Here is a 55,165-nt window from a genome sequence, read left to right as displayed (position 1 = left end):
GTCCCGGCGATAGCCCTTTGCGGCCAATTCGTCGGCCAACCGGGCCACGTAGCGTTCCAGAAGGGGCTGCACCGAAGCGTTCACCGCCGCTGTCACGCCCCGCTCGTATTCGCGGGATTCCGAAAGAAGAGAGTGCCCCAAGGTGATGTAATCATTGGGCCAAATCCCGCGAGCGATCTCTTCGGCGCGCAGTTCGTGCGCGGGGTTGGCGTAGGCATGCAGGAAATGGATGACCAGCGCCTCGCAGCCGTCGTCGCGCAGGCGCATCACCGCCGCACGAAGGCCAGCCTCGTCCAGGGGTGTGATCACGCGACCGCGCGCGTCCATCCGTTCCGCCACCTCCAGCCGCAGATCGCGAGGGATGACGGGCGTAAAGCGGCCCTGCATCCCATACGCCTGCGGCCGGGTGCGGCGACCAAGCTCCAGCACGTCGCGGAAGCCTTGCGTGGTGACCAGACCGGTCTTCGCCAACTGGCGTTCCAGCACCGCGTTGGTCGTCGTGGTGGTGCCGTGGACGATCAGGTCGATCGCCGACAGGTCCACCTTGGCCTCGGCGAAGGCGTTCAGCACGCCACCTGCCTGGTTGGGCAAAGTCGTGGGCACCTTGGCCAACCGCACCGCCCCCGTCGCCGGGTCGAAAATCACCAGATCGGTGAAGGTCCCGCCCACATCGACACCCGCCACAAGCCCGGTCATTCAGACACCCACATAGGTTCGAAAAACATCAGTTTCAGGCGCCAAACCCTTGACTGGCATGGTTTCCTCGATCCGGCCGGCGACCATGAAGGCCACCCGGTCCGCAAGGTTCAGCACCGCATCGACCCGCTGCTCGACCAATACCACGGCCACGCCTTCGGACCTGAGGCTGCGGATCGCGTCCTGGATCAGGGCGATCATCGAGGGTTGCAGCCCCTCGGTCGGCTCGTCCAGTAGCAGGACCTTGGGTCGCAGACACAGAGCGCGGGCGATGGCAAGCATCTGCTGCTCGCCGCCCGAAAGGGTGCCGGAGGTCTGGGTCAGGCGTTCGCGCAGGCGGGGGAACAGGGTCAGGACATGGTCCAGCGTGGCGCTGTCGTTGCCACGGACAAGACCGCCGACCGCAAGGTTCTCGGCCACCGTCAGCGGGCCGAACAACCGGCGCCCCTGGGGCACGTAGGCGATCCCTTGCTTCGGGATGTCGTGGGCGGGCAGACCGTGCAGCGGCGTGCCGTCCAGAGCAAAGGTGCCGGAGGCAACTGGAAGAAGTCCCATCAAGACCTTGAGAAAGGTAGACTTTCCAACCCCGTTCCGCCCCATCAGACAGCTGATCTGCCCCGGCTCGGCCCGGAAATCGACGCCGCGCAGAACGGTGACGGGACCGTAGCCCGCGGTCAGACCCTGAACCTCAAGCGCCAAGATAGGCCTCCTGCACGGCTGGGTTGGCGCGGACCTCTGCCGGAGTGCCGGTGGCAAGCACCCGACCGAAGGTCAGGACGGTGATCCGGGTGGCAAGGTCCATCACCACCTCCATGTTGTGTTCGATCAGTAGGACCGTCGTGTCGGGGATCAGGCCGCGGACCAGGTCCTTGAACCCCTCGATCTCGCTGGCAGCAAGGCCCTGGGTCGGCTCGTCCAGGATCAGAAGCCGCGGGTTCAGCGCCAGGCCCATCGCCAGTTCCAGCAGGCGTTGGTGGCCGTAGGACAGGGTCTGCGCCTCCTGCTCCTCCAATCCTTGCAGCCCGACACGGGCCAATGCGGTGCGGGTTCTTGTGGTCAGATCACGGGCCCCCTGCAACTGGACGGCCAGGGCGACGTTGTCGAACACGGTCAGCCGGGGGAAGATCGAGGTGATCTGGAACGTGTAGGCAATGCCCTTGCGGACCCGCTGATGGGCGGGAAGACGGGTGATGTCTTCGCCTGCCAGACGAATGGTGCCGGACTGCGCCATGCGGCGGCCGGACAGAAGGCTGACAAAGGTGGTCTTGCCCGCACCATTGGGGCCGATCAGCCCGTGGATCTCGCCCGGGCGAAGGGTGAAGTCCACCCCGTCCACGGCCTTGAGACCGCCGAAATGCAGGGTCAGGCGTTCGGTTTGGATGAGCGGCGGCTCGATCAGGGCAGCCATCGGACCCACCTTTCCCGCAGCGTGCCCAGCAGGCCCTTGGGCGCGAACAGGATCAGCACCACCAGCGCGGCACCGACGATGAACTGGTGCGCCGTCGTGACGCCCGTTGCGGCCTCGATCAGGACGAACATCAACAGCGCGCCAAGGAAGGGACCAAGGGTCGTCCCTGCCCCGCCCATCAGGACGTAAAGCATCGGGAGGATGGAATACTGGATCGTGGCGAAACTGGCCCCGACATAGCCGAACAGGATCGCATAGGCCGCCCCGGCAGCACCGGCGTAGAGGCCGGAGATCGTCAGGGCCGCCAACTTCACGGTGAAGGGATTGTAGCCCAGCATCCGGCTGCGTTCCTCGTTCTCGCGCATCGCGACCATGGTCCGGCCGAAGGACGAACGGACAAGGACAAGGCTCGCAAGCAGGCCTGCGGCGAAGATCGTCAGAGCGGCAAGAAAGCGCGGAGTATCGGTGGAAAGGTCGAAGCCCAGCAGAGTGCGGCTGGCGGCAGCCACCGCAAACCCGTCATCCCCGCCGGTGATCGGCGCGAAGTAAAGCAGCGTCAGGAACCCGGCCTGGGCGAACATCAGCGTCACGATCATGAAGCTGACGCCGGCGGTGCGCAGGGCCAGAAGGCCAAGGGCCGCGGCCATCAGGCCACCTCCGGCGAGTCCGGCGATCAAGGCAGGGCCAGCGGTCCAGCCCCAAAGCTGGGCAGGCAGGCCCGCCGCATACATCCCCGCAGCAAGAAGAAGCGCGTGGCCAAGACTGAGCAGCCCCGTGTATCCAAACGCCAGGTTGTAGCCCATCGCGAAGACCGCCAGCACCATGATCCGCGCGAGGTTCGTCGCGTGGTAGGGCGACAGCCAGAACTGCGCCGTAAACAGGACCGCCAGAAGCGCCAGATGCAGGGTCCAGACCTTCACGCCTTCGCTCCGAAAAGACCCTGCGGGCGGAAGACAAGGACCATAGCGACCAGAAGTGTAGCGAGGATCTTGGCAAGCGTCGGCGTGAAGAACATCGAGATCACGCCATCGGAAAGCCCGATGATCAGCGCGGCGATCAGGGTGCCGCGCAGGCTACCAAGACCGCCGATGATGACCACGATGAACGAGAGGAGCAGCGGGTCGTGGCCCATCAGATACTGCGCCTGCTGGATCGGAACGATCAGGACCCCGGCCAGCGCGGCAAGGCCAGCGCCCAGCGCGAAGGTGCCCATGTAGACCCGGTCGACGTTGATCCCGAAGGCCTGGGCGGTCGACCGATCGACCTGGGTGGCGCGCATCACAAGGCCCGCCTTGGTCCGGGTCATGAACTGCCAGAGGGCGAGAAGCACAAGACCGGCGGCAGCGACGACGAAAAGCTTGTAGCCGGAATAGCCGAACCACGGCAGCTGGATGCGCCACTCGAAAGGGGCGGTGACGGGGTTGGCGTTGGGGCCGTAAAGCGACAACGCGGCCTGCTGGAGGATGTAGAGCAGGCCGATGGTGGCGACGATGGTCGCCTCGGGGTCGTAGTTCAGCCGCTTCAGGATCAGCCCGTCGGCGGCAGCGGCAAGGGCCGCGACAACAAGTGGCGCGATGATGACAGCGGCGAGAAAGGCCAGCGCCGGCGGGCCGGGGAACATCGTGGTGACGGCCCAGGCGAGGACCGCACCCAGCATGTAGAACTCGCCATGCGCCACGTTGACGACCCGCATGACACCAAAAACCAGCGATAGCCCGGCCGCCGCCAGCGCCAGGATGGCGGCGGTCACAAGGCCCTCCATCAGGGCGAGAAGCAGGAAGGGTCCGAAGGCCATGCATGTGTCCGGTGGGTGGGGAAGGTGGGCGGATCGCCCACCCTACGCGGGTGAGACAGGGGTAGGCGATCCGCCCACCCCCCCGATTGTCGGAAAGCGTGCGTCAGAAGGACATCGTCGTGTAATCGACCGCATCCTCGTAAAGCCCTTCGTCGATCGTTGTGGTATGGACTTTCACCAGCCTCCCGCCCTGCACCTGACTGATGTGCTGCGACCCGAAGACCTGATGCGTCTTGCCGTTGAAGCGCTTGGCCCCCTGCGGGCGTTCGATGCCATAGGGCAGGTCGGTGGTCGCCTCCATCGCCTCAACCAGCTTCTGCCGGTCTCCGGGTCCTGAATAGCCCGAAGCCTCCATCGCCTGCTTGATGAAGTACAGAGTCTCCCAGGTCGAGAACATATGGGAGTAGGTCGACACGTCCTTGGCATCGCTGACGCTGGCGCCGTTGTCGTCCACGCCCACGGCCGTGCGGTAATGGCCTTCATGCTCACCCGCATCGGCGGCCTTCACGCGCGGGTGCGCCTCCCAGAAATGCGAGCCTTCCAGGAATTCAAGTCCCGGCGTCGCGGTGTCCACCGCTTCCAGGCTGTCGATGAAGCCGAAAAGCGCGGGCTTCGCGCCAGTGCCGTAGAACTCGCCCAACTCCTTGACGAAGGTCAGAACCGCAGGGCCGACCATCACATGATACAGGACCTCGGTCTCGGCCGGGATCTGCGGGAAATAGCGGGTAAAGCTGGTTTCCGTGGGCGGCACGGCGATCTGGGCCACGACCTCGCCGCCCTGAGCCTGGATCGCGGCGGTGAAGAAGTCGCGGTGGTCGTGGCCAAAGGCGTAGTCCGGGAAGACCATCGTCACCTTCTTGCCAAGGTTCGCCGCCACCCAGGGCGCCATCGTCGAGATCTGCGCGCGGACATCGGTGATGCCGGGCTGCAGCGTCCAGCGGTTCAGCGCGCCGGAGGCAACGTGGTAGCCCTCCGAGCAGACGAGGTAGGGCACCTTCAACTCACCGGCCCTTGGAGCGGACCCCATGACGACATGGGAAAAGAGCGTCCCCATCACCAGGTCGCAGCCGTCCGATTGGGTCAGCTTGTCGACCACTTCCGAACCCCGCTTGGGGTCAGTCGCGTCGTCCTCGAACAGGATCTCGACGGGGCGACCCGCAATGCCGCCCGCGTCGTTGATTGCCTTCAGCGCGGCCTGGGCCGTGCGCTCGTACCAGCGCCCGTAGGCCGCGCCGATCCCGGTGCGGTGCAGCTGGAAGCCGATCTTGATGGGCGCGGCCTGCGCGCCGACATAGCCCGGCAGCGCGGCGGTCAGAAACCCCGCGCCCCCGGCCATCAGAAGCCCGCGGCGGGTGGGATGAAGCAATCCTCTGGTCATGTCCGTCTCTCCACTGTTGCGGCCTCTCTTCGGGCCCTTGGTTGTCATTGGGGCGCCACAGCCCCGGGATTGTCCAGTAGTGTCATCCGGTTCCGGTCATCCGCTTCTGGCCGTGGACAGCAGCCAGAGGCCCAGGACAGTGTACCCCACCATGAGGAGCGTCATCGGCAGGTGCGCAAGCGGCCGCGCGCCCTGCCCCGCCAGCTTCAGGCCCAGAAGCACCGCCAGCAGATGCGCGCCCAGGATCGCAGCGAATTGCAGGCCGTAGATCACGGGCATGACCCGCGGGTCGGTCAGAAAGCCGAACGAGACGAAGAACGGCGGCAGGCCCAGCCAGCTGTCCCCCGTCATCAGTGGGTCATTCAGCGCAGCCAGGGTGTATTGCCCCGCCGTGAGCAGCATCACCAGATAATGCGCCGCGTGGTAGCCCGCCGCGATGGCAAGGAACGACAGCATCACCGGCCCGGTCTGAAAGCCTCCGCCGATCCGGCGGCCCAGGATGATCGACCCCAGGATGAGGCCCAGCGTCAGCACCCAGACGGCCAGAAGCCCTCCCGTGTTTTCCCACATCACCGCGCTGCGCCCCGTGGGTTCCAGCGGGTTCTCTCCGATCAGCGCCTGCCACCAGAACGTCTCGGCCAGCCCGTCGAAGGTCAGCGCGGCAAGGGCAAGGCTGACGAAGACCACAGCCGACGGAGAGAGCGGCGGCATCGACAGGACCTGCGTGCCCGGCCAGCCGCGCATCAGGCGGGCGCGCTTGCCCGCGGTCTCATGCCAGATCGGGGCAACCTTTGCGATGAAACCGAAGAGGACGGTCAGGAATTCGCCTTGTGACAGCCAGTCCTCACCCTCGAGCACGGCCAGGACGAAGATCACGCCCCAATAAGCCACCGCGACCTGGGCAAGGACGGCAGGATCGTCGGGGTAAAGCGAGACCATCTGGAACCACACGAAGCCCGCGTAACCTGCAACGGCGGGCCAGTGGCCAAGACGTTCAAGCCCGATCCCGCCCGTGCGGCCAAGCAATGTGCGGGCAATCCGAACCGGGCCGGCCCAAGGGTTCAGGGGGCGCCAGAGGTTGCCAAGGAGCATCGACCCAAGCGGCACCACAATCCAGACCCCCGTCCAGAAAACCAGCGTCATCAGGTTATGCATCGGGTCGCGCTCACCGTAGAGACCGACAAAGACCAGGGCGAGGAAGATCAGGAACGACAGATAAGAGACCAGCGTGCCGGGCAGCAGCAACCGGCGTTCGCGGACCAGGCGCGGTTCCATCATCGGCAGGCGGTGGGCCGCAACGCCCATCAGCGCCGTCAGTGCCACCGTCAGCGCGGCGGCGGTGATGTAGTGTCCGGTTGGCAGTGTCAGGATAACCGAGGGCGGCAGGGCGCAGGCGAAGGCGAGGCCGGGGGTCAGGACCACGGCCAGACCGCTTGCCCCCAAAGTTTTCGAAAACTTTGGGCAAAATCCTTCGAAGGATTTTGGGTTGCCTGTCACCTGAGGCCGTCCTCCCCCTTCACCTGGTGTATCTCCAGTCCGCCCATGCGGCTATGCACCCGACCGCCCCGCGCCATTCCAAGCGCGAAGAGCACCTCGTTCGCCCGCGGCGCGTCGGCACAGGCGAGCGTGATTGCGTCGAACCGCGACCGGACATAGGCCGCATTCAGGTGCCCAAGCGGCAGGTCCAGCGTCGCGCCCATGCCGCCAACCTTCATCACGCTGGGAACTATGGCCCGACATTCACCAAGCCGTTCCCGCATCCCGTAGCCGCCCGCGACATGCCAGAGCGCGCCATGTTCGCTTTCGCCACCTTCGCCCACGATGGCGCCCTTGCCGTAGGCGTCGATCCCCTCGCGGCCGCCAAGGACGAAGACCAGACGGTCGGTCAGCTCCAGCGCCAGGGGCTTCAGGTCCTCCATCGCGGGGTGCAGGTCTGCACTGTAGCGGCCCGCATAGGGGTTGGCGCAGATCGCGTAGATCGCCCCCCGGACCGGCGGCGGCTGAACCAGCGGCCCGCCTTCGTGCCGGATCTCTTCCAGCTGCACCACGATCTTGCGGACTGCGAAATCAGCCACTTGCTTCCTCCCTCGCCAGTGCCAAGGCACCAGTCATCCGTGTTTCACCCTGCAGGAAAAGTGCCGCGCCTTCAATCAATCCCCGCGCGCGGAAGGCTTCCGCCGCCCGCAGCCCCGCCGCAAGCGCGTCCGCCCGCTCATGGGCGGCAAGGCGCGGCACAGCGACGGTCACCCATCGGTCCCCAAGGTCGCTGTCGCATTGCACGTCCCGCGCCGGGCGCCGCTGGATTTCGGGATGACCAACGTCCACCGCATTGGCCACCATCGTCGCCGCCGCATCGGCCATCGCCGCCGTCCGGGCGACCACCGTCACCGCATCCGCGATCCCCAGCGAGAAGCTGCGTCCCTTCCAGCCAGAGGTCGCGATGCCCCGGACCCGATCGGCAGCGCGCACCGTCACCCGGTCCAGTGGCGAGGCGGCGAGCGCACAGGTCAGGCTTTCCCCCGGCCCAAGCCAAAGCGCGATGTCGCCCCCGTTGTTGGCATAGGCGCGGGAAATGCCGGGTCCGGTAAGCGCCGCCAGTACCTCTTCGGCGACCGCCCCCGCAACTGCTGCCATCGGAGTGATGAAGGCCGGGCGGAACGGGGCAACGGCCGCGGCCATCCGGCGGGCGATGGTGCCGGTTACCTCGGGGATCTGCGACCGCAGGGCGGGCAGTTCGGCCACCAGGTCACCCAGGACGCCGGCAAATCGGGCCGCGGCGCGGGCATATGCGGCGCGGACAGCGGGCGCATCGCCGAAAGCCTGGGCAACGATGTCGATGGGGCCGTGCTGCAGGTGCAGGCGCCCGTCCGGCAACAGGGCGGCGACGGCTCCATGCGGGCGGGGAAAGGTCAGGGCCATGCTTCCACCCTTGCAGCTGTGGGATACTCGCCCCCCTCGACGACCGACTGGTCCAGCGTGCGGATATTCTCCTCGTGGCCCCCCATTGCGAGGTAGTCAGCCCGAGAAAGGGTGAACTCCAGCGGCGCGACAAGCGCCGGCGTCGGGACATGGCCGAAAGCCCCCTTGGGCAGCCGGGTGACATCGACCATGAAGGTGATCCCGCCGCCGGGCCAGATGTAGGTCTCGGCGCCGCCCGAGGTCAGCCGCGTTGCCCCGGCCTGGACCGAGCGGGTCAGGCGCACCGGGTTCTTCGCCACTCCGGCGCGCAAAGACCCGCCAGCCCCACCCACGAACAGGACCGTGCAGAGCGAGGATTCGCAATTTTCGTCAATGAGTTCGACCGAAGCCTTCAAGTCCTGTGGCAAGTCCTGCGGGACAGGTCGCAGGCTGTCGTCCAGGACATAGTAGGCGAATTGCTCGCCCGTGGTCGAAACCATCAGCAGCCGAAGGCCGGGCCGGGCACCCTTTTTCGGGTTCCACTCGCCAAGGATCTCCAGCGGGTCGGTCAACCGGGTGCCGCCCCAGCCCTGGCCCGGTTCGGAGACGCGGAAGTAGCGGCCGGGCGTCGACCTGTGGCCCTTGATGCGGATGCCCGTGGGCGGCCAGCCGATCACCTTGCCCGCCTGATGTTCACTGACGACTCCTGTGATGTGGTCGTCGACCACCACCACCTCGTCGACGAGGCCCTGCCATTGCATCGCGAACATGCCGATCGTGGCCGAGCCGCAGCCGACCCGCATCCGGCGTTCGCGGACCCCGTCCACGATGGGAGCCTGCCCCGCCTGCACCAGAACGGTGGACCCGTCGTCGATCGCCAGTTCCACCGCTTCGCCATTGCACAGCGCCAGCATCGCAGCGCAGGTGACGCGCCCCTCGGCCTTGGTGCCTCCGGTCAGGTGGTGGACGCCACCGATGCTGATCATCTGCGACCCGTATTCCGCCGTCGTCACATGCCCCACGGGTTCGCCCTCGACCCGCACCACCGCGCCTTCCGGGCCAAGGAAGCGGTCGGTGTCGATCTTCACCTTGACCCCGCAGTAAGAGAAGATCGCCTCGGTCACCACCGTGACCATGTCGGCTCCGTCCACCTGGGAGGCGATGATGAAGGGCGCGGGCTTGTAGTCCGGGTAAGTCGTGCCCGAGCCGATGCCGGTGACGAAGGCGTCCGCCGGGACCGGCGCGCCGTCCCAGTCCCGCGCGGCGAAGGGGACAATTCGGCCCCCGGACTCGACGGTGTGCGACAGCATGACGACGGGGTCGGTCCGCACGATCCGGCCGCCCGCGTTGGCATAGCGGTCGCAGGCCCCGGTCTGACCCGGCGCGATGTAGCACATCACCGGGCAGGCATCGCAGCGGATCTTTTCGGGGGCGTCGGTCATCTGCGCCACCCGCCGGGGGCCAGGTCCCCATGCCAGCGGCTTCTCGAACCGATGGCGCACCCCCCGGCAAACCCCGGGATATTTGGGCAAAGATCAAAGGCACCGTGCTTCATGGCAGGGCCTCGCGAATGCGATGCGGCAAGGCGGGGACGCGGGTGATCTCGGCCCCGGTGGCATGGCGGATCGCGTTCAGTATCGCGGGAGCGGTCGGGATCAGGACGTGCTCGCCCAGGCCCTTGGCGCCGAATGGGCCTTCTGGATCGGGGACCTCGATCAGGAGGCTCTCGATGGGCGGGACATCGCCAAAGGTCGGGATCAGGTAGTCGTGCAGGTTCTCGGTCCGGCCGGGAAGGTATTCCTCCATCAGGGCCATGCCGATCCCCTGCGCGATGCCGCCCTCGATCTGGCCTTGTGCGAGCATCGGGTTGATTGCGCGGCCGACGTCATGCGCTGCAGTGATCTTCACCAGACGAACCGTGCCAAGTGCTGCGTCCACCTCCAGCTCTACCATCTGCGCCCCGTAGCCATAGACCGCATAGGGTGCGCCCTGGCCGTCGGCATCAAGCGGCGACGTGGGCGGGTCATAGCTGGCTTCGGCCGTCAGGGCATGGCCGTGGGCATCGACGGGAAGCGCGGCAAGGTCGATCCGGGCCAGCGTTTCCCGGTCGCGTACGGTTAGGGCAGAGCCGTCCAGCGCAAGTGTCGCGCCCATTCCGGCATTGGCGCGGCGCAGGATCTCGGCCCGCAGGCCCTCGGCGGCGGCCTTGGCGGCACGGCCGGTGACGTAGGTCTGCCGACTTGCCGAAGTCTTGCCCGCATCCGGGGTCAGCGCGGTGTCCGGGCCGACCAGACGGAAGGCGGTCAGCGGCAGGCCCAGGGCCTCGGCAGCGATCTGGGCAATGACGGTGTTCGAGCCCTGACCGATGTCGGTCGCACCCTGGTGCAGGACAACCTCGCCTTCAGGCGACAACCCGATGCGGATGGTCGATGGGTTGGGAAGGGCAGTGTTTCCGCAACCGTACCAGCAGGAGGCGACGCCAACGCCCCTGCCCTTGCCGCCCGAGGCCTGGGCAAGGGCGCGGGTCCAGTGCGGTTTCAGCGCCATGAGGCAGTCGTGGATGCCGACCGCGCGCAGGACCTGGCCGGTGGCGGACGGATCGCCGTCGCGGAGCGCGTTTCGCAGCCGGAACTCCAGCCGGTCGATCCCGGCCTTGTCCGCAAGGCGGTCGTAGAGCGTTTCCTGCCAAATTGCGCCTTGCGGCACGCCAAAGCCCCGGAAGGCCCCCGAAACCGGCCCGTGGGTGTGGATCGCTCGGGCCCTGGCGGTGATCGCCGGTGTGAGGTAGGGGCCCGAGACATGGACCGGCACCCGGTTCGCCACCGTCGGCCCCCAGCTGGAATAGGCGCCGGTGTTGAAGCGGCCCTCGAACTCTACCGCCGTGATCCGGCCCTGCGCATCGCAGCCGATCCGGCCCTGCATCTCGGCCGGGTGGCGCTTGGTGGTCGAGGTCATGCTTTCGCCGCGCGTGTAGACCATCCGGCAGGGGCGCCCGGTCTTCAGCGTCACCAGCCCGATCAAGGGTTGGAGCGAGATATCAAGCTTGGAGCCGAACCCCCCGCCGGTGGCCGAAGGGATGATGCGGACCCGGCCGATCGGCAGCCCCAGGATCGCAGCGGTATCCTCGCGGTCCATGCCGGGGGCCTGGGTGCAGGCGCGGATGACCAGCGTTTCGCCGTCCAGCCAGGCGGCTCCCGCTTCGGGCTCGATGTAGGCGTGTTCTACGAAGGCGGTGGTCATCCTGCCCTCGACGACATGGGCGCTGCTTGCAAGCGCGCTGGCCACATCGCCCTTGACCACGCGGCCTTCGACCAGAAGATTGCCGGGGCGGTTGGGATGAAGGAGAGGACCTGCCTCGGCAGCCTGGGGCGTCACGAGGGGGTCCAGAGGCGTCCAGGCGATCGGGAACCCGGTCAGGTCGGGGTCTGCACCTGGCTCGAAAGCCACCAGGGCCACACATTCACCCCGGAACCGGGCGGGAGAAGCAGCGATGGCGGGCTGGTCGGCGAAGGGCGGGATCACCGAAAAGGCGTTGCGTCCAGGGATGTCCGCCGCAGTGAACACCGCACTCACTTCGGGGCGGGCGCGGAAGGCCGAGAGGTCGCCGATGACAAAGGCCGCATGTGGATACGGCGAGCGGACGGCTGTCACCACCAGTGCACCCTCCGGCCGTTCGTCGGCCCCGAAGCTGTCGCCCGCGACCTTGGCGGCCCCGTCCAGTCGGCGGACGCTGGTGCCGACCCCGCCCTTGGGCAGCTCTGGCATGACAGCACCCAGGCCGGCCGCCACCACAGCCGCGATGATGCTGCGGTATCCGGTGCAGCGGCAGAGGACTCCCCCAAGCGCCTGCTCCACCTCAGGTTCGGAGGGACGGGCGCTGCGGGTCAGCAGGTCGGCAGCCGTGAGCAGCATCCCCGGCGTGCAGATGCCACATTGCGCCGCCCCATGCGCATGAAAACTTTCCCGCAGCCGGGAAAGCTCTGGCGTCTCGCCCTCGATCGTTGTGACCATCCGTCCCTCGACCCGGGCAGCCGGCGTCAGACAGGCGCAGACCGCGGCGCCATCCAGTAGAACCGTGCAGGCCCCGCAATCGCCCGCATCGCAGCCCACCTTGGTTCCGACCTTGCCCAGCCGCTCGCGCAGAGTTTCGGACAGGCGCTCGGTGGGGGGAGCGTCCACGTCGACCAGCGCGCCATTCAGAGAAAAGCGGATCATGCCACAGCCTCTGCCACTGCCCGGCGGACAAGCTCGACCGCTGCCTCGCGCCGATAGGCCGCGGTCGCCCGCACATCATCGATCGGGGCCAGCGCCGCCGTCACGTCCTCTGCCCGGATTCGGTCTGCCACTTCAGACACTGGTGCATCCCGTAAGGCCGCCTCGACTGCGGGCAGCCGGACGGCCACGGGCGCACAGGACCCGACCGCCACCGCCGCCTCTGTCACGCGGCCCGCGCGGACCACAAGCCGCGCCGCCACCATCACGATCGAGATCACCAGATGCGACCGCGCCCCCAGCTTCACAAAGGCCGACCGGCCCTGCAGCCCGCTGTCCGGGATCAGGATCGCAGTCAGGACCTCGCCCTGCCCCAGCGCCGTGCGCCGCGGTCCGCGCAGGAAATCCATCAGCGCCAGCCGCCGCGTTCCAGAGGTCGACGCCAGTTCGACCTTCGCCCCAAGTGCCAGCAAGGGCGGCACGCCGTCAGCTGCTGGCGAGGCATTGCAGATATTGCCGCCGATGGTTCCCGTATTCTGCACTTGGCGACCGCCGACCTGCTTCGCCGCCTGCTGCAGGGCCCGCAGGGCTGGCGGCAGACTGGCCTCGGCAAGCATGGTCCATGTCGTCGCTGCACCGATGCGCAGACCCGGTCCCGACTGCACCCCCGCAAGCCCGGCGACAGTTGCCAGATCGATCACGGGACCCGCCAGCCGCGCCCCTGCGCCGGGATAAAGGTCGGTCCCGCCGGCAAGCAAACGGGCCTCACCCCCGGCCAACAGCCGTAGCGCCTCGGTCAGCGTCTGGGGTCGGGCATAGTCCGGCACGGCAGCCCCGAAATCATTTGCGTAACAACAGACTGTGGCCCCCGTGGGATTCTGTCAACGGCCTTGCACCGATCCACCGCAAGTCGTATCGCGGAACCATGACCGATGCCAAAGCCTATCGCCTTGACGACCAGATCGGCTATGTCCTGCGCCGGGTGACGCAGCGGCATCTGGCGATCTTTGCGGCCGCGATCCCCGAGGTCACGACGACCCAGTTCGCCGTGCTGGCGCGGCTTGCCGAGATCGGGCCGCAGTCGCAGAACCACCTCGGCCGCGAGACGGCGATGGATGCGGCGACGATCAAGGGCGTCGTAGACCGACTGGCAAAGCTGGGCTATGTCACGACAAACTCCGATCCGGCCGACCGCCGCCGCCTGACCGTCAGCCTGACCGATGCCGGAGAACAGCTTTTCGCCAACCGCGTGCCAACCGCGCTGTCCGTCTCGGCGCAAACCGTCTCACCCCTGACAGAAGACGAGGCGCGGCTTCTCAAGGACTTGCTGGCGCGACTGACGTAGGCGCGTGCCGTGCCCGGAAGGCCGCGACCTCGGCTTCGGCTGGTGCAACCCCGGAAAAGGTCAGCACATAGGCCGGGATACGGCTCATTCGGACCTCGAAACTCTCCAGCGACCGCAAAGCGATATAGCCCACCTGCGTCAGATAGAGCGTGCGCGCCCGCGTGTCGGCCTGGGTCTCGTCATAGCCGAAACGCCGGAAAAGCGCGGTGATCGCCGCGATCCGTGTCGCGTCGGCCTCGGACATTGCCTGCCCGACCGCCGCATCCGTCAGCGCCCAGGTCCGCATCGCGAACTCCAGCCGGCTGTCGAACAGCTGCGCGTCCACCCAGCAATCGACAAGGTTCAGCATCGCCTCGGTGATCGTCGCGGCGGGCGCCTCGCAGCGGGCCACCAGAATGCCGGTGTTCCTGGCCTTCCAACGGTCGATCAGCGCCGCCAGAAGCGCCTCGCGGTCCGGGAAATGCCAGTAAAAGCTGGTGCGCGACAGGCCAAGTCGCTGGGCCAGGGGCATGACCTTGACCGCCTCGACACCGCCCTCCACCAAAAGCTCATAGGCCGCCTCCAGCCACAGATCGGGCGTCCCCCGCCAGCCGCGCTCGGTCATCTGCGTAGTCATGTCGTCGACCTAACCATCCCATTACCCCTCGCACAAGGCGGATCAGAACAAACTCGACACATATGTCAAGTTTTGCCATAGTCGTTGGACGCGACGATTCCCACCCCCAAGCCAGGCCGGTCCCATGTCGAACGATCCTCTTCTCCAGCCATACCAGCTGAAACACCTCACGCTGCGCAACCGGATCATGACCACCAGCCATGAACCGGCCTATGGCGACGATGGGATGCCGAAGGACCGCTACCGACTGTACCACCTGGAACGCGCCAGGGCCGGGGTGGCGATGGTGATGACCGCCGGGTCTGCGTCGGTCAGCCGCGACAGCCCGCCGGTGTTCTCGAACCTGCTGGTCTGGAAGGACGAGATCGTGCCGTGGATGAAGCGGCTGACCGACGACTGCCACGAAGCCGGGGCCGCAGTGATGATCCAGCTTTCCCACCTTGGCCGCCGGACGCGCTGGGACAAGGGCGACTGGCTGCCGGTCGTCTCCTCCACCACGGACCGGGAACCGGCGCACCGGGCCTTCCCGAAGCCGGTCGAAGACTGGGACATCGCCCGCATCATCCGCGACTATGTGGATGCCGCGGAACGGATGGCCGCAGCCGGTCTCGACGGCATCGAGATCATGTGCCACGGCCACCTTCTTGATCAGTTCATGTCGCCCCTGACCAACTCGCTGGATGCGCCCTATGGCGGCAGCCTGGAAAACCGGGCCCGCCTGACGATGGAGATTCTGGCCGCCATCCGTAAGCGGATCGGCAATCACATCATCATCGGCATGCGCTACGGCGTCGACGAGATGGAGCCGGGCGGGATCGACATCGAGGAAGGCGTCGCGCTGGGGAAACTGTTCCGGGACAGTGGCTTGGTCGACTATCTGAACATCAACCGCAGCCGTATCCACACCGATCCCGCGATGACCGACCTGATCCCGGTGCAGGGCATGCGCTCAGCGCCCCACCTGGACTTTGCAGGCCGCATCAAGGCCGAGGTCGGGATGCCTACGCTGCACGCCGCCCGCATCCCCGATGTGGCGACGGCCCGGCACGCGGTCGCGACGGGCCAGGTGGACATGGTGGGCATGACCCGCGCCCACATTGCCGACCCACATATCGTGCGCAAGATCGTCGAGGGACGCGAGCATGATATTCGCCCTTGCGTCGGCGCGACCTATTGCCTGGACCGGATCTATCAGGGCGGCATGGCCTTGTGCATCCACAACCCCTCCACCGGCCGCGAAGAGACGCAGCCGCACGACATCGAACCGGCGTCGGTGAAGAAGAAGGTCGTCGTCGTCGGTGCCGGTCCGGCCGGGCTGGAGGCCGCACGGGTGGCCGCCGAGCGCGGACACTCCGTGGTGGTCTTCGAGGTGGCGGATCAGCCCGGCGGTCAGATCCGGCTGACCGCGCAGTCGAAGCGGCGGGCCGAGATGATCGGGATCATCGACTGGCGGGTCGCGCAATGCACCGCCAAGGGGGTAGAGTTCCGGTTCAACACCTGGGCCGAGGCTGCGGACGTGCTGGCCGAAAAGCCCGACGTCGTGGTGATCGCCACGGGGGGTCTGCCGAAAACGGATATTCTGGCGGAGGGGAACGATCTTGTCGTCTCGACCTGGGACATCCTTTCAGGCGACGTGAAGCCGGGATCGAACGTCCTTCTCTACGACGACGCAGGGGACCATGCGGCCCTGCAGGCGGCGCAACTGATCGCCGAGGCGGGCTCAAAGGTCGAGGTGATGACCCGCGACCGCAGCTTCGCGCCCGAAGTGATGGGGATGAACCTGGTCCCCTATATGCGCGCCCTGCAGGACAAGGCGGTGACCTTCACGGTGACCTACAAGCTGGACGCCGTGCGGCGCGCGGGGAACCAGCTGGAAGCGGTGATCGGCTCGGATTACATGAAGCTGAACAAGACCGCGCTCTATGATCAAGTGGTGGTGAACCACGGGACGCAGCCCCTGGCGGACATCTACTTCGCGTTGAAGCCCGATTCCGGGAACAAAGGCGCCGTGGACTATGACGCGCTGATTGACGGGCGCGCGCAGCCGGACGGCGAGGGGTTCCAGCTGTACCGGATCGGCGATGCGGTCGAAGCGCGGAATACCCACGCCGCGATCTATGATGCGCTGCGGCTGGTCAGGACTGTCTGAAGAGCGGGCTAGGTCTTCTTCCGGCAGTATAGCTCCATCCGGTGATGGACGATGTCGTATCCAAGCTCGGCCGCGATCTCGCGCTGAAGCTGTTCGATCTTTTCCGAGCGGAACTCGGTGATCTGGCCGGAGTCGAGGTCGACGATGTGGTCGTGGTGGGGGGCGTCGGCGACCTCGTACCGCGCGCCGCCGTTTTCGAGGGCGAGCCGCAGAACGACGCCTTCCCGCTCCAGGACCGAGAGGGTCCGGTAGACGGTGGCCAGCGACAGGCTGTCGTCCAGGGTCCGCGCCCGGCGGTGAAGTTCGGCCGCGTCGGGGTGGTCCTCGGCCTCCGTCAGGACCTTGAGGAGCGCCTCCCGCTGGCGGGTCACACGGACTCCGGTATCGCGGAGGGCCTGGGCGGGGTCTTGCTTCATGCAGGGATGGTAGCGGGTGGGGGGTGCTTGGTCAAATCGCGGGATGTGTCCACGGTGGACAGATTGTGAATATTGTTTTATTTCAATGGTTTGATGTTTTTTGTTAGGGTGGCGTTAAGGTTTGCAACATCCCCTTCACCCTGCCCTCACCCCCGAGGGGAGAGGGGGTTGTTTCCTTTGGCGCTGTGCCTTGTGGCTGGCCGCCGGGGGTTTCACACCCCCGGACCCCCGTGGGATATTTGGGAACAGGTGAAAGGGTAGCTTAGCGCCTAAATCCCTAGCGCAATCCAAGTTCCCGAAGGCGTCTCCCCACAGCACTGTCCGACACAGCAAAGAGACGCGCGATGGCGTCAACGTCCCCACTGAGCCGATTAAAAGCCGGCTCAAACAAGTTTTTGGGCATGAGAAGCGCTGCGGCAAAGGAGTTAGCTTCCGATTCCATCACGCGATCGCGGTCCTCCAGATACGAGAAGGGATCCAACGAACCCTCGGTGCTCCGATTGACGCGCCCATCTAAGGCGTCGAGACCTTCCAGCCTCGCTCCGTGAAGAACAAAGTGCCCGACTTCATGCGCTATTGTAAACTTCTGCGTTTCTGGTCGGTCGCGTCTGTTGATACGGACCACCCAGCCAGATTGCGATCCTAGGCTGGGCGCCTTTTCAAGGAAGCCGCGCTCGTATGGCAACAAGTCCTCTTCGAAGACTTTGAGTCCGAGGTCGTTTGCCAAATGGACGACATTGCCGTCGAGCGCCGAGCAAAACACTCGGAGCTTCGTCCGCTGCCAATCGGCAATGCGAGGGTCGCCCTTGAACGAAAAACCTCTCATCAGCTGCACCCGGTCGTCGCACCGCACGAGTTGCACTTCAGGCACGACCCGTTCCGCACCATCGTGTAGTTGCCGCACTCCGAGCAGCTGTCCCCGGTATACCCCTGCAGCTTGGCCTTGGAGCGGGCGTCGGTCGAGGTGACGGCGCTCATGGCGTAGGTGCTGGTCGTTTCCGAGAAGCCGGTGACGCGCGCTTCGGGCATCAGCATCGACAGGGCGTCGGTGCCGGTGGCAAGCGCCGTGGCCCCGACCCCGCCTTGCAGGACGGTGAATTCCTGCGGCAGGCGCTTCCTCATGTAGCCGGTCGAGGCGACCTGGCGCAGGACTTCCAGCGACTTGGAGGCGGCGGTTTCGGAGGGCTCGACGACGTTGCGCTTGCCCTCTTCGTCGCCGCGGCCGAGGTCGTCGAAGGCTGCCCCTTTCGGGGCGACATGCGCAAGATCGGTGCGGTCAAGGTAGCTGACCGCCAGTTCGCGGAAGATGTAGTCGAGGATCGAGGTCGCGTTCTTGATGCTGTCGTTGCCCTGGACCATGCCTGCGGGTTCAAAGCGGGTGAAGGTGAAGGCCTCGACGAATTCCTCCAGCGGCACGCCGTATTGCAGGCCGACGCTGACCGCGATGGCGAAGTTGTTCATCATCGCGCGGAAGCCCGCACCTTCCTTGTGCATGTCGATGAAGATCTCGCCCAGCGAGCCGTCCTGGTATTCGCCGGTGCGCAGATAGACCTTGTGGCCGCCGACGATGGCCTTCTGGGTATAGCCCTTGCGACGCTCGGGCAGCTTTTCGCGGTTGGAGCGGACGATTTCCTTGATGATCACCTTTTCGATGATCTTCTCGGCAATGACCGTCGCCTTTTCCATCGTGGACCCGTTGGTCAGGATCTCTTCGGCTTCTTCATCGTCCTCGATCAGCGCAGACGCGAGGGGCTGCGACAGCTTGGAGCCGTCACGGTAAAGCGCGTTGGCCTTGATGCCGAGGGAGTGGCTGAGTTCATAGGCCGCCAGCGTTTCGGCGATGGTGGCGTTGTTCGGCATGTTGATCGTCTTGGAGATCGCGCCCGAGATGAACGACTGCGCGGCGGCCATCATGGTGATGTGGCTGTTGACCGAGAGGAACCGCTTGCCGGTCTTGCCGCAGGGATTGGCGCAATCGAAGACCGAGTAGTGTTCGGGCTTCAGGTGCGGCGCGTTTTCCAGGGTCATCGTGCCGCAGACATGGTCATTGGCGGCGTCGATCTGGGCCTTGGTGAAGCCGAGGTGGCGCAGAAGGTCGAAAGTCGGGTCGTTCAGTTTTTCCTCGGGGATGCCAAGGGTGCCTTTGCAGAAGTCGACGCCCAGGGTCCACTGGTTGAAGACGAACTTGATGTCGAAGGCGGACGGAAGGGCCGCTTCGATCTTCTCGATCTCGCGCGGGCCGAAGCCGTGGCCGATCAGCGAGGTGTGGTTGATCGCGGGCGCTTGGCCCAACGAGCCGTGGCCGACCGCATGGGCGACGATCTCGGCGGCCTGGGCGGTGGAGTAGCCGAGGGTTTCGAGGGCTGCCGGGACCGATTGGTTGATGATCTTGAAGTAGCCGCCGCCGGCCAGTTTCTTGAACTTGACAAGGGCGAAGTCGGGCTCGATCCCGGTGGTGTCGCAATCCATCACCAGACCGATGGTGCCGGTGGGGGCGATGACGGTGGTCTGGGCATTGCGGTAGCCGTGGGCTTCGCCAAGGCGCAGGGCCTCGTCCCAGGCGGATTTGGCAAGCTGGACAAGGCTTTGGTCCGGGCAGTTCGCGTGGTCAAGCGCGACCGCGGCAACGTTGAGGCCCTCATAGACGCCGGTCGCATGGGCTGCCGCGCGGTGGTTGCGGATGACGCGGAGCATGTGCTGCTTGTTGCGCTGGTAGCCGGAGAAGGGGCCAAGTTCCTTGGCCATCTCGGCGCTGGTCGCATAGGCGACGCCGGTCATGATCGCGGTCAGGGCACCGCAAAGCGCGCGGCCTTCGTCGCTGTCGTAGCCAAGGCCCATGTTCATCAAGAGGCCGCCGATGTTGGCGTAGCCAAGGCCGAGGGTGCGGAAGTCGTAGGAAAGCTGGGCGATTTCCTTCGAGGGGAACTGCGCCATCATCACCGAGATTTCCAGGGTGATGGTCCAGAGCCGCGAGGCGTGGACGTAAGCCTCGGCGTCGAAGGTGCCGTTGTGCTGGAAGGTCAGCAGGTTCATCGACGCCAGGTTGCAGGCGGTGTCGTCGAGGAACATGTATTCCGAGCAGGGGTTCGACCCCCGGATCGCGCCGTCTTCGGGGCAGGTGTGCCAGGCGTTGACAGTGTCGTGGAACTGGATGCCGGGGTCGGCGCAGGCCCAGGCGGCATGGCCGATCTGGTCCCAAAGCTCACGTGCCGAGACGGTCTTGGCGACCTTGCCGTCGGTGCGGCGGATGAGTTCCCACGGGGCGTCGTTCTTCACGGCCTTGAGGAAGGCGTCGGTGACGCGGACCGAGTTGTTGGAGTTCTGGCCGGAGACCGAGATATAGGCCTCGGAATCCCAGTCGGTGTCGTAGGTCGGGAATTCGATCGAGGTGAAGCCCTGACGCGCATATTGCAGGATGCGGTTGGTGTAGGTGTCGGGGATCATCGCCTTCTTGGCGGCCTTGATCGCGGCTTTCAGGGCGGGGTTCGCGCCTGGGTCGGTTGCGCCCTCCATGCTGCCGTCAAAGGATTTGATCGCGGCGAAGATGTCGTTGAGGCGGGCCTCATGCATCTTGGATCCGGCGACGAGGGAGGCGACCTTCTGCTCCTCGATGACCTTCCAGTTGATGAAGTCTTCAACATCGGGGTGGTCCATGTCGATGATGACCATCTTGGCCGCGCGGCGGGTGGTGCCGCCGGATTTGATGGCGCCTGCGGCGCGGTCGCCGATCTTGAGGAAGCCCATCAGGCCCGAGGATTTGCCGCCACCCGAAAGCCGTTCGCCCTCACCCCGGAGGGAGGAGAAGTTGGTGCCGGTGCCGGAGCCGTATTTGAAAAGGCGCGCCTCGCGGACCCAGAGGTCCATGATCCCGCCATCGCCGACGAGGTCATCCTTCACCGACTGGATGAAGCAGGCGTGGGGCTGCGGGTGCTCGTAGGCGCTGGCCGACTTGGTCAGCTTGCCGGTCTGGTGGTCGACGTAGAAGTGGCCTTGGCTCGGGCCGTCGATGCCGTAGGCCCAGTGCAGGCCGGTGTTGAACCACTGGGGCGAGTTCGGCGCGGCCATCTGGCGGGCCAGCATGAAGCGCATCTCGTCGTAATAGGCGCGGGCGTCGGCTTCGGTGGTGAAGTAGCCACCCTTCCAGCCCCAATAGGCCCAGGCGCCGGCGAGGCGGTCGAAGACCTGCTTGGCGCTGGTCTCACCCACTATGCGTTGATCTTCGGGAAGCTGCGCGAGGGCAACATCATCGGGGACGGAACGCCACAGGAATTCGGGCACGCCCTTTTCCTTGACGCGCTTCAGCACGGCCGGAACGCCCGCCTTGCGGAAGTACTTCTGGGCGAGCACGTCGGATGCGACCTGGCTCCAGCCCTCAGGCACTTCGACCGCGTCGTTGCGGAAGACGACCTTGCCGTCCGGGTTGCGGATTTCGGAAACGGTGGTGGTGAAGTCCATCGCCCCATAGGCGCCGGTGGCTTCGGTGGTAAACTTCCGCTCGATCTTCATGCCCCTGATCTCCTTTTTTGCGCCCAGAAACGGGCGTTGGTTTTGTCAAATCGCAAGGGACAACACCCGCGTCGCCACAACAGACAAAACCACCCGAGTCCTGACGGTGAGCGCCGCCAAGAGGATCGCATCCCGATTTGGATGCCCTTTGTGTGGGTCGTCTTGCCTGTCTGCGGCGGCACTAGATTTAGTGGTGTCCCCTACCGCTTTGTCAAAGTGTCGTAATCTTTTGGGTCAAGCAACGAGAAAATTTCGCCTCACGGCAGATTTTCGGCTTGACGTTTTTTCGGCCACATCACGCGATCGATCACGGGAAAGTCACGGACTGCGCGCGGGGCGTGTGGACAGTTTTGGGGACAGACTTCGTGTAGTTTGTGAAGATCGCCGGATTTGCCAGCAGTCCGGCCCCTTTGGCCTGCAGCCTTCACAAACCCACAGGACGACCCGGCTGTCACAAAATCGATTCCCTCGGACGACCAGCCTAGGGCGCAGCGGCGACAGGTCGGTTCATCAGCACGATCCCTGCGGCAACCAGAACCGCCGCAAGGAGAATCGGCATGCCAAGGGTTTCGCCAAAAAGGACCGCCCCAAGAAGCAGGGCCAGGATCGGCGTCAGGAAGGAAAACGACGCCACGGTCGAAGACGGATACACCGAAAGAAGCCAGAGCCAGGCAATGAAGCCACCCGCCACGACGATCGAGGATTGGAACACCAGACCTGCCAGATGTAGGGGTTGCAGGTCCCGGATCAGCGGACCGAACAGCGGGGCCGCCAGAAGCAGGATCGGTGCCGAGACGAGGACCATCCAGAAAAGCTGCATCTCGGCACCTTCGGCCCGCATGACCGGACGGCGCGCGACAAAGGCCGTCAGCGCCCAGCCCCAGGCGGCCCCAAGCGCGCAGAGGTCGCCCGCAAGGCTGGCCTCGCCAGTGTCGGGCCGCGACAGGATCGCCACCGCACAGCCCGCGAAAGCCAGCGCCAGGCCCGCGGCTCGGGGGCCGGTGATCCGCTCGCCCAGGCCGAAATGCGCCAGGATCGCGAACCAGACTGGCATGGAATACATGATGAGCGAGGCGCGACCGACCGACGTCAGATCAAGCGCAAGGAAAAGGAACAGGAACTCGACCCCAAAAAGCGTCCCGATCAGAAGGCCCGCACCCCAGGCTTCACGCCGGAGGCGCGGCGGTCGGCCCCGCCAGACCAGCCACGCCCAGACAAAGCCGATGGCCAGAAGAGACCGAAGTCCGGCAAAGAACACCGGCTGCAGGCCCACATTGACCAGCTTGATGATGATCTGGTTGACCGCGAGCAGCCCCTGCACCCCAAGAAGCATGGCAACCCCTGCCCCATCCAGCTTTGCCTTGCGCATCTTTCCCCCCGGCCCTTTCCCCCTTTTGCATTGACCGGCGGGCGGCGGCAAGGAAGGCTGTCCCTGTGGTTTTTGACAGTGAGGGGCACGATGAGCATCGGCAAGACCTTGTTGAAGGTGGCAATCGGAGTGGTGATCGCAAAGGGCGTCTCCAGTCTGACGAAGGGCGCGGCGGGCGGCATGACCGGGGGATCGAACGGCACGACCAACGCGGGACGCGGGACGCGGATCGACACGCGGTCGAGGGGCGGGCTGGAAGACATGATGGGCGACATCCTGGGCAGCGGACGGTCCTCGGGCCGGACGACCCGGACGACAGGCCAATCGGGAGGCCAATCGGGAGGCCAGTCGGGGGGCCAGTCGGGGGGCCAGTCGGGGGGAGGATTGGGCGACCTGCTGGACCAGTTGTCGGGGCAGAAGCGGTCCTCGCCGCGGGCATCGGCGCCGAAGGGCGGGTTGGATGACCTGCTGGGCCAGTTGACCGGGCGCGGCCCGTCCGCAACACGGGAGGCGTCGGTGCCCCGGACCTCGGGTGGTGTCGGCGACCTGCTGGATCAGGTGTTGGCGGACAGGCCCGGCGGTCGGGGCGGTGCTCCGCTGACCCTGCCCGAGCCGGAGCGCGAAGCAGAGCTGTCGGCGGCGCTGATGCTGCGGGCGGTGATCCAGGCGGTCAAGTGCGACGGCGAGCTGGACGATGCCGAGCGCGAACGGCTGATGCAGGCGATGGGCGAGGCTGACCCGCGCGAGGTGAAGGCCGTTCAGGCCGAGCTGTCGCGTCCGGTGGATGTGCAGGGCCTGGCGCGGGCGGTCCCGCCGGGGCTGGAGCCGCAGGTCTATATGGTGTCGCTGATGGCGATCGACCTCGATGCCCGCGCCGAGGCGGATTATCTGCACCAGCTGGCCAGCGCGCTGGACCTGTCGCCAGATGACGTCAACGCGATGCATGACAAGGTGGGGTCGCCGCGGCTGTATCGCTGAGGTTTTCTTTCGCGGACAGCCAGTGTAGGCCTGCGCTGTCCCGAAGGAGAGAACGCATGACCCCCGCGTCGCAGGCGGCTGACAACACCCGCGCGGCGCTGCTGATGGTCGGCTCGATGGCGTTCTTCGCGGTCGAGGATCTGTTCCTGAAACGGTCAGCCGAGGCCTTGCCGCCCGGTCAGGTGCTGGCGCTGACCGGGGCGGCAGGGGCCTGTGTCTTCTGGGCGCTGGCGGCGGGCCAGCGACAGCCGGTCCTGTCGCTGGAGGCAGTGCGCGGCGTTGCGCTGTGGCGGACGCTGGCCGAAGCGGCGGCGGCAATGCTGTACATCGTGGCTTTGGCGCTGGCGCCGCTGACGATGACCTCGGCGCTGTTGCAGGCCTCGCCCCTGGTCGTGGTCGCGGGGGCGGCACTGTTCCTGGGCGAAAAGGTCGGCTGGCGGCGTTGGGTGTCGATCCTCGTCGGATTTCTGGGCGTGCTGGTGATCCTGAAGCCCTGGGATGCGGCCTTTGACCCGACGGGGCTGTTGACGGTGGCCTGCGTGATCGTGCTGGCGGCGCGGGATCTCTTGACGCGGGTGATGCCGAGACGGATCGGGACCTTTCAGGTGGCGACCTGGGCCTATCTGGGGCTGGTGCCCGCCGGAGTGGCGCTGATGACGGGGATGGGACAGGTCTTTGTCTGGCCGACGTCCGGTCAATGGGCGGGGCTGGGCGGCGCGCTGGTCTCGGGGCTCTTCGGCTACTATGCGGTCGTCGCAGCGATGCGGTTGGGCGAAGTGTCGGTCGTGGCCCCGTTCCGCTATACACGCCTGGTCTTCGCGATGGGGATCGCGGTGGTCTTTCTGGGCGAACGGCCCGAGCCATCCACCCTTTTGGGCGCGGCCTTGGTGGTGGGATCGGGGCTTTACGCCTTTGCCCGGGAACGGGCGAGGAAACGCGCTTCCCCTACGGGCTGAGCCGGGGTAAAGGGGCCGGGAGAGCATCCATTCGGCCTTGAGGGATCCCCATGAGCACGATCATCGACATTCACGCCCGCGAAATCCTGGACAGCCGGGGCAACCCGACGGTCGAGGTTGACGTCACTTTGGAGGACGGTTCGATGGGCCGCGCGGCGGTCCCTTCGGGCGCGTCCACCGGGGCGCATGAGGCGAACGAGAAGCGCGACGGCGATGCCAAACGCTACAAGGGCAAGGGCGTGCTGGAGGCCGTGGCGGCAGTGAACGGCGAGTTGGCCGAAGAACTGGTCGGGTTCGATGCGACCGAGCAGGTCGGCATCGACCGCACGATGATCGAGATGGACGGGACGCCGAACAAGTCGCGTCTGGGGGCGAATGCGATCCTGGGCGTGTCGCTGGCCGTGGCGAAGGCGGCGGCAGAGTTCACGGCGCAGCCCCTCTATCGCTACGTGGGCGGGACTTCGGCGCGCATCCTGCCGGTGCCGATGATGAACATCATCAACGGCGGCGAACATGCCGACAACCCGATCGACATCCAGGAATTCATGATCATGCCGGTGGGCGCATCTGACATCCGCGAGGCGGTGCGGATGGGGTCCGAGGTGTTCCACACGCTGAAGAAAGAGCTGCAGAACGCAGGCCACAACACCGGGATCGGCGACGAGGGCGGCTTCGCACCGAACTTGAACTCTGCCCGCGATGCGCTTGATTTCATTCTGAAATCCATCGAGAAGGCGGGCTACAGGCCGGGTGAGGATATCTATCTGGCGCTGGACTGCGCGGCCACCGAATACTTCAAGGGTGGCAAGTACGAGATGAAGGGCGAAGGCAAGTCGCTGTCCATCGAGGAGAATGTCGAGTTCCTGGCGGGGCTGGCGGCGGACTATCCGATCATCAGCATCGAGGACGGCTGTTCCGAGGATGACTGGGCGGGCTGGAAGCTGCTGACCGACCGTCTGGGCGACAAGATCCAGCTGGTCGGCGACGATCTTTTTGTTACCAACCCGCGCCGTCTGGCCGAGGGGATCAAGGCCGGCTGCGCGAACTCCATGCTGGTGAAGGTCAACCAGATCGGAACCCTGACCGAGACGCTCCAGGCCGTCGATATGGCCCACCGCGCGCGCTATACCAACGTGATGAGCCACCGCTCGGGCGAGACCGAGGATGCCACCATCGCCGACCTTGCCGTGGCGACGAACTGCGGGCAGATCAAGACCGGGTCGCTGAGCCGCTCGGACCGGCTGGCCAAATATAACCAGCTGATCCGCATCGAGGAAATGCTGGGCGAGACGGCGGAATATGCCGGGCGTTCGGTGCTGAAGGGCTAAGGGAAGGGCGCAAGGATTTTCGAAAATCCTTGCAAATCTTTTCGAAAAGATTTGCGGGCGCTTCGTGACGGGGCGCCCGTTTCTATTGGAAGCGGGCGGGTCGGAAGTCCGTCAGAAGCGGGCTTGCTGGGCCGCCGGTAATCTCGTCGACCAGCAGTTCGGCCACCACGGGTGCCAGTGTCGCGCCGGAATGCATCACCGCCAACCACAGACCCGGAACCGGCCCCTGCCCCACCACGGGCAAGCCGTCGCCGGGAACCGGGCGCAGGGCCATCGCCTGCCGTCCGAAATGGATGTCCTGCCCCGGAAACAGGGTGCGCAGGCGTTGCAGGGTGGCGTTGATCACCACCGGAAACGACCCCAGGCTTTCAGCATGGTCGGCCTGATGGACGGCAGAGGCCGGCGCGTGAAGGCGGCCTTCTGCGTCCTGGCGGACCTCCTGTTCGGGGGTGGCCAGGACCACAGGACAGATCGGCGGCAGGGCGGTCGTCGTCAGCATCAGGCCGGGACGCTTGAGCATCGGCAGGTCAAAGCCCAGGGGGTGAAGCAGCGCGGGCGTGCCCGTTCCGGTCGCAAGGATGACGCGGTCAGCGGTCAGGGGTCCCAGATCTGTCAGAACGCCGGTCGTGCGCCCGTGGTCGTTGGTCAGCGCCTGGACGGTGGCGCGGATGACCTTTGCCCCCGAGGCCGCGATCAGCGCGCGGGCCAGTATGGCGGGGTCGGCGACGCCCTCTTCGGGAAAGGAGAGCGCAGTTTCCGGGACAGGGCCAAGGGCGGGAAGTTTCGCGGCGATCTGGGCGCGGGTCAGCATTTCCACGGTGTAGCCAAGCGCGCGCAGATCCGCGGCGGTTTCGGCCTGCGCATCGCCGCTAGATTCATACCAGACGCAGCCGAGCCAAGTGGTCTGCAGGCCCGAAAGCTGGGCGGTCAGGCGGCGGTGCGCCGCAAGGCCCTGATGGCGCAAGTGATAATGCGGATGGCTGAGGAAATAGGAGGCGTTCAGCCAACCGAAGCTTGCCGCCGAGGCAAGTCCACCTTCGGCATGGGTCGAGACGATGGTGGCCATCTGCCCGCGCCGGAAAAGCTGGTATGCAAGGGCCGCGCCGGTGATCCCGGCGCCGATGATCAGGGTGTGGGACATCGGCAAAGGCTGGCACGGCGGCCCTGGCTTGGCAATCGCCTTCCCCGCCCGCCTGACGTCCTGTAGGTTTCGGCCATGACACTGATCCTGCTGAACAAGCCTTATGACGTGCTCTGCCAGTTCTCGCGCGAAGGCGACCGGGCGGTGCTGGCGGATTTCGTGCCGGTGAAGGGGGTCTATCCGGCGGGGCGGCTGGACCGCGATAGCGAGGGGCTGGTGGTGCTGACCGATGACGGCAAGCTGCAGGCGCGGATCTCGGACCCAAGGCACAAGCTGGAGAAGACCTATTTCGCGCAAGTCGAGGGGGTGGTGTCCGAGGCCGCATTGGAGCGGTTGCGGGCGGGCGTTGAATTGAACGACGGCCCTACCCTTCCGGCCAAGGCGCGGGGGGTGGCGGCGCCTGCGTGGCTTTGGCCCCGGACCCCGCCGATCCGGGTGCGCAAGTCGGTGCCGGATGGGTGGATCGAGCTTGGTTTGCGCGAAGGTCGGAACCGGCAGGTGCGAAGGATGTGCGCGGCGGTGGGTCTCCCGTGTCTGCGGCTGATCCGCTGGCGGGTGGGGGACTGGACGCTGGAGGGCCTCGCGCCGGGCGAGTGGAGGCAGGTATGAGCGACAACGAGGTGGCCGAGGCGATCATTCGGAAGCTGGAGTTGCAGCCGCACCCCGAAGGAGGGTGGTACCGACAGACCTGGGTCGGGCCGACGGTCAATGGCCGGGCAAGCGGGACGGCGATCCTGTTCCTGCTGCAGTCCGGTGAGCGGAGTCACTGGCACCGGGTCGATGCGGATGAAATCTGGCTCTGGCATGCGGGCGCGCCGCTGGTCTTGTCGCTGGGGTTGGACAGGGCGGCCGACCTCCGGCTGGGGCCGGATGTGCTGTGGGGCGAGGTGGTGCAGGCCGTGGTGCCCGCAGGCTGGTGGCAGGCGGCGCGGTCCCTGGGGGGGTGGACGCTGGTCAGCTGCACCGTCAGCCCCGGCTTCCGGTTCGAAGGCTTCGAGCTTGCGCCGCCCGGGTGGGAGTTGCCGAGAGCATGAAGGATCACAAGGAGTTCCTGGCCTTGGTGCCCGTCGAAATCCGCGAGGCGATGCTGGAACGGTCGGACGGGCCCGGTCTCTGGCATCTGGCGGGGCATCTGGGGGCGATCCTTGGCGTCGGCGCGCTGATCGCTGCGGGGGTGCCGGGGTGGTGGCTTTTGCTGCCGGTGCAAGGTCTGCTGATCACCTTTCTCTTCATGCTGGAACACGAGGCGACGCATCGGACCCCGTTTCGCACCGTCTGGCTGAACGACTGGGTCGGACGGCTGTGCGGGGTGCTGCTGGTCTTGCCCTTCGAATGGTTCCGCGCCTTTCACATGGCGCATCACCGCTGGACCAACCTGCCGGGGAAGGACCCGGAGCTTGCCGGGCCGAAGCCGGCGACGCGGGCGGCGTGGCTGTGGCATGTCTCGGGCCTGCCGTACTGGTGGTCCGAGGTGCGGCTGATGGCGGCGCTGGTCGTGGGACGGGTCACGGACGGGTTCGTGGCCGAAGGGGCGAAGCCTCGGGTGGTGGCCGAGGCGCGGGGGATGGCGGTGGCCTACCTTGCGGCGGCGGCGAGCCTGGTCTGGACCGATGTGCTGGTCTGGGTCTGGATTGTTCCGGCGCTGCTGGGACAGCCATTCCTGCGGCTGTATCTGCTGGCCGAACACGGCGACTGCCCCGAGGTCGCGAACATGTTTCAGAACACCCGGACGACCTTTACGACACGGCTGGTGCGGTGGCTGGCCTGGAACATGCCCTACCATGTCGAGCATCATGTCTGGCCGATGGTGCCCTTCCATCGCCTGCCCGAAGTGCATGGGCTGATGAAGGACGAACTGCGGGTGACGGCCGAGGGCTATGCGGGGTTCACCCGGGAGTATCTGGCGCGGCGTCCCGCGTGGACAGAATCCTCGACCCATTGAAATCAGTAGCTTGGCTGCAGGCGTTCATGGACGCTTAACCATTGGCGGGTCGCGAGCGAACCCGGCGCATTGTGCGGGGCACAAGATCGGGGTGGTCGAGGGCGGGGGCTTTCGCTAGGGGTGGGGCATGACCGACACCCCTGCCCTGCCCCGCCCCGATGCCGCTTCGGGCGCCACGACTGGCGACAGTCTGCCCGGATTCCTTTATGCGCTGACGGCCTATCTCTTGTGGGGCTTCCTGCCGCTCTACATGAAGGCGCTGGCGCATGTGCCTCCGGTCGAGGTCATTGCGCATCGGGTGGTCTGGTCCTTGCCCATCGCGCTGGCTGTTCTGCTGTGGATGGGGCGGACCGGGGATCTGCGGGCCGCGCTGAAGTCGCCCCGGATGCTGGGGATGGGCGCGCTGACGGCGGCGCTGATCTCGGTGAACTGGGGGATCTATGTCTGGGCCATCGGGTCCGGGCATGCGCTGGACGCGGCGCTGGGGTATTACATCAACCCGCTGTTTTCCATCTTTCTGGGCGCGGTTCTGCTGGGCGAAAAGATGGGCCGGACGCAGATGGCGGCGATTGCGCTGGCCGTCGTGGCGGTGGGCATCCTGACCTGGGAGGCGGGGCGGCTGCCTGTTGTGGCGCTGGGGCTGACGGTGACCTGGGGGTTCTATGCCTATCTCAAGCGGCGCCTTCCCATCGGGCCGAACCAGGGCTTCACGCTGGAGGTGCTGATCCTGCTGATCCCGGCGGTCGGGTATATCGGCTGGCTTCTGGCCAAAGGCTCGGGGCATTTCCTGGAGGGCGTGGCCTGGGACAATGCTTTGCTCCTGGGCTGCGGGATCGTCACGGCGGTTCCCCTGATGATCTATGCCAACGGGGCGAAACGGCTGACGCTTTCGACCATCGCGATCATGCAGTACATCGCGCCGACGCTGATCTTCCTGACCGCGGTCTTCGTCTTCGGCGAGCCGTTCAGCGGGGTCAAGCTGGTCGCCTTCAGCCTGATCTGGGCGGCCTTGGTGATCTATTCCCTGCCGCTTCTGGCCGGACGGTTGCGCACCAGGGGGTAGCGGTTGAGCCTCAGGATCCGGGTCGGCTGATCTGACCGCCCCCGATCAGGGCCGGGGCGCCCGTCGTATCGGGACCGGAAGTCGCCATCTTCCGCAGCACGCGGACGGCAAGGAAGGCGAAGGCCTGCGCCTCCAGCATGTCGCCGTCCAGCCCCACAGCTTCGACCGGGTCGATCTGGACCGGGATGCGGCGGCGCAGTTCGGCCATCAGGGTGGGGTTGTTGCGCCCGCCACCCGTGACCAGGATGCGGGTCACCGGGGCCGGGAAATGGATCTGCGCGGCGGCCACGGCGGCAGCAGCCACGGCGGTCAGGGTGGCAGCGGCGTCTTCGTCCGACAGCATCTCCAGCCGGTCAAGAAGGTCGTGAAAGTCGTTGCGGTCCAGTGACTTTGGCGGCAGCGCGTCGAACCACGGGGTCTTCAGCACCGAGGCGACAAAGGCCTCGTCCACCTCGCCGATGGCCGCAACTGCGCCACCTGCGTCGTGGCTTTCGCCCAGACGTTCGCGCATCAGGTCGTTGATCGGGGCATTGGCCGGTCCGGTGTCGAAGGCCAGAAGCGCACCGGGACTTTCTGGGCCGGGGGCAGTCGGGTCGATCCAGGTCAGGTTGCCAACGCCGCCAAGGTTGAGGAAGGCCAGAGGCTCGGTCGCACCGATGTGGCGCGCCAGTGCATAGTGGTAGAAGGGCGCAAGCGGCGCGCCCTGCCCGCCGATGGTCACATCGGACGATCGGAAATCCCAGACGGTCGGCAGGTCAAGCAGCTGGGCCAGCAGCGCGCCATTGCCGCACTGGTGGGTGCCACGGCCCTTCGGATCATGGGCAAGGGTCTGGCCGTGGAAGCCCAGCACCTCGGCGCCGGAGAAGCGGGCGAGGACCTCGGCATGGGCAGTTTCGACGATCTCGGCCGCGGCCTCGACATCCGGGTCGCCGGGCCATTGGCCCAGGGCACGGCGAAGCGTTTCCTGCTCTTCGGGACTGTAGGGGCGATAGGCGGCGGGACCGAAGGCGAAGACCGTATGGCCGTCGGTCTTGATCATCGCGGCGTCGACGCCATCCAGCGAAGTGCCGGACATGGTCCCAAGCGCCCACAAAGCCCCGTCCTTCCGCATCTTCCCTTGTGTCCCATGCGAAGATATACCGCCGCCATATCCTAGACCGAGGCGGCCATGAACTACCATCCGAAATCTGACTTCATGCGCGTGATGTTCGAGCGCGGCTTTGTTGCCGATTGCACGGATTATCAGACGCTTGATGAGGCATTGTTGAAGGGTGTGGTGCCGGGCTACATCGGTTTCGATGCGACGGCCACCTCGTTGCATGTGGGCAGTCTGATCCAGATCATGATGCTGCGCTGGCTGCAGAAGTCGGGGGGCAAACCCATCGTGCTGATGGGCGGCGGCACGACCAAGATCGGCGATCCCAGCTTCCGGGCCGACGAGCGGCCTTTGCTGACGGATGCCCAGATCAACAGCAATATCGAGGGGATCAAGAAGGCGTTCTCGCCCTACGTGCGCTTTGGCGAGGGTGCGACCGACGCGGTGATGGTCAACAACGCCGAGTGGCTGGATGCGCTTAACTACATCGGTTTCCTGCGCGACATCGGGCGGCATTTCAGCGTGAACCGGATGCTGTCCTTCGAGAGCGTGAAGTCGCGCCTGGACCGGGAGCAGTCGCTGTCGTTCCTGGAATTCAACTACATGATCCTGCAGGCCTATGACTTCCTGGAACTGCACCGTCGCTATGGCTGCCTGTTGCAGATGGGCGGCAGCGACCAGTGGGGCAACATCGTCAACGGCGTGGACCTGACACGGCGGGTGATCGGGGGCGAAGTCTTCGGGCTGACCTCTCCGCTTCTGGCAATGAGCGATGGACGGAAGATGGGCAAAAGCCAGCAGGGTGCGGTCTGGCTGAACGGCGATCTCTTCAGCCCCTACGAGTTCTGGCAGTTCTGGCGGAACATCCCGGATGCCGATGTGGGCCGATTCCTGAAGCTTTACACCGAACTTCCGGTGGCGGACTGCGACCGGCTGGGTGCACTTGGCGGGTCAGAGATCAATGGTGCGAAGATCCAGCTTGCCAATGCGGTGACAACCCTTCTGCACGGTGCCGAGGCGGCGGCGGCGGCGGAAGCGACGGCGCGGGAAGTGTTCGAGAAGGGCGGGATCGGAGACGACCTGCCGACGGTCACTCTGGAGGCCGGGGAACTGGCCGAGGGCGTGGGGATCGTGCAGTTGTTCGTGCGCGCCGGTCTGGCGGCGTCGGGCAAGGACGCAAAGCGGCTGATCCAGGAGGGTGGTGCCAAGGTGAACGACGAGATCGTCACCGATACCGCACTGCGCTACGGTGCCAGCCAAATGATCGAACCGCTGAAGCTGACCGCAGGCAAGAAGCGTCACGCTTTGGTGGTGCTGGGGTAAAGTAGGGTGGGCGATATCGCCCACCCTACGATTGTCAGTCCTGGACCGTGACCTTGGTCATCACGTCCGGCGTCGCTGGCGGCTCGCCGCGCTGGATCGCGTCGACGATCTCCATCCCCGAGACGACGTTGCCGAATATGGTGTATTGGCCGTCAAGGAAGCTGCCGTCCGCGAACATGATGAAGAACTGGCTGTTGGCGCTGTTCGGGTCCTGCGCGCGCGCCATGCCGACGACGCCGCGCTGGAAGCTGAGGCCGTTGGTGAACTCGGCCGGAATGTCGGGCTTGGACGAGCCACCCATGCCAGCCATGCTGAGGTCTCCGCCCGCCTTGCCGTTCGACACGTCGCCAGTCTGCGCCATGAAGCCGTCGATGACGCGGTGGAAGACCACATTGTCATAGGCGCCTTCGCGGGCCAGCGCGGTGATCTGCGCCACATGCTGCGGGGCGACGTCGGGCAGCAGGTCGATGACCACGGTGCCGTTGGCCGCACCTGCAACCTCGATCACGAGGTTCGGGCCCGGGCCATCGGTGGCCTGAGCCTGTGCCGGGCTGGTCTGGCTGATGCCGTAACCGATTACCACGGCAAGACCGGCAGCGAAGAGGCCGCCTGCAAGTGCGCGATCAAGCCTGGACATCGGCAGCCACCCGGACAGTGATCATGCGGTCGGGGTTGGCCGGAGGCTCACCCTTCGCGATCTTGTCGACATGTTCCATGCCTGCGATGACACGGCCATAGACCGTGTACTGGTTGTTCAGGAAGTGGTTGTCCTTGAAGTTGATGAAGAACTGGCTGTTGGCCGAGTTCGGGTTCTGTGACCGCGCCGCCCCCAGGGTGCCCCGGTCATGCGGCAGCTTGGAAAACTCTGCCGGGAGGTCGGGATAGGACGAACCACCCGTGCCCGCGCGACGCGGGTTGTAGTTGGGGCTTTCCATGTTGGCGTTTTCCACGTCGCCGGTCTGGGCCATGAAGCCGTCGATCACCCGGTGGAAGGCCACGTTGTCATAGGCCTTGTCGCGGGCAAGCTGCTTCATGCGCTCGGCATGTTTCGGCGCCACGTCGGCGAGAAGTTCGATCACCACTTCGCCATCCTTCAGCGTCAGGATGATGGTGTTTTCGGGGTCCTTGATGTCGGCCATCGGTGCCTCTTACGGTTTCAATCGGGCGTGACCGTAATGGGGGCATCCGCCCAAGGGAAGGGCAAAGAGTCCTAAGCGGTTGACGTGGACGTGATCCCCGCGCCAAAAGCGGGCAGGCCCCTGAAGATGGAGAACGCGATGCCCTGGAAAACCCTGGACGACATGGACCTTGCGGGCAAGACGGTGCTGGTGCGGGTCGACATCAACGTGCCGATGGAGGCCGGTCGTGTCACGGACATGACCCGGATCGACAAGATCAGGCCGACGGTGGAGGCGATCATCGCCAAGGGCGGCAGGCCCGTCCTTCTGGCGCATTTCGACCGGCCGAAGGGCAAGGTCGTCCCGGAGATGAGCCTTGGCCATGTGGTCGACGCACTGGCGGGGTCTCTGGGCCGGAAGGTCGTCTTCGGTGCGGATTGCGTGGGCGATGTGGCAGCCGCCGCGATTGCCAAGGCGGCAGCGGGCGAGGTCGTCCTGCTGGAAAACACCCGCTTTCATCCGGGCGAAGAGAAGAACGACCCGGAACTTGCCGCCCAGATGGCGGCATTGGGCCAAATCTTCGTGAATGATGCATTTTCGGCAGCGCATCGGGCGCATGCCTCGACCGAAGGCCTCGCGCGGCTGCTGCCCGCGGCTGCGGGGAGGCTGATGGAGGCGGAACTGAAGGCGCTGGAAGCGGCGCTGGGCAACCCGCAGCGGCCGGTGGTGGCGGTGGTGGGCGGGGCCAAGGTCTCGACCAAGATCGAGCTTCTGGCGAATCTGGTGACCAAGGTCGACCATCTGGTGATCGGCGGCGGGATGGCGAACACCTTCCTCGTGGCCGAGGGGATCGAGGTCGGCAAGTCGCTGGCCGAACGCGAGATGGCCGAAACCGCGCGCGAGATCCGGCACCGGGCGCAGAAGGCCGGGTGCAAGATCCATCTGCCAGTCGACATTGTTGTGGCGCGCGAATTCAAGGCCGGGGCGGAAAGCCAGACGGTTGATGTGCTGAAATGCCCGCTCGACGCGATGATCCTGGACGCGGGGCCAATGACGGTGGCCGAGCTGGAGGGGGTATTCGCGTCCGCCAGGACCCTGATCTGGAACGGTCCCCTGGGCGCTTTCGAGATCGAGCCGTTCAATACCGCGACCAATGCGGCGGCGCAGGTTGCAGCGCGGTTGACGCGCGAGGGCAAGCTGATCTCGGTTGCCGGCGGCGGCGATACCGTCGCGGCGCTGAATGCGGCGGGGGCGGCGGATGACTTCACCTTCATCTCCACGGCGGGCGGGGCCTTCCTGGAATGGATGGAGGGCAAGGAATTGCCGGGCGTGAAGGCCTTGATGGGTTGAGTGGGGCGTCCCCAGGGACTATGCCTGACGCGAAGAACGGGAGACGGACATGACCAACGCGAAGATGACCGAACAGGTGCGCAACGGGCGGGGCTTCATCGCCGCGCTGGACCAGTCGGGCGGCTCGACCCCCAAGGCCCTGAAGCTCTACGGGGTTTCCGAGAGTGAATATTCGGGCGAAGAGCAGATGTTTGACCTGATCCATGCGATGCGGGCGCGGATCATCAAGTCCCCGGCCTTTACCGGCGACAAGGTGGTGGGTGCGATCCTGTTCGAGCAGACGATGGACCGGACCATCGACGGCGTGCCCACGGCGACCTACCTGTGGGACAAGCGCGGCGTGGTGCCGTTCCTGAAGATCGACAAGGGGTTGGAGGCCGAGGCGGATGGCGTCCAGCTGATGAAGCCGATCCCGGGGCTGGATGCGCTTCTGGACCGCGCCGCGAAGGCGGGGATCTACGGGACCAAGGAACGGTCGGTCATCAACGCGGCGAACCGCAAGGGGATTGCGGCCGTTGTGGCGCAGCAGTTCGAGCTGGGGCGGCAGGTGGCAAGCCACGGTCTGATGCCGATCCTGGAGCCGGAAGTGACGATTTCCATTGCCGACAAGGTCGAGGCCGAGGCCATCCTGCAAGAGGAGATCCTGAAGCATCTGGAAGGACTTGAGGGCCAGGTGATGCTGAAGCTTTCGCTGCCGACGGTGACGGACTTCTATCAGCCGCTGGTCAAGCATCCAAAGGTGCTGAAGGTCGTGGCGCTGTCGGGCGGACACTCTCGCGACAAGGCGAACGAGATCCTGGCGCAGAACCACGGCGTCATCGCCAGCTTCAGCCGGGCCCTGAGCGAAGGCCTGTCAGCGCAGCAGTCGGATGCCGAGTTCGACCGCGTGCTGCAAGGCGCGGTGGACGGAATCTACGCAGCTTCGATTACCTGAGGTTGTGGCGGGGGCGCCCTGCCCCCGTAACCGCCCCCATAACTGCCCCCGTTTCTGCTCAAGTCTTTGAGGCGGATGCACTTTCAGGATTCACAAGCGATTCGCCTTGTGTCATGATTGCCTGAGGTCCCCGGCAGAGGGGCCGGAGATGGGCGCATGTCGGCAGTTCACACGCAAAGAGGATTCGGCGGCTTGGTCTACCTGGCCTTCGTCGGCACACTTGGGGTCTACTTCACCTTTGCCGCCGTGCAGGGTGACTACGGCATGTTTGCCCGCGTCGCGATCAACGCCGAGGCCGAGACGCTGAAAGCCGAGCGCGACCGGTTGCAGGCGGAATTGGCCGAGATGCAGAACCTGACGCACCGGCTGTCGGATGACTTCCTGGATCTGGATCTTCTGGACCAGCAGACGCGGGACGTGCTGGGCTATATGCGGTCGGACGAGATCGCGATCCGCTAAGTCCGTGGGCTGCGGCAAGCCGCGTCTGTGATACTCTATCCCTTCGAATCTGGCGGTTCGGCCTTGCGCGCGGCGCATAGGTGCCATGTCGCTTGGCGCATCCGTGGCCGGCAGAATCCTTTTGACCCAATAAACACCGATGCTGTATGGATGGTTTAACACTAAACTATTTTCTGCAGCTGCAAACTGCCTGGGAGGAACCCGATGGCGAAGAAGCCCGACACAAGACCGAATGTCTCGAAGGACGACTTGCTGAAGTATTACCGCGAGATGCTCTTGATCCGGCGGTTCGAGGAAAAGGCGGGCCAGCTGTACGGCATGGGCCTGATCGGCGGGTTCTGTCACCTGTACATCGGGCAGGAAGCGGTCGTCGTGGGTCTGGAGGCTGCGACGAAGGACGGCGACAAGCGGGTGACGTCCTACCGCGACCACGGGCACATGCTGGCCTGCGGGATGGACCCCAAGGGTGTCATGGCCGAACTGACCGGGCGCATCGGGGGCTACTCCAAGGGCAAGGGCGGCTCGATGCACATGTTCTCGAAAGAGAAACATTTCTACGGTGGGCACGGGATTGTTGGCGCTCAGGTGCCACTGGGGGCCGGGCTGGCCTTTGCGGACAAGTACAAGGGCAACGACAACGTGACCTTCACCTACTTCGGGGATGGCGCGGCCAACCAGGGCCAGGTCTACGAGACCTACAACATGGCCGAGCTTTGGCAGCTGCCGGTGATCTTCGTGATCGAGAACAACGGCTATGCGATGGGGACTTCCGTCAAGCGGTCGACCAAATCGACCACCTACTTCGGGCGCGGGCTTGCTTACGGCATCCCGGGCGAACAGGTCGACGGGATGGACGTGCTGGCGGTGAAAGCGGCGGGCGAGAAGGCCGTGGCGCACTGCCGGGCGGGCAACGGGCCGTATATCCTGGAGATGATGACCTATCGCTACCGGGGACACTCGATGTCCGACCCGGCAAAGTATCGGACGCGGGAAGAGGTCGAGAAGATCAAGACCGAGAAGGACTGCATCGAGCATGTGCGGGACCTGCTGACGCAGGGCGGTCTGGCCTCGGACGAGGAGCTGAAGGCCATCGACAAGGACATCAAGGCGATCGTGAACGAAAGCGCGGAATTCGCCAAGGAAAGCCCGGAGCCGGACCTGTCCGAGCTTTGGACGGATATCACGGTCTGAGGGGGAATATCATGGCAACTCAAGTACTTATGCCCGCACTGTCCCCCACGATGGAGGAAGGCACGCTGGCCAAATGGCTGGTGAAGGAAGGCGATACGGTCAAGTCGGGGCAGATCCTGGCCGAGATCGAGACCGACAAGGCGACGATGGAGTTCGAGGCCGTGGACGAGGGTGTGGTGGGCAAGATCCTGGTCGCCGAGGGGACTGCTGGCGTGAAGGTGAACACGCCGATTGCGGTGCTGGTCGAGGAGGGGGAGACGGTGTCGGACGCCCCTGCCCCGGCGGCCGTTGTGGAGAGTCGGGGTGAACCCCGACCTACGGTTGCGGCTCCGGTTGCTGCGGTTGCGGCGGCTCCAGTGGCGGCACAGGGCTGGCCACATTCGGACCTGCCGGAGGGGCCGACCAAGACGATGACCGTCCGCGAGGCGCTGCGCGAGGCGATGGCGGAAGAGATGCGGGCCGATCCGACGGTGTTCCTGATGGGGGAAGAGGTCGGGGAGTATCAGGGGGCCTACAAGATTTCGCAGGGCCTGCTGGACGAATTCGGCCCGCGCCGGGTGGTGGACACGCCGATCACCGAGATGGGCTTTGCCGGGATCGGAGTTGGTGCCTCGTGGGGCGGGTTGAAGCCGATTGTCGAGTTCATGACCTTCAACTTCTCGATGCAGGCGATGGACCACATCATAAATTCGGCAGCCAAGACGCTGTACATGTCGGGGGGCCAGATGGGCAGCCCGATGGTGTTCCGCGGACCGAACGGGGCTGCGGCGCGGGTCGGCGCGCAGCACAGTCAGGACTTCGCGGCCTGGTATGCGGCGATCCCGGGGATGCGGGTCTGCATGCCCTATTCGGCGGCGGATGCGAAAGGTCTTCTGAAGACGGCGATCCGCGATCCGAACCCGGTGGTGTTCCTGGAGAACGAGATCCTCTATGGGCGGTCGTTCGAAGTGCCAACGGACCCGGACTTTACGGTGCCGTTCGGGAAAGCGTCGATCCTGCGGGCGGGATCGGACGTGACCCTGGTGTCCTTCGGCATCGGTTGCGCCCATGCGCTTGCGGCGGCAGAGGTGCTGGCCAAGGAAGGCATCGAAGCGGAGGTGGTGAACCTGCGGACGCTGCGGCCGATCGACTATGACACGGTGCTGGCTTCGGTGATGAAGACCAACCGCTGTGTGACGGTCGAGGAAGGTTTCCCGGTGGGCTCCATCGGCGACCATATCGCCAGCACGGTGATGCAGCGGGCGTTCGATTATCTGGACGCGCCTGTCATCACCTGCACGGGCAAGGACGTGCCGATGCCCTATGCGGCCAACCTGGAGAAGTTCGCCCTGATCACGCCCGCCGAGGTCGTGACCGCCGTCAAATCCGTCTGCTACCGGTGAGGTGAAGCCATGGCTACCGAAATTCTGATGCCCGCGCTTTCCCCGACGATGGAGGAGGGCACGCTGGCGAAGTGGCTGGTCAAGGAGGGGGATGTGGTCAAGTCGGGCCAGATCCTCGCCGAGATCGAGACCGACAAGGCGACGATGGAGTTCGAGGCGGTCGACGAAGGGACTGTCGGCAAGCTGTTGATCGCCGAGGGAACTGCGGGGGTGAAGGTCAACACACCGATCGCGGTGCTGCTGGACGATGGGGAAGATGCGGCCTCGGTCGCTGCTGCGCCAAAGGCGCCGGCGTCTGCCCCTGCTGCTGCGGCCCCCGCTGCTGCTGCGGCCCCTGCTGCTGCGGCGGCCTCCGCCCCTGCCCCGGCGGTCGGCGCAGCGGCGGCGGCTCAAGACCTTCCCCGCGGGGAAGGTTCAGGAGCGCGGGTGTTCGCCTCGCCCCTGGCGCGGCGGATTGCCAAGGAAAAGGGTCTGGACCTGGGGGCGGTGAAGGGCTCGGGTCCGCATGGCCGGATCGTCCGGGCGGATGTCGAAGGCGCTACGGCGGTGAGCCGGTCTGAAGCCCGGCCTACGGTCGCGGCGGAGGCTACGAAGGCGGCGGCCCCTGCCCCGGCCAAGCCCGCTGGCGGTATGCCCACAGGCATGGCGGCGGAGACAGTGCTGAAGATGTATGCCGACCGGCCCTTCGAGGAAGTGGCGCTGGACGGGATGCGGCGCACCGTGGCAGCCCGTCTGACCGAGGCCAAGCAGACGATCCCGCACTTCTACCTGCGGCGGGACGTCCGGCTGGACGCGCTGATGGCGTTCCGCGAGACACTGAACAAGCAGCTGGAAGGCCGGGGGGTGAAGCTTTCCGTCAACGACTTCATCATCAAGGCCTGCGCGATGGCCTTGCAGGCTGTTCCTGCGGCGAACACCGTCTGGGCGGGCGACCGGATGCTGCGGCTGAAGCCGTCGGATGTGGCGGTGGCGGTGGCGGTCGAGGGTGGCTTGTTCACTCCGGTGTTGCGCGATGCGGACAAGAAGTCTTTGTCGGCGCTGTCGGCGGAGATGAAAGACCTGGCGGGTCGGGCGAAGACCAAGAAGCTGGCACCGCATGAGTATCAGGGTGGGTCCTTCGCGATTTCCAACCTGGGCATGATGGGTATCGAGAACTTCGATGCGGTGATCAACCCGCCGCATGGGTCGATCCTGGCTGTGGGGGCTGGCATCAAGAAGCCGGTGGTCATGGGCGACGGGACGATTGGCGTGGCGACAGTGATGTCGATGACGCTGTCGGTGGATCACCGGGTGATCGACGGGGCCTTGGGGGCGGAGTTCCTGAAGGCCGTGATCGAGGCGCTGGAAAATCCGATGGTGATGCTGGCTTGAACCTGCGGAGCGGGGGTTTCACACCCCCGCGCCCCCGTGGGATATTTGTGGACAGATGAAATGGGGGCCGCAGGGTCCCCTTTTCCTTATCGAGACTTCAGCTTTTCGATGAGAGTCCGGGAACGCCGGAGGATCGTGACGGCTGTGCCTGCCACGATGATCCAGAGCGTCAGGTTCAGTGTCCATTCGCTGGCGTAAAGGGCGGCGACGGTGGTGCCTGCGGTCAGGACAGCCATGCGTTGCGGTTTGGAGAGGGGGCCGGAGAAATCGGGCGGAAAGCCCTCGGCCCGGCCAAGTTCGCGGATATAGGCGGTGGCGATGGCGAGGGCGGCAGCGAGGAGGCCCAGCGCGGGGTTGCCTGCGGCGAGACCGGCTCCGGTGAAGAAGAGGAGGTCGGAGGCGCGGTCGGGGGCCTCATTCCAGAAGGGGCCGTCCTTGGCACCTTTGCCGCCCTCGATCGCGACCATACCGTCGATCAGGTTGCAGACGAGGCGGGCCTGCAGGGTGGCGGCGGCGAGGATCAGGCAGAGGAACTGGACGATGCCGGGGCCTTGGGTGGAGAGCCAGTAAAGCGCAAGGCCGGTGGCTGCGAAGGCCATGGAGGCTTGACTGATCTGGTTCGGGGTGAGGCCCTTCTGGACGGCCCAGGAGGCGAGGCGCGCGGCCCATTGGGAGTTGCGCGAGGTAAGCGGTCGGCGGTTTCCGTCGCTCATGTCGTGGACCAGACCCAGCGGGTGACGTGGAAGAAGATCGGCGCGGCGAAGATCACGCTGTCGAGCCGGTCGAGAAAGCCGCCATGCCCGGCTATGAGGTGGCCCCAGTCCTTGATCCCACGGTCCCGTTTGATGGCCGACATGACAAGGCCGCCGAAAAAGCCCATCAGCGTGATGAGGATGCACATGCTGGCGGCTTCAAGGGGAGAGAACGGGGTCATCCAGTAAAGCGCGGTGCCAACTGCAGTGGCGGTGAGGGTGCCGCCAACAAGTCCCTCCCAGGTCTTGGAGGGCGAGAGAGTGGGCGCAACCTTGGTCCGACCGATCAGCTTGCCCCAGACGTATTGCATGACGTCCGACAGCTGCACGACGAAGATCAGATAGGCAATGAGGATGACGTTGCGACCCTCGAACCCCGGGATCTGCAGGTAGAGGAGTGCCGGGACGTGACTGGCGCAGTAGACGCAGATCATCAGCGCCCATTGGGTTTCCGAGACGCGGATCAGGAAGTCCTTGGTGGAGCCACGGAGGGACGAGACGACGGGCAGAAGAAGGAAGGCATAGACCGGGATGAAGATCGAATACATCCCGTACCAGTCCGTCGCGAGGAAAGCATATTGCAGCGGCAGGATCAGGAAGAAGCAGGCGACCAACGACCAGTGATCCGCGCGGTTGTGGGTGGTCAGCGTCAGAAACTCACGCAGGGCGGCAAAGGAGCAGAGTGCGAAGAGAAGGACGACCCCCGGTTTGCCCGCGATGAAGGCCAGCGCGAGGCAGATCACCATCACCCACCAGGCGTTGATGCGGGCGTTCAGGTTCTCGATCACCGGGTTCTGGCCGGCTGGCGAAAGGCGGGCACGGAGGATCTCGCCGATGACGGAGGCGAGGACGAGGATGGTGCCGACACCGGCGAGGAGCCAGAGGAGATGCGGCGAGGTCATGCCGGAGCCCTGAGTGCGAGGAGCGCCTGGGTGGCGCGTTCGAGGAAGGCCTCTTTCGTCTCGTCGGGTTCGAGATGCAGGGGGGAGCCGAAGGTAAGGGTGCAGATCAGCGGCACGGGAATGACTTCACCCTTGGGCATCACGCGGTTGAGGTTGGCGATCCAGACCGGGACAAGGTCGACGCCGGGGCGGGCTTTGGCAAGGTGGTAAAGCCCGGACTTGAACGGCAACAGCGGGGCGTCCGAACTGTTGCGCTGGCCTTCGGGGAAGAGGATCAGCGAGGATCCCTGGTCAAGCGCGGCGACCATCTGGGCCACCGGGTCCTCGGTTCGCGCTTCGGGGCGGCGGTCGATAAGGACGGCGTTGAAAACCTCGCGCCCGATGAAGGCACGCAGCGGCGAGGTCAGCCAGTAGTCCAGCGCGGCGACAGGCCGGGTCTGGCGGCGGAGGGGGCTGGGCAGCGTGGTCCAGAGCAGAACGAAGTCGCCGTTCGAGGAGTGGTTGGCGAAATAGACACGCTGATGTGGCACCGGCTCGATCCCTTGCCAGATGGCACGGGGGGCGGTCATGAATCGGGCGAAGGTCGAGATGGCCAGCCCAGTCACACGGCCTGCGAACACACGGAGGGCGGGGATCATGCTTGGATGGTCATTCCGCCTTGAGGATCTGGTCCATGGTCAAGGCAGGCTGGGCACAGCCAGCCTTGCCCACCACGCGCGCGGGGACCCCAGCAACCGTTGTGTTGGGGGGAACGTCCTCAAGCACCACGGAGCCTGCAGCAATGCGCGAGCAACGGCCGACATGGATGTTGCCAAGAACCTTCGCACCGGCGCCGATCAGCACGCCGTCCCCGATCTTGGGGTGCCGGTCTCCGTCTTCCTTCCCGGTCCCGCCGAGAGTGACGGAGTGAAGCATCGACACGTTGTCGCCAACCACCGCGGTCTCGCCGATTACGATGGAATGGGCGTGGTCGATCATGATTCCCTTGCCGACGCGGGCCGCGGGGTGAATGTCGACCCCAAAGACCTCAGACACCCGCATCTGGACAAAATACGCAAGGTCGATGCGTCCAGTCTGCCAGAGCCAGTGTCCGATGCGGTAGGCCTGAACGGCCTGGTAGCCTTTGAAGAATAGAAGCGGCTGAAGGAAGCGGTGGCAGGCCGGATCACGCTCGTAGACTGCCATGAGATCGGTGCGGGCAGCAGCGCCTATTTCCGAGTCGCTGTCATAAGCCTCATCAGCAATTTCTCTCAGGATCTGCTCGCTCATTTCGCCGGAAGCAAGCTTCAAGGAGAAACGATAGGCGAGCGCCCGCTCCAACGTGGAATGGTGCAAGAGTCCAGAGTGGATAAGCCCGCCAAGCAGCGGCTCGTCACGAATCGCGTCTACGGCTTCTTCACAAACCCGACGCCAGACCGGGTCGACGGCGGTGAGTTTGGATCTGGTTTCGAACATTGGCGAAGCCTCCGGTTGTGGACTCTAGATACCACAACCGGATTGACTGGCGACATGCAATTCTGTGCGTCTCTTCATCATTTCTTGAAATGGATGATGTGATCCCCTCTGTTTCCCGTTCTGCTCAGGCCGGTACACCGATTTTCCGGAACGGCCCCGGACCAAAGGCAACCGACATCTGGGCCACGGAAATCTGGAAAGCTCCGGTTATATTGTCCGCAGCCTGCATGGCCACCGTGTAAAGGAACTGCGGTTGGTTGACCGTATACTCCGCGACAATTGCCGAGGCCTGCAGCACGCGAACCAGATAGGCCTCGACCTCCTCTCCCAACGGAACCTCGGTTGACTGCCATGAATCTCCGTCGGCCCTGGTCCGGCGCTTCCAGATGATCCGGGTATCTCCTGCATCCTTTGTCTGGCGCAGATGCGAAACCGGGTAAGGCCGTAGCCCGATCCCGTCGAATGCCTCGTTCCTGACAGTGACAAGCGGATCATCAAAGCCGCGCGCGGCAACACCGATCCGATAGAAGCGGGCCAGTCCACGCGAAGACAGCGGCAGATCAAGTTGAAGGAGCGAGAGATCAAGCAGGACTACCGTGCTGCCGACTGCCCAGACAGCAGGCACTACGCCATCGGTCCCGAGTTGCCCTCGCAAGCGAGTGGACAATTCATATGTGTCCGGGGCAACAAGCTGCGCGTCGGCGAACTGGAACACTTCCCAGCTTGATACGCTGCCATCTCCGATGGCCATAGCGTTTGCGCCGTTCAAGACGGCGAGTTCCGTGGCAGAGGTCAGCTCGCCCCCTGCGATCCTGATCCGAAGTGGCGCACCGCGATCCCATAGACCCGGGCTGTGACGAAGCAGCACCGTTTCGGTAACGCCGATTACGGCTGGCGCCGGAACCAGGCGATTCACTTCGTATCCCGCGTCTTCGCTGGAGGACCAGACTGCCACTGTACCGGGCCAGGGGTCCGCCGCGACGGCAACATAGGGCGCTTGTGGCGCTTCCGATCCGGTGATCAATGGCAGGTCCAGAAGGACCGGCAGGACCGGAACGGGGGGCACGAAGGGCCTCACTGAAATCGCCTCATCCGCCTTGTCCGACGGAAGATAGACGCCCGACTCGACCCTGACGGCTTCCAGAAGCTGACCTTCGGCCTGTTCGACGCGATCCACCCGATAGCGACGGCCAGCATATGCGACCACATCGCCGGCTCCGACCGACAGGCGCGACTTTGGCAGACCGAAGCGGACCGTGTCTCGAGCAACTCGCGCCTCGGCAAGCCAACGCTCCACCGCTGCTTGGCCCTCGGTGCGGGTCAGTGCGAGCGGCAGGTCGGACTGTGAGACGTTCAGCGAGTCCTCGTCTGGAAACCGTGCCTCGACCGATCTGATCTCGTAGCTGGACTGGGCGTCGACGTAGTTCAGGCGGACCTGACCCGCCGTCTCGGCTTCCGAGCTGCGCGTGGCTTCAAGACTGCCATCCAGATCAGGCAGGTCGACCAGATCGTCGTCTCCTACGTCGGCCACGACCCTTGCATCCCGACTGCGGAAGGAAAGCAGCCCGTCGCGTTCGAAGGCGTCAAAGCCATAAGTAAGCATGAGCGGCTGCAAGGACGACCGACCGGTGGCAATGTCCGCCTGCTGATAGCCACGAACCAAGCCGTAAAGCGCATCGGTTTTCAGTGTATCGACACCCGAGCGTTGGCAAATCTCAGCTACGACACCTGTAAGCGGCTGGCTTGAGGCACGTCCATTTAGCCAATGCCCGCGGGCATAGTTATCGCCATCACTCCAGACCTCGGTTTGACCGGGAAACTCCGGGAAAGGACGGCTGTCCCAGGCCCAGGCGTAAGCGTGATCAAGATCGACCATCGGCCCACCATAGTCCACCGAGATTGGATTATTGGTGGACTCCTCCCAGAACTTCGCAGTTGCGAGGAGGTATTGCATCTGGATCAGATCATCGCGGCGACCGTTGGACCAAAGGGGCAGTCCGGACTCGGACGACTTGACGTCAATGAACTTGTTCGGCTGGTTCGTACCCTTGTCGATAGCCGCACAACCATATTCGGTGAACCGTATAGGTTTGGAACCCGGAATCCATGCCGTAGGAAGCGTGGAACGCACACCTTCAATGCGATCATGATGAAGGTTGGACCACCAGGATTTCAGATCCTTGTATCGAAAGACCCAGGGCTCTCCAAAGGCACCGTCGGCAATCGGCAACCGCCGTTGGGCCAAGGCTCCCTCGGGACTGTCATAGTACCAGTCAAAGCCCTCGCCGCCTGCGAAATTATCCTGCAAATACCTTAAGTTGTAAATTGATCCGTACGACGAATCCGCGTGGTATTCATCCTCGCGCCAGTCCGATACCGGCATGTAATTGTCGATGCCGACGAAGTCGATTTCCGGGTCAGACCAGAGCGGGTCGAGGTGGAAGTAGACGTTTCCATCAGCGTGATAGCCGAAATACTCCGACCAATCGGCCGCGTAGCTTATCTTGACATTTGGCCCCAGGATCGACCTCACGTCCGCGGCAAGTTGCTTCAGTGCCGCAACGGCGGGGAAGCTGTCCGCTTGCCCGCGGATCTGGGTCAGGCTCCGCATCTCCGATCCTATGCAAAAGGCATCCACGCCGCCCGCTACGGCGCAAAGACGTGCATAATGCAGAATGAATCGACGGAAGCCCCAGTCGTTTGGCCCGGTGTAGCCGATGGATTCGCCGCTCACCGTGAAATCACCCGGCTGAGCAGACCCGAAAAAGGTGGTCACTTCTGCCGCGGCGGCGGCTGTCCTATCCGTGGTTCCGGGCCTGCCCGGAGCTTCAGCCAAGGTGATCCTGCCGCGCCACGGCAGAACTGGCTGCGTCAGAGAGTCACTCCAGGGGTCCGATAAAGCGTTGCCATCCAGCTGGTCCATAAGAATGAACGGATAGAACATCACTTCTTTGCCGGCCGCGCGGATGGCACGGATTGCCTCGATGACAGAGGCATCGGCAGGCGTCCCGCCATAGACGGAAATCCCATCGACCTTCGGTACTTCCAGTGCGGCAGCCCTGGCGATTCCGCCTGCGCGCCAGGCCATACCCACGCCGTCTCTCAAGTTCTGCTCGACCTTGGGCCGTACGGTGCAGCTCGAACAGCGCAGATCATCTCCGAACCACGACACAACAAGAGAAACTGCTCCCGCGTTGGGCAGTTCCTGGGACAGCTGGTCCAGACTTGTTGCGAAGTCGGTTTTCCCGGAGGGAGAGTGCACGTTGGCCGATCGGTTGCGTCCAAGCGCCTCTGCATAGTGTACGGGCGTCGTGGCCAGCCCGTATTCCCCCGTGCCAGGGATCAGAGCCACTCCGCGGATGGCACCACCAAGCGTATCGGTCGCGCCGATCGCAGGCCCCTGCGCGGGCCGGACAACCTCAAAACTGAACTGCGGAACGCGGTTGCCATAGGCCGACAGGTCCAGATCCTCGATCACGACATAAGCCAGACCGCGATAGGCCGGCGCCTTGCCAGAGCCCTCGACGGCCTCGATCAACGGGTCCGGCAACTGGGTTTCGCTACCCGGATAGAACCGCAGGTTCAGGTCCAGTGCCGAGATTTCGTTCCCGTCGGCCCAGATCCGCCCGATACGCAACACCTCACCTTCACAAAGAGCAATCGCCAGGCTGACAGAATAGCTGTATTCGTTGACTTTTGGCTTCGGAGCGCCCTTGCCGCTCCGGCGCCGACGGACAGTTTCCGTGAACTGCGTCGCCCATATGACTTGGCCGCCGACGCGCATCCGGCCCCAGATCTGGCCGATTGCCCCGCCCTCGCCCGCTCCGGTCAGACGAAGACGGTCGATTCGGCCGACATCCACCGGCTCCGATCCCGCACCAAGCACGCGCTGGTCGATCGCACGTCCAAGCGTAGCACCGATTGCCCGCCCGATCACGGCACCAGACAGTCCCAATACCGTACCGCCGAAGCCGGCACCAACCGCTGCGCCGGCAGCGGAAAGAAGCAGAGTGGCCATTCACTTGGTTCCTTCTGGAAATGCGAAACGCGCCACGATCCGGCGCTGCCAGGGCTGCGAGAGTGAACTCTCAAGGACGCCGTGGCCCGTGTAGGAATGGATGAACTTTGGATGGGGACCGACGTCCGACTGAAGCCCGAGGTGCTTGGCGATGGCACCCTCGCGCATGCGGAACAGCAGCACATCTCCTACGGCAGGGACATTCAGAGGCTTCGACACCAACCATCGGCTGGCTGCTTCGAAAAGCACCTCGTGATGCTGCGGTTCGGCCCAGTCAGCGGTGTAGGCCGGAACCGATTCCGGTTCCCCCCTGTAAATGGCCCGCCAGACGCCCCGAAGCAGCCCCAGGCAGTCCGTCCCGGCTCCACGGGTGCTAGCCTGATGCAGATAGGGGGTGCCGATCCAGCATCTGGCTTCCGCAATCGCACGCTCAGCGGCTGTCATTCATCGCTCCCGCCGACGCGCCTGGCCCCGGCGTTTGGCCGGTCAGGGACAGGATACGAGGCCAACCAGTCTTCGCCAGGGATGTGCGGGAAACCACGATAATTCAAGAAGTTGGCAAACTTGGTGCGACAGGTGCTCGGCCGCTTGTCGCAGCCGACAAGGATCCGAATGCTGTCTCCGGCAACAACTGGCGCACCGATAGACTGCCATAACTCGATGCGTCGTCCCACATCCTCGGTGCGATCAATCTTGACGACACCGACAAGCCCGGCCGCTTCACCTGATTGCACCTCGAACCGCCCATCCTCGAACCATCGATCTCCAAATCCTGACAGGTTCGAGAACCTGAAGATCCGCCCATCCTCGACCGTTTCGACCACCCGCGTCACAAAGTAGCCCGGCTGGGCCAAATCGAACCGGCAGCGATTATCGCCAAGAACGGCGGAACACCGCGAGGTGTAAGCCGTGCCCTGCGGACGGTTAAGCTGGTCCGAAATCCCGCGCAATTCAGCCTTGAAGCTGCCGTCGGAGCGGGTGATCTCGCCAAGAGTACCACGAAACTGCTCGACATGGTCTTCGGGTGATTGCCAGTTGACCAAGTACACCCGCACCTCGGCTCCGTCGAACCGTCCTGCAAACAGATCGGCTTCCGTGATGGCAGCGGCACTCAGCGCGCCGAAGGCTTCGGTGTTATCGACGGACAGCCCGGTGGTCTGGTGTAGTGTCCTGGCCGTCATCCCGCTGTCCGCACGGCAGGTCACGCCATCGACGACGATATCCCGGTCGTGATCGGTGAAACCCAGCGTCACCCCATCACGACGCCGAAGCGCCCATGCGCGGCAAACGGTCGTCGACCCAGTCCCAAGATGCGAAAGAAGAGCCTCTTTCGTCATAGCCGGATCTCCACGACCGGCACCGTCGGAACGTCACCGGCCTGGAACGAGGCGACAGATGTCTGGATGTTGTCGGTGTCAAAGCGGACCGGCACGTCAAACTCGAAACCTGCTGTGATGCGCGTCCCAAGGTCGGGGGGCAGGGCGAAAGTTACTTCCCCCGTTTCCATATTCACAGTGAACTCCAGGCCTTCGACCTTCGGATCTTCGGCAATCGCGACCAGAACGGTGCCAAGCACGGGCTTTCGGATCGGCCGCGAATAGCTTTGCAGACCCGAAACATAGGTCTTCTGCAGCTGAAAGACGGTCGTTACGCCATCCCCGGTACCGATCAACTGATCCTCTGGCCCAGGGGCGGCAAGCGGTGCGCAGGACTTATGATCGGACCAGTCCTTCCAGCGGAACCCGTGGAGTTGTCCAGCGCGCGCCTCGAAGAACGCGATCAGCGTTTCGACATCGTTCAGCGAGCGCAACCCCACGCCTGCGTCATAGCGTCGGCGGGAATGGGCCCAGGGCGTGTTCCGCTCTTCGAACCCGTTCGTCAACGTGACGATTTCGGTCCGTCGCTCGGGTCCGCCAACCGAACCGAAGCTCAGGTTTGCCGGGAAACGTATTTCGTGAAAGGCCATGATGTATCCTCAGCGATTGCGTTGCCCGCGCGCCAGGGCGCGGCTGACCTGAGCGGCGACCTGGCTTTGGCTGCGCTGGAAGCTCTGGATGTCCGGGGTCGTGATGTTCATCACCACGTTGACTGCCCTACCCCCGCCGGCCTGCACTCCCAGACGTCCGTCCGGGCCTCGGGTCAGCGGCATGATCGCCTCGGGACCGGCCTCACCCATCAGGCCCATGCCGCCCCGCATCGGAAACCCTGTGGGCGAGGACACGACGCCCCCCTTCGCAAATGGCATCACCCGCCCCTGGCTAAAGGCGCCGCCGTTGGCAAAGGGCATCCCCGCCCCCATCAGCCCTCCGACGCCCTGGGCCAGCAGCCCGCCCAGCGCCCCGGTCACCGGCTTTATCGCGATTGAATAGACCTGATCGACGATGGTGTTCGCGACCGTCTTCAGCGCGTCGTTCAACTTCATTCCGTCGAAGATCAGCCCGTCGAACGCCTTCCGCAGGCCCCCGCTGATGCCACTGGACAGGGTGTTCACCTCGCGCCCCGTGAAAACCATCGTTTCCCGCATTCGGGCAAGCTCGCCATCGAAGGCAGCTACCATCGACACCGAAGATCCCATCTGGGCCTCAAGCGCCTGGAGCTGCTCCTGCATCGTTCCGATATCCGCCATCGCCCTGATCCTTCCGTACATCGGGGAACGCTGCGGCCAGCTCGGCCAACCGCGCGCGTGTCAGGGGCGGGACTACACCCTCCCGCCCCAGCATGATCCGCAACTCCACGGGCGTCAGCCGCCAAAAGGCAGCCGGCTCCAGGCCCAACCCATGCAAGCTGGCTTGCAAAAGCCCGCGCCAATCGATCCCACTCATGGCCCGCCCGGTGGTTCGCCCGGCAACGAGAACGCCCGCGCCAGCAGCTCCGCCGCCGCCCGCGCCGCCTCGACCGGCCCACCGCCGATCTCGACCCGCAGCAGGTCCGCCGCCGTGCCCTGCCAGCCGCCGCCGCGCAGCCCTGCGACGATCAGCGCCAGCACGTCCCGTGTGCTGAACCTCTGCTCCTCGAACCGCTGCACCAGGTCGATCAACGACCCAGTTTCCAGCGCCTGTTCCAACTCGGCCAAGGCGCCCAGGGTCAGCTTCGCCACATGGCGCTGGCCATCCAGCCAGATCGCCACCTCTCCCGCCCAGGGGTTCGCCATCAGAGCGCCGTGAAGGTCATGGCACCGGCCGAAGCCATCGCCATCTCGTAGGTCGCCTCGTCGTTGTGGCTGCCCGAATACTCGATCGAGGTGATCTGGAACGGCCCTTCGATGATGCCGAAGCTTGGAATCACCACCTGGAAGTCCGGGATCTCGCCGTTGAAGAACACCTGGCGCGCGCGTTCATCGGTGTTCTCGTCCCGGAACACGCCCGAGCCCGAGATCTGGGCCGATTTGACCCCCGCCCCGGCCAGCAGCTCACGCCAGCCGCCCTGGCTTTCCAGACTGGTGACGTCCACCGATTCCGTGTTGAAGCTGATCCGGGTTGCCCTCAGCCCCGCGATGGTGACGAACTGGCCGTCCCCCGTCTGGTCGATCTTGATCAGCAGATCCTTGCCGCTTTGCACAGCCATGTTCGCTCTCCGTCATGCGATGAAATGTGGCGCGGGGCGCCCCCCTCTCCCGGTGTGGGAGAGGGGCTTGGGGGTAAGAGGGCGGAGCTACAGCTGAACCCGCGCCCGAAAGGTCAGGTCGATCCGCCGCGTCTCGCCCTCTTCGATCCGGCGGGCGCTGGCTCGCAGGAAGAACATGCTGACCAGCGCGCCGCGGCTTAGGGACAATGGCGCGCCGATCAGGGCGTCCGAGATATCGGCTGCAATCGTCTTGATCGACAGAAACCCGGTCTGATCGGTTATCACGCTGATCACCATCTGATGCTCGGCCCCCGCGCCGGATTTGTCCGACTGGTCGCGGGCCTCTTCTGGGCCGATCAGGACAAAGGTCCCGGTCACATTCGGCGGCACCGCGTCGTGAATCGCCACACCGGACAGGGAAGGCCAGGTCGATAGCCTCTGGAACACCGACGTCTGCAGGGCGGGTGCTGCACCATAACTCATTTCGGCACCTCCTCGCGGGCAAAACAGGTCAGAAAGCGACCGAACTGGTCTCGTTCAGTCACTGCCTGGATCAGGAACAGCCGTGTCCCTTCGCGGAACCGCTGCCCAGCCGTGGGACGAGACGGAGACCCCGTCGGTGTCCCTCGGACCGTGATCCGGTAGGGCACCGCCGACAGCATCCGCTCCTCGCCCAGGGTGTCGCTGCCGGATCCCGGCAGGACTTCGGCCCAAAGTGTGCCCAGTGCCGTCCAGGCCTCGGTGAAGCCACCAGCTCCGTCAGGGGTCCGCACCACCCCTTCCAGCACCAGCGCCCTGTTCAGATGGGGCGTGTTCATTTCTTGCCCCCGCCCAGGATGCGGACAGTGCGCCAGCGTTCGATCAGCGTCACCACGCCAAAGGGCAGCCCGGCAGCCTGCGCGCCATCGTCGTGCCGGTGTTCGTAGTATTCACCCGCAAGCAGAAGCACCGCCTGCCGCAGGTCGACCGGCACGTCCGTCCAGGCCGGGCCGAAACCTGCGTCAAAGACCATCTTCACCAACCCCTCACTCGGGATCGTCGGCAGCGAAGTTCCCTTGCCCGCCAGTCGCGGCCGGTGCAGGTCCTTGACCAGACGGTAGGACGTCGCCGGCACCACCACTTCGGCCCCCGACGCATCCACCAGGGTCAGGCTAACGATCCCCGACACCGGCGACACGGGCAGCGCCTGCTCGGCGTCGCGCCAGCAATCCAGGACCCACAGGAACCGGCGCTGGAACAGCATCTTGCCGATCCGCCCTTCGATCGCGGCCATCGCAGCGCGAAGGTAGGTCTCGATCAACCCGTTCTGCAGCCCGTCATCGGCGAACCCGGACCCCATCCGCAGATGGTCCTTCATCTCCTCTACCGGCAAGGCCAGCGACGGCACCGGGGTTTCTTCGGTCAACATCATGATCAGATCTCCGCCCGCGGCCGGGCCTTCAGGTGTTGCAAGGCACGGGGAATGGTCCGACCCCCGCCTGGGGGTCGGACCGGGTCATCAGGACACCGCGACGCGGAGAAGCTTGATCGCCGCAAAGTCGGTGATGTCGCCGCCCACGCGCTTGTTGGCGTAGAAGAGGACGTTGGGCTTGGCCGAGAAGGGGTCGCGCAGGATCCGCAGGTCGGGGCGTTCCGCGATGGTATAGGCCGCGCGGAAGTCGCCGAAGGCGATGGCGAAGGCGTTGGCCGCGATATCCGGCATGTCCTCGCAGACCAGCACCGGATAGCCCATCAGACGCGAGGGCTCGCCCGCCGCCAGACCGTCCGACCAAAGGAAACGGCCATCGGCATCCTTCATCTTGCGGACTGCACCGACGGTCTTCGAGTTCATCACGAAAGCCGCATTGGCCCGGTAGTCCGCGCCCAGCGCGTAGACCAGGTTGACGATGCAGTCCGCCGGGTTGGTGGTGGCGAAATCCGCCGCCGCGCCGGTCGGAACGTAGCCGATATTGCCCCAGGTCCAGGAAGCGTTTGCCACCTTGGTCGGCAGCAGGATGCCCTTCGGCTTGTCCACACCATCACCGTTGATGAAGGCCGCAGCCTCGGCACGGATGAAGCGGGTCGCGATCTTTTCGGCCAGCCAGCCCTCCACGTCGAAAGCACTGTCATCCAGCAGGCGCTGGCTGGCTTTTGGCATCGCCGCCAGCTCGTGCAGCTTGATCGAGATGCGCTCGATGATCGGGGTCGCGGTCTCGGTTGTGGCTGCGGTTTCGGTCGCCCAGCCCGAACCAACCTCGGACCGGTCGACGATCACGTCGAACGAGGTCGCCTCGACCTGCACGACATTGGCAATGGACCGAAGCGACGAGGTCGCGAACAGCATCGACCGGATGCGGTCGGCAGTCTGCGGGTCGACCAGGTAGCCGCCATCAGCCGCCACGGCCGAGGACATCGCCTTGCCTTCCAGGGTCAGGCCGCGCAGGCCATCGTCATCGCCCGACCGCAGATAGGCGTTGAACGCCTTCTGATGCGGGGCCTCAACCTCCGCGCGGGCCGAAAGCGCCGGGCGGCCATAGGACATCGTCTTTGCGTTCAACATGGTCAGTCGCTCTTCCTGATGTTTCAGCGTTGATTTCACGTCGTCCTGAAAGCGGTTGAATTCGTTCAGGAACCCGGTCATGGCCGCCTTCGCCTCGGCGGCCGGAGTCTGGTAGGTCAGAGTCTGGGCAGAGGGCATAGCTTCCCCGGCCCGAGCCTTCGTCTCGGTCATCTCTTCATCCTTCTCTTCAGTTGGGACGCCGCGCTATCGCCCGGCCAGACTGCGGCGCGCGTCCTCGAAGACCGCCGCCATGTCGCGCCAGTCACCGTCCAGGGCATCCGCCTTGGCCGCGACCCGCGCCTCGGGAAGCATCGGGAAGGTCACCAACGACACCTCCCAAAGCTCCAGCTCCGACAACAGGCGCTTGCCCTTGCCGTCGCGTTCCGCCTTGACCGTGCGGTAGCCGATCGACAGCCCGTCGATGGCCCCGGCCTGGAGCAGCGCCGCCACCTCGCGGCCCTTCTCCACCTCGGTCAGAATGCGCCCCTTGACCCAAAGGCCCGTGGCATCCTCGCGCACCTCGTCCCAGACGCCGATGGGCTGGGCCGGGTCATGCTGCCACAGCATCTTGACCCGCCCGCCCCGCGCGCGCAGCCGCTTCAGGCTGGCCGCATAGGCGCCCTTCTGCACGATGTCGCCGCCCTGGTCGGTCTTGCCGAACAGCGAGGCATAGCCCTCGACCACATGGCCCTCCGTCACCACAAGGCCCGCTTCGGCCTGCTGGAACTTCCGTTCAGGCGCTCCGTAATCCGTCATTTCCTCACCTCATCGCCGCCCTGATGACCGTCTCGGCCATCTGTGCCAGAAGGAACGCCGCCACACCGTAGACGCCGACCCAGATCCGTTTCTCCAGCCGTTCCAGCGTCGCCTCGATCAGCCCCAGCCGATACTCCAGGCCCGCCCAGCGCTCATTCGCGACGCGCTCGTTCGCTTCGATCCGCGCGGCGGCGGCGTCGAAACTGTCGTAGACAAAGCGCGACCCGCCCTCGGACCGCCGCGCCGTCATTCTTCCTCCGCCAGCTTCGGCAGACCCAGAAGCATCCGCTTTTCGGCGACGGTCAGGAAATCGGCCACCGCCACCCGCGCCCATTGCTGGTCCCGCTCGCTGGCCAGCGCCGGCACCTGGTCGAGGTCCGGCTTCAACTCCACCGCCTCACCGGCAAAGCCCGACAGCCAATGCGCAAGATCCGCCATCACCTTCGTCGCCAGCGGCAGCACCGTCAGCCGGTAGAACGCCCGGTTCGCCTCCTGATAGTTCGAATAGGTCGCGTCCCCCGGGATCCCCAGCAGCATCGGCGGCACGCCGAAGGCAATCGCGATCTCGCGCGCGGCGGCTTCCTTGGTCTTCTGGAACTCCATGTCTGACGGGCTGAACCCCATCGGCTTCCAGTCCAGACCCCCCTCCAGCAGCATCGGCCGCCCGGCATTGCGGGCCCCCTGATGGTGCGCCTCCATCTCGCTCACCAGCCGCTCATACTGGTCCGAGCTCAACGAGGCCCCACCATCCGCCCCCTT

56 protein-coding genes (2 of these 56 only partly in view) are annotated in these 55,165 nt (G+C 65.2%); 16 read left to right on the top strand and 40 right to left on the bottom strand.

The genetic code is table 11. The features are described from left to right. From Q8M85_RS16125 to Q8M85_RS16070, 12 genes are all read right to left on the bottom strand, one after another. On the bottom strand, positions 1–696 hold the 5' end (the start) of the coding sequence (locus Q8M85_RS16125; protein WP_305546442.1) for a hydantoinase/oxoprolinase family protein. It extends 1,323 nt beyond the left edge of the window; 696 of the gene's 2,019 nt are visible here — the first part of the coding sequence; its start codon is at positions 694–696; its stop codon lies beyond the left edge, outside the window. Next, complete coding sequence (locus tag Q8M85_RS16120) at positions 697–1,398, bottom strand: ABC transporter ATP-binding protein (protein WP_371135284.1); 702 nt, start codon at positions 1,396–1,398, stop codon at positions 697–699. It lies immediately after the preceding gene. Continuing rightward, entirely contained in the window at positions 1,385–2,104 is a 720-nt protein-coding gene (locus Q8M85_RS16115) for an ABC transporter ATP-binding protein (protein WP_305546438.1), read from the bottom strand. The genes Q8M85_RS16120 and Q8M85_RS16115 overlap by 14 nt, the downstream gene beginning before the upstream one ends. After that, entirely contained in the window at positions 2,092–3,024 is a 933-nt protein-coding gene (locus Q8M85_RS16110) for a branched-chain amino acid ABC transporter permease (RefSeq protein WP_305546436.1), read from the bottom strand. The genes Q8M85_RS16115 and Q8M85_RS16110 overlap by 13 nt, the downstream gene beginning before the upstream one ends. After that, a complete protein-coding gene (locus Q8M85_RS16105; RefSeq protein ID WP_305546434.1) occupies positions 3,021–3,899 on the bottom strand; it encodes a branched-chain amino acid ABC transporter permease in 879 nt (292 codons plus the stop codon). Before Q8M85_RS16105 ends, Q8M85_RS16110 begins: the two co-directional genes overlap by 4 nt. Positions 3,900–4,002: 103 nt before the next feature. Next, on the bottom strand, positions 4,003–5,277 hold the full coding sequence (locus Q8M85_RS16100; protein ID WP_305546432.1) for an ABC transporter substrate-binding protein: 1,275 nt from the start codon (positions 5,275–5,277) through the stop codon (positions 4,003–4,005). A gap of 96 nt (positions 5,278–5,373) precedes the next feature. Next, positions 5,374–6,699, bottom strand: a complete 1,326-nt coding sequence (locus tag Q8M85_RS16095; protein WP_305546430.1) for a hypothetical protein — start codon at positions 6,697–6,699, stop codon at positions 5,374–5,376. Positions 6,700–6,770: 71 nt separating this feature from the next. Beyond that, positions 6,771–7,352 carry an amino acid synthesis family protein gene (locus Q8M85_RS16090; protein WP_305546428.1) on the bottom strand — a complete coding sequence of 194 codons (582 nt, stop codon included), beginning with the start codon at positions 7,350–7,352 and terminating at the stop codon, positions 6,771–6,773. After that, positions 7,345–8,196 carry a UPF0280 family protein gene (locus tag Q8M85_RS16085; protein WP_305546426.1) on the bottom strand — a complete coding sequence of 284 codons (852 nt, stop codon included), beginning with the start codon at positions 8,194–8,196 and terminating at the stop codon, positions 7,345–7,347. The genes Q8M85_RS16090 and Q8M85_RS16085 overlap by 8 nt, the downstream gene beginning before the upstream one ends. Then, complete coding sequence (locus Q8M85_RS16080; protein WP_305546423.1) at positions 8,187–9,617, bottom strand: 6-hydroxynicotinate reductase; 1,431 nt, start codon at positions 9,615–9,617, stop codon at positions 8,187–8,189. The genes Q8M85_RS16085 and Q8M85_RS16080 overlap by 10 nt, the downstream gene beginning before the upstream one ends. A gap of 109 nt (positions 9,618–9,726) precedes the next feature. After that, on the bottom strand, positions 9,727–12,390 hold the full coding sequence (locus Q8M85_RS16075) for a molybdopterin cofactor-binding domain-containing protein (RefSeq protein ID WP_305546421.1): 2,664 nt from the start codon (positions 12,388–12,390) through the stop codon (positions 9,727–9,729). Further along, on the bottom strand, positions 12,387–13,214 hold the full coding sequence (locus tag Q8M85_RS16070; protein WP_305546419.1) for a xanthine dehydrogenase family protein subunit M: 828 nt from the start codon (positions 13,212–13,214) through the stop codon (positions 12,387–12,389). The genes Q8M85_RS16075 and Q8M85_RS16070 overlap by 4 nt, the downstream gene beginning before the upstream one ends. A 98-nt stretch (positions 13,215–13,312) precedes the next feature. Here Q8M85_RS16070 and Q8M85_RS16065 point away from each other — a divergent pair, with 98 nt between their 5' ends. After that, positions 13,313–13,732, top strand: a complete 420-nt coding sequence (locus Q8M85_RS16065) for a MarR family winged helix-turn-helix transcriptional regulator (protein WP_305546417.1) — start codon at positions 13,313–13,315, stop codon at positions 13,730–13,732. On the opposite strand, the gene Q8M85_RS16060 is transcribed toward Q8M85_RS16065, so the two are convergent. Continuing rightward, positions 13,704–14,348, bottom strand: a complete 645-nt coding sequence (locus tag Q8M85_RS16060; RefSeq protein WP_305546415.1) for a TetR/AcrR family transcriptional regulator — start codon at positions 14,346–14,348, stop codon at positions 13,704–13,706. The two genes, Q8M85_RS16065 and Q8M85_RS16060, sit on opposite strands and share 29 nt — an antisense overlap. Before the next feature lie 124 nt (positions 14,349–14,472). Here Q8M85_RS16060 and Q8M85_RS16055 point away from each other — a divergent pair, with 124 nt between their 5' ends. Further along, positions 14,473–16,497: an NADH:flavin oxidoreductase gene (locus tag Q8M85_RS16055; RefSeq protein ID WP_305546413.1), complete on the top strand. Its 2,025-nt coding sequence runs from the start codon at positions 14,473–14,475 to the stop codon at positions 16,495–16,497. Positions 16,498–16,505: 8 nt separating this feature from the next. On the opposite strand, the gene Q8M85_RS16050 is transcribed toward Q8M85_RS16055, so the two are convergent. The 4 genes from Q8M85_RS16050 to Q8M85_RS16035 all read right to left on the bottom strand — a co-directional run bounded on the left by Q8M85_RS16050 (position 16,506) and on the right by Q8M85_RS16035 (position 22,788). Continuing rightward, positions 16,506–16,913 carry a Fur family transcriptional regulator gene (locus Q8M85_RS16050; RefSeq protein ID WP_305546411.1) on the bottom strand — a complete coding sequence of 136 codons (408 nt, stop codon included), beginning with the start codon at positions 16,911–16,913 and terminating at the stop codon, positions 16,506–16,508. Positions 16,914–17,190: 277 nt separating this feature from the next. After that, positions 17,191–17,784 (bottom strand): ImmA/IrrE family metallo-endopeptidase, encoded by a 594-nt coding sequence (locus Q8M85_RS16045; RefSeq protein WP_305546409.1) that lies wholly within the window; start codon positions 17,782–17,784, stop codon positions 17,191–17,193. Then, positions 17,739–21,419: a vitamin B12-dependent ribonucleotide reductase gene (locus Q8M85_RS16040; RefSeq protein ID WP_305546407.1), complete on the bottom strand. Its 3,681-nt coding sequence runs from the start codon at positions 21,417–21,419 to the stop codon at positions 17,739–17,741. The genes Q8M85_RS16045 and Q8M85_RS16040 overlap by 46 nt, the downstream gene beginning before the upstream one ends. Before the next feature lie 481 nt (positions 21,420–21,900). Then, complete coding sequence (locus Q8M85_RS16035; RefSeq protein ID WP_305546405.1) at positions 21,901–22,788, bottom strand: DMT family transporter; 888 nt, start codon at positions 22,786–22,788, stop codon at positions 21,901–21,903. A gap of 90 nt (positions 22,789–22,878) precedes the next feature. Here Q8M85_RS16035 and Q8M85_RS16030 point away from each other — a divergent pair, with 90 nt between their 5' ends. The 3 genes from Q8M85_RS16030 to eno are packed head-to-tail and all read left to right on the top strand — an operon-like array spanning position 22,879 to position 26,050. Continuing rightward, positions 22,879–23,766 carry a DUF533 domain-containing protein gene (locus tag Q8M85_RS16030; RefSeq protein ID WP_305546403.1) on the top strand — a complete coding sequence of 296 codons (888 nt, stop codon included), beginning with the start codon at positions 22,879–22,881 and terminating at the stop codon, positions 23,764–23,766. 56 nt (positions 23,767–23,822) lie between these two features. Further along, on the top strand, positions 23,823–24,722 hold the full coding sequence (locus Q8M85_RS16025) for a DMT family transporter (RefSeq protein WP_305546401.1): 900 nt from the start codon (positions 23,823–23,825) through the stop codon (positions 24,720–24,722). Between the two features lie 50 nt (positions 24,723–24,772). Further along, positions 24,773–26,050, top strand: a complete 1,278-nt coding sequence (eno, locus tag Q8M85_RS16020; protein ID WP_305546399.1) for a phosphopyruvate hydratase — start codon at positions 24,773–24,775, stop codon at positions 26,048–26,050. Between the two features lie 82 nt (positions 26,051–26,132). Here eno and Q8M85_RS16015 read toward each other — a convergent pair whose 3' ends face one another. After that, positions 26,133–27,191 carry an FAD-binding oxidoreductase gene (locus Q8M85_RS16015; RefSeq protein WP_305546397.1) on the bottom strand — a complete coding sequence of 353 codons (1,059 nt, stop codon included), beginning with the start codon at positions 27,189–27,191 and terminating at the stop codon, positions 26,133–26,135. A 75-nt stretch (positions 27,192–27,266) separates the two neighbouring features. Between Q8M85_RS16015 and Q8M85_RS16010 the strand changes: the two genes are divergently transcribed. The 4 genes from Q8M85_RS16010 (at position 27,267) to rarD (ending at position 30,196) form a co-directional block, all read left to right on the top strand. After that, complete coding sequence (locus Q8M85_RS16010) at positions 27,267–27,800, top strand: pseudouridine synthase (RefSeq protein WP_305546395.1); 534 nt, start codon at positions 27,267–27,269, stop codon at positions 27,798–27,800. Beyond that, on the top strand, positions 27,797–28,225 hold the full coding sequence (locus Q8M85_RS16005) for a cupin domain-containing protein (protein ID WP_305546393.1): 429 nt from the start codon (positions 27,797–27,799) through the stop codon (positions 28,223–28,225). The genes Q8M85_RS16010 and Q8M85_RS16005 overlap by 4 nt, the downstream gene beginning before the upstream one ends. After that, positions 28,222–29,133 (top strand): fatty acid desaturase, encoded by a 912-nt coding sequence (locus Q8M85_RS16000; protein WP_305546391.1) that lies wholly within the window; start codon positions 28,222–28,224, stop codon positions 29,131–29,133. The genes Q8M85_RS16005 and Q8M85_RS16000 overlap by 4 nt, the downstream gene beginning before the upstream one ends. Before the next feature lie 127 nt (positions 29,134–29,260). Next, on the top strand, positions 29,261–30,196 hold the full coding sequence (gene rarD / locus Q8M85_RS15995) for an EamA family transporter RarD (RefSeq protein WP_305546389.1): 936 nt from the start codon (positions 29,261–29,263) through the stop codon (positions 30,194–30,196). A 10-nt stretch (positions 30,197–30,206) separates the two neighbouring features. Here the strand turns inward: rarD and Q8M85_RS15990 are convergent, their stop codons facing one another. Further along, positions 30,207–31,307, bottom strand: a complete 1,101-nt coding sequence (locus Q8M85_RS15990; RefSeq protein ID WP_305546387.1) for an anhydro-N-acetylmuramic acid kinase — start codon at positions 31,305–31,307, stop codon at positions 30,207–30,209. Between the two features lie 57 nt (positions 31,308–31,364). Here Q8M85_RS15990 and tyrS point away from each other — a divergent pair, with 57 nt between their 5' ends. Next, entirely contained in the window at positions 31,365–32,615 is a 1,251-nt protein-coding gene (tyrS, locus tag Q8M85_RS15985) for a tyrosine--tRNA ligase (protein ID WP_305546385.1), read from the top strand. A 34-nt stretch (positions 32,616–32,649) separates the two neighbouring features. Here tyrS and Q8M85_RS15980 read toward each other — a convergent pair whose 3' ends face one another. After that, positions 32,650–33,252, bottom strand: coding sequence for a peptidylprolyl isomerase (locus tag Q8M85_RS15980; protein WP_305546383.1), 603 nt, complete (start codon positions 33,250–33,252; stop codon positions 32,650–32,652). Next, positions 33,239–33,754 (bottom strand): peptidylprolyl isomerase, encoded by a 516-nt coding sequence (locus Q8M85_RS15975; RefSeq protein WP_305546381.1) that lies wholly within the window; start codon positions 33,752–33,754, stop codon positions 33,239–33,241. Before Q8M85_RS15975 ends, Q8M85_RS15980 begins: the two co-directional genes overlap by 14 nt. Before the next feature lie 138 nt (positions 33,755–33,892). Here Q8M85_RS15975 and pgk point away from each other — a divergent pair, with 138 nt between their 5' ends. The 6 genes from pgk (at position 33,893) to Q8M85_RS15945 (ending at position 40,420) form a co-directional block, all read left to right on the top strand. Next, a complete protein-coding gene (pgk, locus tag Q8M85_RS15970) occupies positions 33,893–35,083 on the top strand; it encodes a phosphoglycerate kinase (RefSeq protein WP_305546379.1) in 1,191 nt (396 codons plus the stop codon). A gap of 49 nt (positions 35,084–35,132) precedes the next feature. Continuing rightward, positions 35,133–36,017, top strand: coding sequence for a fructose bisphosphate aldolase (locus tag Q8M85_RS15965; protein WP_305546377.1), 885 nt, complete (start codon positions 35,133–35,135; stop codon positions 36,015–36,017). Between the two features lie 156 nt (positions 36,018–36,173). Next, entirely contained in the window at positions 36,174–36,476 is a 303-nt protein-coding gene (locus Q8M85_RS15960; protein ID WP_305546374.1) for a septum formation initiator family protein, read from the top strand. Between the two features lie 204 nt (positions 36,477–36,680). After that, entirely contained in the window at positions 36,681–37,667 is a 987-nt protein-coding gene (gene pdhA / locus Q8M85_RS15955; RefSeq protein WP_305546372.1) for a pyruvate dehydrogenase (acetyl-transferring) E1 component subunit alpha, read from the top strand. Between the two features lie 11 nt (positions 37,668–37,678). Next, positions 37,679–39,049 (top strand): pyruvate dehydrogenase complex E1 component subunit beta, encoded by a 1,371-nt coding sequence (locus tag Q8M85_RS15950; RefSeq protein ID WP_305546370.1) that lies wholly within the window; start codon positions 37,679–37,681, stop codon positions 39,047–39,049. A 9-nt stretch (positions 39,050–39,058) separates the two neighbouring features. Next, positions 39,059–40,420 (top strand): pyruvate dehydrogenase complex dihydrolipoamide acetyltransferase, encoded by a 1,362-nt coding sequence (locus tag Q8M85_RS15945; protein ID WP_305546368.1) that lies wholly within the window; start codon positions 39,059–39,061, stop codon positions 40,418–40,420. Positions 40,421–40,506: 86 nt separating this feature from the next. On the opposite strand, the gene Q8M85_RS15940 is transcribed toward Q8M85_RS15945, so the two are convergent. The 19 genes from Q8M85_RS15940 to Q8M85_RS15850 all read right to left on the bottom strand — a co-directional run. Continuing rightward, positions 40,507–41,133: a CDP-alcohol phosphatidyltransferase family protein gene (locus Q8M85_RS15940; RefSeq protein ID WP_305546366.1), complete on the bottom strand. Its 627-nt coding sequence runs from the start codon at positions 41,131–41,133 to the stop codon at positions 40,507–40,509. Further along, positions 41,130–42,074, bottom strand: a complete 945-nt coding sequence (locus tag Q8M85_RS15935; protein WP_305546364.1) for a phosphatidate cytidylyltransferase — start codon at positions 42,072–42,074, stop codon at positions 41,130–41,132. The genes Q8M85_RS15940 and Q8M85_RS15935 overlap by 4 nt, the downstream gene beginning before the upstream one ends. Further along, positions 42,071–42,712 carry a 1-acyl-sn-glycerol-3-phosphate acyltransferase gene (locus tag Q8M85_RS15930; protein WP_305546362.1) on the bottom strand — a complete coding sequence of 214 codons (642 nt, stop codon included), beginning with the start codon at positions 42,710–42,712 and terminating at the stop codon, positions 42,071–42,073. The genes Q8M85_RS15935 and Q8M85_RS15930 overlap by 4 nt, the downstream gene beginning before the upstream one ends. 10 nt (positions 42,713–42,722) lie before the next feature. Continuing rightward, positions 42,723–43,529, bottom strand: a complete 807-nt coding sequence (gene cysE / locus Q8M85_RS15925) for a serine O-acetyltransferase (RefSeq protein WP_305546360.1) — start codon at positions 43,527–43,529, stop codon at positions 42,723–42,725. Between the two features lie 124 nt (positions 43,530–43,653). After that, positions 43,654–47,547: a glycoside hydrolase TIM-barrel-like domain-containing protein gene (locus tag Q8M85_RS15920; RefSeq protein WP_305546358.1), complete on the bottom strand. Its 3,894-nt coding sequence runs from the start codon at positions 47,545–47,547 to the stop codon at positions 43,654–43,656. Next, the gene (locus tag Q8M85_RS15915) at positions 47,548–47,991 is read right to left on the bottom strand and encodes a peptidase (RefSeq protein WP_305546356.1); all 444 of its coding nucleotides are present in this window, start codon (positions 47,989–47,991) and stop codon (positions 47,548–47,550) included. Then, positions 47,988–48,884 carry a DUF2163 domain-containing protein gene (locus Q8M85_RS15910; protein WP_305546355.1) on the bottom strand — a complete coding sequence of 299 codons (897 nt, stop codon included), beginning with the start codon at positions 48,882–48,884 and terminating at the stop codon, positions 47,988–47,990. Before Q8M85_RS15910 ends, Q8M85_RS15915 begins: the two co-directional genes overlap by 4 nt. Beyond that, positions 48,881–49,513 (bottom strand): DUF2460 domain-containing protein, encoded by a 633-nt coding sequence (locus tag Q8M85_RS15905; protein ID WP_305546353.1) that lies wholly within the window; start codon positions 49,511–49,513, stop codon positions 48,881–48,883. Before Q8M85_RS15905 ends, Q8M85_RS15910 begins: the two co-directional genes overlap by 4 nt. Before the next feature lie 9 nt (positions 49,514–49,522). After that, positions 49,523–50,173 (bottom strand): phage tail tape measure protein, encoded by a 651-nt coding sequence (locus tag Q8M85_RS15900; protein WP_305546351.1) that lies wholly within the window; start codon positions 50,171–50,173, stop codon positions 49,523–49,525. After that, complete coding sequence (locus Q8M85_RS15895) at positions 50,130–50,369, bottom strand: rcc01693 family protein (protein WP_305546349.1); 240 nt, start codon at positions 50,367–50,369, stop codon at positions 50,130–50,132. The genes Q8M85_RS15900 and Q8M85_RS15895 overlap by 44 nt, the downstream gene beginning before the upstream one ends. Continuing rightward, positions 50,366–50,698, bottom strand: coding sequence for a gene transfer agent family protein (locus Q8M85_RS15890; protein WP_305546347.1), 333 nt, complete (start codon positions 50,696–50,698; stop codon positions 50,366–50,368). Before Q8M85_RS15890 ends, Q8M85_RS15895 begins: the two co-directional genes overlap by 4 nt. Then, complete coding sequence (locus tag Q8M85_RS15885) at positions 50,698–51,111, bottom strand: phage major tail protein, TP901-1 family (RefSeq protein ID WP_305546345.1); 414 nt, start codon at positions 51,109–51,111, stop codon at positions 50,698–50,700. Before Q8M85_RS15885 ends, Q8M85_RS15890 begins: the two co-directional genes overlap by 1 nt. Positions 51,112–51,198: 87 nt before the next feature. Then, the gene (locus Q8M85_RS15880) at positions 51,199–51,594 is read right to left on the bottom strand and encodes a DUF3168 domain-containing protein (RefSeq protein ID WP_305546343.1); all 396 of its coding nucleotides are present in this window, start codon (positions 51,592–51,594) and stop codon (positions 51,199–51,201) included. Then, complete coding sequence (locus Q8M85_RS15875; protein ID WP_305546342.1) at positions 51,591–51,929, bottom strand: head-tail adaptor protein; 339 nt, start codon at positions 51,927–51,929, stop codon at positions 51,591–51,593. The genes Q8M85_RS15880 and Q8M85_RS15875 overlap by 4 nt, the downstream gene beginning before the upstream one ends. Further along, on the bottom strand, positions 51,926–52,522 hold the full coding sequence (locus tag Q8M85_RS15870) for a head-tail connector protein (protein WP_305546341.1): 597 nt from the start codon (positions 52,520–52,522) through the stop codon (positions 51,926–51,928). Before Q8M85_RS15870 ends, Q8M85_RS15875 begins: the two co-directional genes overlap by 4 nt. Positions 52,523–52,609: 87 nt before the next feature. Beyond that, positions 52,610–53,821 carry a phage major capsid protein gene (locus Q8M85_RS15865; RefSeq protein WP_305546340.1) on the bottom strand — a complete coding sequence of 404 codons (1,212 nt, stop codon included), beginning with the start codon at positions 53,819–53,821 and terminating at the stop codon, positions 52,610–52,612. A 33-nt stretch (positions 53,822–53,854) separates the two neighbouring features. Continuing rightward, complete coding sequence (locus Q8M85_RS15860) at positions 53,855–54,406, bottom strand: HK97 family phage prohead protease (protein WP_305546338.1); 552 nt, start codon at positions 54,404–54,406, stop codon at positions 53,855–53,857. Positions 54,407–54,410: 4 nt separating this feature from the next. Further along, positions 54,411–54,656, bottom strand: a complete 246-nt coding sequence (locus tag Q8M85_RS15855) for a hypothetical protein (RefSeq protein ID WP_305546336.1) — start codon at positions 54,654–54,656, stop codon at positions 54,411–54,413. Next, positions 54,653–55,165 carry the 3' portion of a phage portal protein gene (locus tag Q8M85_RS15850; protein WP_305546334.1) on the bottom strand. Its footprint extends 666 nt past the window's final position, so 513 of the gene's 1,179 nt are visible here — the last part of the coding sequence; the start codon falls outside the window, past its right edge — the gene reads right to left on this strand; the stop codon is at positions 54,653–54,655. Before Q8M85_RS15850 ends, Q8M85_RS15855 begins: the two co-directional genes overlap by 4 nt.

The organism is Tabrizicola sp., assembly GCF_030694085.1.
GTDB lineage: Bacteria > Pseudomonadota > Alphaproteobacteria > Rhodobacterales > Rhodobacteraceae > Tabrizicola.
This window is presented reverse-complemented; position numbering and strand designations above follow the sequence as displayed.

Excerpts from the sequence above, each read along its gene's own strand:
- Q8M85_RS16115 (WP_305546438.1), bottom strand. The coding sequence starts at position 2,104 with ATGGCTGCCCTGATCGAGCCGCCGCTCATCCAAACCGAACGCCTGACC.
- Q8M85_RS16105 (WP_305546434.1), bottom strand. The coding sequence starts at position 3,899 with ATGGCCTTCGGACCCTTCCTGCTTCTCGCCCTGATGGAGGGCCTTGTG.
- Q8M85_RS16100 (WP_305546432.1), bottom strand. The coding sequence starts at position 5,277 with ATGACCAGAGGATTGCTTCATCCCACCCGCCGCGGGCTTCTGATGGCC.
- Q8M85_RS16085 (WP_305546426.1), bottom strand. The coding sequence starts at position 8,196 with ATGGCCCTGACCTTTCCCCGCCCGCATGGAGCCGTCGCCGCCCTGTTG.
- Q8M85_RS16080 (WP_305546423.1), bottom strand. The coding sequence starts at position 9,617 with ATGACCGACGCCCCCGAAAAGATCCGCTGCGATGCCTGCCCGGTGATG.
- Q8M85_RS16075 (WP_305546421.1), bottom strand. The coding sequence starts at position 12,390 with ATGATCCGCTTTTCTCTGAATGGCGCGCTGGTCGACGTGGACGCTCCC.
- Q8M85_RS16065 (WP_305546417.1), top strand. The coding sequence starts at position 13,313 with ATGACCGATGCCAAAGCCTATCGCCTTGACGACCAGATCGGCTATGTC.
- Q8M85_RS16060 (WP_305546415.1), bottom strand. The coding sequence starts at position 14,348 with ATGACTACGCAGATGACCGAGCGCGGCTGGCGGGGGACGCCCGATCTG.
- Q8M85_RS16055 (WP_305546413.1), top strand. The coding sequence starts at position 14,473 with ATGTCGAACGATCCTCTTCTCCAGCCATACCAGCTGAAACACCTCACG.
- Q8M85_RS16050 (WP_305546411.1), bottom strand. The coding sequence starts at position 16,913 with ATGAAGCAAGACCCCGCCCAGGCCCTCCGCGATACCGGAGTCCGTGTG.
- Q8M85_RS16040 (WP_305546407.1), bottom strand. The coding sequence starts at position 21,419 with ATGAAGATCGAGCGGAAGTTTACCACCGAAGCCACCGGCGCCTATGGG.
- Q8M85_RS16035 (WP_305546405.1), bottom strand. The coding sequence starts at position 22,788 with ATGCGCAAGGCAAAGCTGGATGGGGCAGGGGTTGCCATGCTTCTTGGG.
- Q8M85_RS16030 (WP_305546403.1), top strand. The coding sequence starts at position 22,879 with ATGAGCATCGGCAAGACCTTGTTGAAGGTGGCAATCGGAGTGGTGATC.
- Q8M85_RS16025 (WP_305546401.1), top strand. The coding sequence starts at position 23,823 with ATGACCCCCGCGTCGCAGGCGGCTGACAACACCCGCGCGGCGCTGCTG.
- eno (WP_305546399.1), top strand. The coding sequence starts at position 24,773 with ATGAGCACGATCATCGACATTCACGCCCGCGAAATCCTGGACAGCCGG.
- Q8M85_RS16015 (WP_305546397.1), bottom strand. The coding sequence starts at position 27,191 with ATGTCCCACACCCTGATCATCGGCGCCGGGATCACCGGCGCGGCCCTT.
- Q8M85_RS16010 (WP_305546395.1), top strand. The coding sequence starts at position 27,267 with ATGACACTGATCCTGCTGAACAAGCCTTATGACGTGCTCTGCCAGTTC.
- Q8M85_RS16005 (WP_305546393.1), top strand. The coding sequence starts at position 27,797 with ATGAGCGACAACGAGGTGGCCGAGGCGATCATTCGGAAGCTGGAGTTG.
- Q8M85_RS16000 (WP_305546391.1), top strand. The coding sequence starts at position 28,222 with ATGAAGGATCACAAGGAGTTCCTGGCCTTGGTGCCCGTCGAAATCCGC.
- rarD (WP_305546389.1), top strand. The coding sequence starts at position 29,261 with ATGACCGACACCCCTGCCCTGCCCCGCCCCGATGCCGCTTCGGGCGCC.
- Q8M85_RS15990 (WP_305546387.1), bottom strand. The coding sequence starts at position 31,307 with ATGCGGAAGGACGGGGCTTTGTGGGCGCTTGGGACCATGTCCGGCACT.
- tyrS (WP_305546385.1), top strand. The coding sequence starts at position 31,365 with ATGAACTACCATCCGAAATCTGACTTCATGCGCGTGATGTTCGAGCGC.
- Q8M85_RS15980 (WP_305546383.1), bottom strand. The coding sequence starts at position 33,252 with ATGTCCAGGCTTGATCGCGCACTTGCAGGCGGCCTCTTCGCTGCCGGT.
- Q8M85_RS15975 (WP_305546381.1), bottom strand. The coding sequence starts at position 33,754 with ATGGCCGACATCAAGGACCCCGAAAACACCATCATCCTGACGCTGAAG.
- pgk (WP_305546379.1), top strand. The coding sequence starts at position 33,893 with ATGCCCTGGAAAACCCTGGACGACATGGACCTTGCGGGCAAGACGGTG.
- Q8M85_RS15965 (WP_305546377.1), top strand. The coding sequence starts at position 35,133 with ATGACCAACGCGAAGATGACCGAACAGGTGCGCAACGGGCGGGGCTTC.
- Q8M85_RS15960 (WP_305546374.1), top strand. The coding sequence starts at position 36,174 with ATGTCGGCAGTTCACACGCAAAGAGGATTCGGCGGCTTGGTCTACCTG.
- pdhA (WP_305546372.1), top strand. The coding sequence starts at position 36,681 with ATGGCGAAGAAGCCCGACACAAGACCGAATGTCTCGAAGGACGACTTG.
- Q8M85_RS15950 (WP_305546370.1), top strand. The coding sequence starts at position 37,679 with ATGGCAACTCAAGTACTTATGCCCGCACTGTCCCCCACGATGGAGGAA.
- Q8M85_RS15945 (WP_305546368.1), top strand. The coding sequence starts at position 39,059 with ATGGCTACCGAAATTCTGATGCCCGCGCTTTCCCCGACGATGGAGGAG.
- Q8M85_RS15940 (WP_305546366.1), bottom strand. The coding sequence starts at position 41,133 with ATGAGCGACGGAAACCGCCGACCGCTTACCTCGCGCAACTCCCAATGG.
- Q8M85_RS15935 (WP_305546364.1), bottom strand. The coding sequence starts at position 42,074 with ATGACCTCGCCGCATCTCCTCTGGCTCCTCGCCGGTGTCGGCACCATC.
- Q8M85_RS15930 (WP_305546362.1), bottom strand. The coding sequence starts at position 42,712 with ATGATCCCCGCCCTCCGTGTGTTCGCAGGCCGTGTGACTGGGCTGGCC.
- cysE (WP_305546360.1), bottom strand. The coding sequence starts at position 43,529 with ATGTTCGAAACCAGATCCAAACTCACCGCCGTCGACCCGGTCTGGCGT.
- Q8M85_RS15920 (WP_305546358.1), bottom strand. The coding sequence starts at position 47,547 with ATGGCCACTCTGCTTCTTTCCGCTGCCGGCGCAGCGGTTGGTGCCGGC.
- Q8M85_RS15915 (WP_305546356.1), bottom strand. The coding sequence starts at position 47,991 with ATGACAGCCGCTGAGCGTGCGATTGCGGAAGCCAGATGCTGGATCGGC.
- Q8M85_RS15910 (WP_305546355.1), bottom strand. The coding sequence starts at position 48,884 with ATGACGAAAGAGGCTCTTCTTTCGCATCTTGGGACTGGGTCGACGACC.
- Q8M85_RS15905 (WP_305546353.1), bottom strand. The coding sequence starts at position 49,513 with ATGGCCTTTCACGAAATACGTTTCCCGGCAAACCTGAGCTTCGGTTCG.
- Q8M85_RS15900 (WP_305546351.1), bottom strand. The coding sequence starts at position 50,173 with ATGGCGGATATCGGAACGATGCAGGAGCAGCTCCAGGCGCTTGAGGCC.
- Q8M85_RS15895 (WP_305546349.1), bottom strand. The coding sequence starts at position 50,369 with ATGAGTGGGATCGATTGGCGCGGGCTTTTGCAAGCCAGCTTGCATGGG.
- Q8M85_RS15890 (WP_305546347.1), bottom strand. The coding sequence starts at position 50,698 with ATGGCGAACCCCTGGGCGGGAGAGGTGGCGATCTGGCTGGATGGCCAG.
- Q8M85_RS15885 (WP_305546345.1), bottom strand. The coding sequence starts at position 51,111 with ATGGCTGTGCAAAGCGGCAAGGATCTGCTGATCAAGATCGACCAGACG.
- Q8M85_RS15880 (WP_305546343.1), bottom strand. The coding sequence starts at position 51,594 with ATGAGTTATGGTGCAGCACCCGCCCTGCAGACGTCGGTGTTCCAGAGG.
- Q8M85_RS15875 (WP_305546342.1), bottom strand. The coding sequence starts at position 51,929 with ATGAACACGCCCCATCTGAACAGGGCGCTGGTGCTGGAAGGGGTGGTG.
- Q8M85_RS15870 (WP_305546341.1), bottom strand. The coding sequence starts at position 52,522 with ATGATGTTGACCGAAGAAACCCCGGTGCCGTCGCTGGCCTTGCCGGTA.
- Q8M85_RS15865 (WP_305546340.1), bottom strand. The coding sequence starts at position 53,821 with ATGACCGAGACGAAGGCTCGGGCCGGGGAAGCTATGCCCTCTGCCCAG.
- Q8M85_RS15860 (WP_305546338.1), bottom strand. The coding sequence starts at position 54,406 with ATGACGGATTACGGAGCGCCTGAACGGAAGTTCCAGCAGGCCGAAGCG.
- Q8M85_RS15855 (WP_305546336.1), bottom strand. The coding sequence starts at position 54,656 with ATGACGGCGCGGCGGTCCGAGGGCGGGTCGCGCTTTGTCTACGACAGT.